This window comes from Oligoflexus sp. (assembly GCF_035712445.1).
Lineage (GTDB): Bacteria > Bdellovibrionota_B > Oligoflexia > Oligoflexales > Oligoflexaceae > Oligoflexus.
Window position 1 is genome coordinate 57672 of the sequence record NZ_DASTAT010000071.1, and the last position, 56405, is coordinate 114076.

A 56405-nucleotide genomic window follows, 5' to 3' on the forward strand; every position below is an offset into this window, starting at 1 on the left:
GAAGACACGCGGGGTGGAACTTTCGTAGGTTCCTTTGTCGGCGGAGGATCAGATTTTGGGTGCTCATTCTTCAAATTACCGTTTGAACTGTAACAAGTCGGTTGACCTTTTTCACAATAGACATCTGGACTGATCCCGGCTTTATCCGGCTTCTGATAACCGTCCTTATAACCTCTGGCGAAAGCTTTCTCTATTTCTTCCTGGCTTGGACCTTTTTGTGTCCAAGTTTGAGAAGAACCCGAGCTGGCGTCCTTCGTTTTGGATACTGATCCAACAACGCCAGCATCAAAACCGCCGTTAAAACCTGCTCCCTCTCCCTGGGATTTTGAAGTTCCCTTCTGAATTTCTTCGTCGTTTGTTCTTTTTCTAAGATCTTCTATGTAGCTTGTGCCAAGCTTTCTTCCTGCATAATCTCTCATACTGTCGGACCAATCATGACGATGCTCAACGCCCTTTTCGTCTTTATGGTAGCTGGTAACCCATTGCCCACCCCCAACCATGTTCATGTATTTCACACCTGGTGACTGTGCTAGAGCTTTGGCCTGCTCCTCAGCACAGCTGGCAACGATCTCCTCGCCAGCCCAAGCGTTAACTGCTTCCATACAGGCTTTGCTTTCCTGGCCTGAGGCGGACTCCAAAAGGCAAAATGATTTGACCAGACCATCGATTTTGTTCACCGGCTCTCCGAGCGGATACACCTGGTCCGAGTACGCAGCTTGCGCTGCAGCAAGAGCTGCTGCCGTGATAATAGCCCGTACAAGTATAGATTTCACTTTTGGCTCCTTTGCTTGTCCCGAATGAGTCTAGCTTCCAGACCTTTATTTCCGAATTTTTTTTCCATAGCTTTCGCAATACAGATTTGAACTGGGCTGTGTTTGATTACTTCATCATCAGCTACAGATGAGACAACCGTTTCGGGCTTTTTTACCTTATCACTGTCAGATTTCAGCTGCTTGGAGAAATTGGGCAAATCCGCTTTCTTAGTATCAACTGGTTTTGTCAATTCATCGGACGATACCCGGGGCGGAACTTGTTCAGGTTCCGTGGCTGGCGGGGGATCGGATCTTGGGTGCTCATTCTTCAAATTGCCGTTTGAACTGTAACAAGTCGGTTGACCTTTTTCGCAACAGACATTGGGAGTGATTCCAGCCCTTTGAGGATCCTTATATCCCTCCTTGTAACCCCTTGCGAATTCTTCATCGATTTCATCCTGGCTGAGACCTTTTTGTGTCCACTTTTGTGAGGAACCAGGGCTTGTTTCACGCGTGCTGGATACCAATCCTTCAAGATAGGCTTCAAAACCAGCGCCTCGAGACTTGAAGGTGCTCGTATGAATCCCTAAATCGCCAGGGTTTTTTCGAAAGTAGACAACATAGAGTGTACCCAGCCTACGCCCAGCTTCGTCTCTCATACCGTCTGACCAATCGAGCCGATGGTCAGTTCCATCCTTATCTTTGTGGTACGCCCGATGCCAAACACCACCCTCAACCATATTTCCGTAAGTCACACCTGGTGACTCTGCAAGGGCCTTGGCCTGCTCATCCGCGCAAGTGGCAACGACTTCCTCAACACTCCAAGCCTTGATTGTCTCCAGACAGGCTTTGCTTTCCTGGACAGAGGTGGATTCCAAAAGACAAAACGATTTAATCAACCCATCGATTCTGTTCACCGGTTGTCCAAGCGGAAACAGCTGATGCGAGTAGGCGACTTGTGCGGAAGCAAGTGCTACCGCGATGGAAAACACTTTGTCAGTAATTTTCACTACCTTCTCCTCTGCTGCTACGCAACATTTGGATACCACCCCCTATACCGAGGGTCAATCCCTTATGCAGGAAGGAGTTGGAGTGCATTTCAAAAATCGTTTTCAGTGCTCACGACAGCATGGCTGACGTTAAAGGACAAGAACACCATTCTTTGGAAAAGAGAATTTTGCCGAGGATGAGCCGCCGGAAGGAAAAGGCAGGGTAGGGAGAATTCACGCTGTATCTTGCAAATAAGACGAACAAAGAGAAAAACCCCGGAAGCGTTCGCTTCCAAGGTGACTTCTCAAAACTTAGGGCTGCCTTTGACGAATCAGGCTTCCGCTTCGGCTTTTTTGCCAACAAAGCGGCTGCGGATACGAGCGGCTTTACCGGCCAGACCGCGGAGGTAGTAGAGGCGCGAGCGACGGACGATACCGGCGGCCACAACTTCCACTTTGGAGATCATAGGCGAATAGGCTGGGAACACGCGTTCCACGCCGACGCTGTTTGCGCCGATTTTGCGCACTGTAAAGGACGACTCGATGCCGCCCTTCTTATAAGCAATCACCACGCCTTCAAAAGGCTGAATACGGAACTTGCCAGCTTCGGCACCTTCCTGGATTTTATAGTACACCTTGACAGTGTCGCCAGGACGGAATTTAGGCAAAGCGGTATCTTGCTTGGGTTGTTTTTTGCTTTCGAAGTTGCTGATGATAGAGTTTTTCATCGAATTTGACCTATTACAGTTTGGAAGCCTTGAAAGTGCTACCCTGACTCGTCTTTCAGGAATGAGCTTTACTACACGAACTCCGGTAGCCGGTCAAGGCCTGGTTTCGCTATTATCAGCCATAACAGCATATTACATGGCCATTCCGAGTGTGGAACGGATGATATCCTGCTTGGCATCCTGCAGCGCATCATAGAGTTCTTCCCGATCTGCGGTCGAAATTCTTTGGCGCATCAAGGGCAGAATTCGGTCTTCGATCAGCTGCCCATGTCGAGCCAGAGCATCACGAAGTTCCATGACCTGGTCGGCGGGAGGATGATCGTCAAGTCCGAGTCGATCGAGTTGCATGCGCAGCCCGACCAGATCCGTCTCCAAACGCTGCAAGGCAGCATCCTGTTTAGGAGAAACCGCTGCAAGCTCGGGCAGAAGATACTCCAATTCAAGAGTGAGATGGGCTTTCAAATGACCTGCGATACTCGACCAGTTCTGATGAGTCGTTGACCCATCAATAAAAGCGCTGACATCACTCTGGCGTTCTTTAAGCTCGTTCTTGAGGAGCTGCAATACATCCATGACGATAACCCTTCCACAGCATTACTGGGATAAACCCGGCCCGATGGCTTTTGCCGAAACGTTCCATACTGGTATCTAGATGATGAAATGATGAGGGCTGGTATAGACCATCAGGAAAAACGATTCAAGCACGAGTGCGAGTACGCTCTAAAATCACGTCATCGAAAGCGGCAAATGATTGGTGAGGATTTCATCAAAACCAGCATCTACAGCGGCTTTGGCGTCCTCATCACGCACAGGGAGATAAGCCAGGAGGCGGGCTCCTCGCTTGTGATAGGCCTCGGCAAAGAATTTTGTAAAAAGATCACGACCTGCAAAATACCGTGGAATGGAATATGTTCGTCCGGAGCGGATCCCGCCGACGAAGGGCATTCCAGAAAACACAGCAAGTCCAGCCCGATAGCATTCGGCTTCGCGGGCCAGCGTCCTTGCATTCGGAAAGAGCTGCCGTAGATAACGTTCGGCGCGAGCGCTCCAGCAAAGGAAGCGGGCCTGCTCATTGAGCCAGGATTCAGCCTTCTTCCTGCGCGCCCACTCGTGCAGACCCAGGAGCGTGGGCCCGGCGGACTCGGGTTTGATATCGAAGGTCCAGCTGAAACCCGCGTAGGACTCAATGAATTCATCAAAGGTCAGAAGTCGATGACCGTGGGGACTCCGGAGCGACAGGAGTTCCCGCAGACTTGTTTTTTCCACAATCAAAGAATTGGCGAATGTCCGGGTCAATTCCGAATCATGGTGCAAAACAATGTGACCATCGGCCGTGGTGCGCAGATCCGTTTCGAGATGGGTAAATCCAGCCTCTATGGCAGCATCAAAGGCCTCGCGCGTATTTTCGAGAGCTACGGTATGATAGCCACGATGACTTATCCATACGACCGGGTCTTGTTCCATGCCCATCCTCCCTGCTAGGATCCTTGGTTTGAATACACTTTATAAGCGAGTCAAGCATGGATTCCGCAATATATATCAGTCCCAAGGCCCTCGAAGCCGCACTCGAACTGCAAGAGCACACGGCGCGCTATCGCAATCTGCCCCTGCGGCTTTACATTGATGGCAAAGGTTGTGATGGCTTCTATTATGGCGTGTCCTTCGATCCGCAAAGCCCCGACGACCTTGTGTTCCCACAGGAAGGCGGTCTCCTTCTGATCATCGACCCCCCAGCCTTTGAATTCTGCAAGGGGTCCACCATTGAGTGGATTGATGACGAAAGAGGCACAGGCTTTCTCGTTGAAAATCCGCATCAATGGAAGTTTCGCGGAAAATTTTTCAAAAGAAAAGCCTGGATCGATAAACTGGAAGGGCGTCAGTCACCGGATTCGGGGGAAGTGCTGCAGAGCTGATAGCCGCCGCCGTATACGTTGCGGATTTCCAGCTGGGATCCCTGCAGATAGCGTCTGAGGCGCGAGATATGACTGGCCATGGACCTGGGGGATACACGCACATCCTTCCAGACGGCAAGCACCAGATCCTCATGGCTCAGACAGTGATTAGGATTTTTCAAAAGGTGGCGGAGGATCTGCCCCTCTTTGGGTTTCAGCCTCACCCACTCCCCTTCCATACTCAGTTTCAAACGATGACCCGCGGTGTCCAGGATCAAGTCGTGGAGCTGCATGACCGAACTTGTGTCGCGAGGACCATCAAAGTTCAGGATTTCCTGCACGTTGAAGGGCAGCTGGGTGCGATCATCGGCGCTGATGATCATGGCGTCAGGGGATGCCGGCGCGAAGCCGTCCACGTCCCCCAGATAGAGCCTGGGCACGGATTCATAACGAATCCCGAGCAGATTTTCGAGATTGATCAGCTCGTCGGCGAAATCCGCGCTCCGAACGATCACAAGGTCCGGCAAGCGTCCCCTTAAGGGTGCCATGCGCAAAAAGTTGCGCAGGGAGGCGAAGGCTCGAACGGCAAAATCACCCTGCAAAAGCGCAGGCGTGCTTTCTGCTGGAGGCCGGGGACGTTCCAAAATCCAAATGACCGACATGCGAATTCCTTCTTATAGACTCATCTTACAAAGACTGTAACGCGATGTGTAGTTAGCCGGAGCTTTCATCAGCATAAGCGTCTCCTGCGAGGGATCATGATAGAAAGCCGCGTGAAACGAAGTGCCTTCCTTGAAGACGCCGCGATAGCCGCGATGAACCACTTCGGTCGGTTCAATCTTGTAAATAGCGACTGTGAGTTCATGATCCAGCCACTGCGGAAGAAAGAGATAATCCGATTTGGGATCAGCGCTCAAAAGCGGTCTTGCGACGTGCACCTTGCTGATGGGCACACTGAGCTGATTTTGCTTCTGGAAAGGACTGCTTTTGCTCAGGCGTTGAATTTCAATGCTGGCATTGGTCCAAAGAAGAGTGTCACCCTTCACGTAACTCAAAAGGTTCGTGACCTTCCCTTCCTGAAAGGCCCAGCTTTCGATCGGAGCCTTGTCACCCAGGTCTATGGAATGCTGATCCTTGGGATCGCGCCAGCGCAGGGTTTGGAAACTGGGTTCCTTGACCTTGTCCGAGGTTCCACGATCGAGCCAGACCATCTGCGTTCCGCCCTGGGCATCCGCGAAAAGCTGGGCCTGACCGATCACCTGGGTTGTGGGTTCAGCGCGTGGTTTCGCGCCGCCCTTTCCATCGAGCTGCACTTCGAGCTGCAGGTAAGGTTGATCATCCAACGACTCATCTTCCTTGCCTTCTCGCACAAGGGTTCGCAGTTTTCCGCCGGAAATCTGCCAGTCGGTGAGTTCCCAGGCTGCCTTGGTATCGCTCGAAAATTGCTGCAGGACCGCGTTGCTCTGCAGATCGCGGATCTGAATCGTCGGTTTGCCGCGATCGCTGGTTTTCAGGGCAAAAACTGCCTTTTGCTGCCAGATCCCCGCACCCAGGAGTATGCTGTCCTGGGCGATCGGCAGGGCAACCAGCGTATCCTCGTCCATGCTTGAAATACTGCGGAACGGCAGGTGATACATGGTCTTCACACCGCGGCGGGTGGTGACTTCAAGGATCAGCGAAGGCCCGAGTTCGGGCACGATATGGACACGATCGATGCGCAGATCATCCTTGCGGATCGGAATCTCGGCGCACGAGACAGATTTGGCATCCTGCAGGGCATCCCAATCAGACTTGAGTTTGCCCGTGCCCCAGCTGCAGGCGGTCAGAAGATAGAAAGGCGCCACGAAAATGGCCAGGTTTCTCATCATAAATGCCTACCAGTCCCTCAAGATTTTCATCAATTGGTCGATGCGTGTTTTGTAAAGATTCGGAATGAGTGCAACAGGTATTGTATGCGATTTTTCATTTATCCCAAAATAATTTTCGTCCTGGGGCTCTTCCCCTTGCTGAGCGCCTGTCAGACGATTGTTCAGCTGGAAGGGGCCACTCCGGTCAAGCTTCCCTATCTGAAAAATACAGCCAATGAATGCTATTATCTCGATGAGTTCATGCCGGTGCCGGACAATCTTGTTACGGGTCTTTCAGGCGCCCTTAAGCTCCGCTATTACTCGTTCAAGTTTGCGAATTACAAGGATTGGAACGAACGGGAAATCGTTCTTTCATTTTATTCGCGCGATGATAAATGCTGGTCACTCTTTGAAGAATTCTATGTTGTGAAGTGAATGACCAAAGGGATTGCCCCTCGTACCTCGTCTCTATTCACGCTACAATATCTTTGTCGAACTGCAACTTGAGGAGCCCTCCGGTGCCATTCAAGCCACGCGCCATCGCTTTGGTTGTCCTCTCATGCGCCCCAGCGGGCTGTCAGACCATGAGCCTGTTCGAGTTGCCCAAGGGCTCTGCGCCGGTGGTGACTGCGGCGCCTGTTCCATTGGTTCCGGCTCCCTCGCCGCTTTTGGATCAGGCCAACGAATATGCTCGCGACGGGCTTTATCGTGAAGCCGTGGCGGCGTTCCGCAAGCATCTGTCCGAGCGCCCCAAAGATGCCGCGGCGCATAGGACGCTTGGGATTGTCTATGTGAAAACAGGTGCGTATAAACTGGCGATTCAGCATCTGCAGGAAGCTCTGCCGACTTATCCGGAGAATGCTGAGCTGAATTATTATCTGGCCGAGGCTTATCGCACGCAGACGCGCTATGCGGATGCGATTTTTCATTATAAGAAAACTTTGCAGACTGAGCCCAAGAATGTGAATGCCTTGAAGGCTCTCGCGTGGAGCTATTATTCGATTCGCTATTATGCCGAGGCGTTGAAGACGGCGAAGTTCCTTAAAAAGCTCGACCCGAATGATTTTCAGATTTCGATCATCAACGCGCGCATTCTGAATAAAATTGGGATGAATGACAAGGCTTTGGCTATTCTCAATAAGACCGAGGCGCTGTCCGGTCCCCAGGAGCTGCCGTATCTTTACAGCGTGAAGGGGGACATCCTCCTGGACGAGGGCAACCGCGTGGAGGCTGAGCAGGCTTACCGCAAAGCCCTGCAGGACCAGCCGCTCCTGCCGGGGGCTCTGACTGGTCTTGCGAAAAAGTTCATCAAGGATCAGCAAAACCTCGATATGGCGGTCACCTATCTCGAACGCGCGCTGCGCATCCGGCCGAATCTGACGGAAGCTTACTTCCTATTAGGCCAGGCGCTCGAGAAAAAGGATCCCAGGAAGTCGCTGGAAAACTACCGCACCTTCGCCAAGGAAGCCGCCATGGATCCTCAGTTTCAGCAGGAGCTGGGGTTCGCCCGGGAAAAGATCGCGGCGGTGGATGGCAAGGACGAGAACGCGGCGAACAGCAATGTGAAGCAGGTGGAAGATCTGGAGGATGCGCTCTAGCGGGCGCAGGCGGAAGACGTCATGACCCGAAGGGTTACCGCGCAGGCGGAAGATCTGGAGGATGCGCTCTAGCGAGCTGTCCTGCCGTCATGGCCCGAAGGGCCATCGCGCAGGCGGAAGACGTCGTGGCCCGAAGGGCCATCATTTCTTCTTTCACACCAGCTTCATTTCCTCTTTCTGATAGCTCAGCAAACTCCGCCGCGCATCGAAAAGGTTCTTGTACGAATCATAACGGACCTTCAGCCGATCAGATTCGCGGCGAGCCTCCACCAGCTTATCCAGAAAATCCAGATATTCGGGATCGGTTTCCGTGAGGCGCTTCAAACGGGCCTCACTCACCTTTCCATCATCGAGCCGCAAGGCAACCCGGGCTCGAATGGTTGGCTTCATCAGCTCATAGTGCTCCGCCGTTTTCTTGGCCTCGACATAGGCCAATCCCACTTTGTTAGCGATATGAACAATCTCCTCCAAACCCAGTTTATCCCAGGACTTTCCGTCCTGCGGCTGTGAATTGGCTTTGTCCGCGGATTTCATACGTTTTTTTACCTTTGCAACGCAGGCCCTGATAAGACCTCCGAAAAATTTAACCGGAACTTTTGACTTCGTCAAATATGCCCTTAAGGATTTGCCAAATTTTCCGATACGTCATAAAGGGTGGATAATTCCAGACATAATATGTCACAATGGAAGAGGTAGGAAAAGGATAATCCTATGAACACCGTCGAGCTAGTCAGTCCCTTGGATTTCTTTCGCGATCAGGTCACGAATGCGGCCCAATCATTGAAACTTCAACTCAATGATGACATCGAATTCTACCTCGTCAACCTCCTCTGTGAGTTTATCAACCCTGCACAACTGAACATTGACGATGATATGGCTGTGCTGGACACGCCCCTGGCTTTGATGCTGAAAAAAGCCCTGGAATCCTCGCCTGACACCCAAATCAAAGTCTATAAGCGCCTGGGCGACACCAGTCTTTACCTCGCCGGCTATTTCCAGGATTATTTCAATCGCAAGACCTTTGACGTCGGCTACTACATTAACATGGGTGCCGCCGCTTACAACCAAACTTCCACACTCATGCGCACCCATAAAAACGACAGCCACTTCTCAAAAGTCTATTTGAGCATGGCTCAGGATTTCCGTTCGCTGGTGAATCTGGTGGCCGAGATTTCCGAATCCACACCGCTCGCCAGCAAACGCGATCTTTTGACAACGTACACCCGCTGGCAGCATACGCAATCGGGCAAACTGCGCAAGATTCTGGAAGACGAAGGCATCACGCCTATTCCTCTTCTGAATAAAGATCCGCAATGATGCGGGCCTCGTTTCAGGACATGATCCAGCGCATCGAGGATGAGCTGGCCGCGTCCTATGGTTTTCCCATAGCCGTGTCCGCTTCCTCATGTCTGACGCAATCCGCCGAGGCCGCCGCGGTCGCCTCTGAAAATCGGGCCGCCTTGATCCTGCGAACCGATCCTGTGCAGGATGAGCTGGAAGTCGGACTCTACTTTAAACCCGACCTCATGGCTACCATCGAGCAGCAAAATCCGCTGCAAAGACTCGATAGTCATAACCTCGATGCCTTCTGCGTGGCCGTCGAGGAAGTCAGTCATTTCCATCTGGTGATCAATCGCGTTCAGGCAGGTCAAGGCGTGAGTCTTCTCGAACTCGAATGGCAAGGCGAAGTGGATAAGCTTCTGATCGCCGGCCGTGTCCTGGAGCAGCAAACCGGCGATCCGCATCTGCCGCAGCTGACCCGCATGATCTTTGATCATTCCTATTGCTACACATCACAGCAGGATCTTTACGAAGAGGCCCACCGCCTCGCAGCCCGTTACTGCTATAAACTCCTGCCCGAGCTGCAGAGCGCACCCAGCCGCAAACGAGCCGGAAAACTGCGGGACGCCTGCCGTCAGACCTATGAGCTCCTCTGGGCGGAAAAGCTTCGCACCATCAATCGACTTTGAGCCTCACGCCTCCTGTGATAGGAACGAGGGATGGAGGCATCACCTCGTGAAAACTCGCGCCCAAGGTTTAAATCTGCACGATATGAAGGCGTTTGGCCTTCTCCACAGCAATGTCGAAATGATTCGCATTGATCGTCTGGAAGAAAGGCATCAGCCGAAAATTCCCTTTCCCCATAAGCATAGCTTTTTTCAAATCGTTATTATTTCTGAAGGCCAGGGTTGGCATGAAATCGATTTCACGCGCCACCCAGTTCAAGCGGGCACGCTTTTTATCATAAAGCCGGGACAGGTGCATGCGTGGGAGCTCAGTCCTGATACAGCCGGATATCTGGTCGAGTTCGAATCCCAGACCCTTCGAAAAGTTCAGAATCTGAATGATCCTCTGGCAAGGCTTCATGCACTGCCTGATGCCATGACTCCTGAACCCGCACAGCATGATCACGTTCTGCGGCTTTGTCAGGATATGCTGCACGAGCAGCAAGGAAAACCCTCGGGCTGGGAAACCATCCTGCAGCTTGAGCTTTTGACTCTGCTCTCTCTTTTCTTTCGCTTCTCCCCATCCTCTCTCATGCTCCCAGATAAGGATCACACGCTGCAGATCTTTTTCAGTCTGGTCGAGACTCACTTCACGCGCCATCACAATCTTGAATTCTATGCCGATAAACTTTCTTTGACACCGAAGGCCCTTACCATGCGCGTGACGCGGGCCTTGGGAATTCCGCCGAAGAAGGTGATACAGGATCGCTGTCTCCTGGAAGCGAAAAGACTCCTCGCTTACTCCACAGATGCCAATACCGCGATTGCCCGAAAAATTGGTTTTGATGATCCCAATTATTTCCTGCGACTCTTCCGCTCCAAAACCGGCATGACGCCCAGCGAGTTCCGCAGCCAGCAACTGGACAAAAGTCACAGGGCCTAGCACTAATGTAACATATTGATAATATAAGTCTTTATTATTTCCATCCGGGTTTTTCTGAGGTACGATCGTCCTGAGACGTGAAACAGTTCGGGAGTAACTCCATGCTCAGACAGATCTTTGCCTCCCTCACAAGTTATGGGGGAGTCCTGCTTACCTTTGTCTTTTGGTACACAATCATTCCTTTGCAGCCGAAGTTCGAGGAATGGCAAAGGGATCCCATGAATCTCTTTCTGGCCCTGGCTGTCTGGGGCCTTCTTGGTGGCATCAGCTGTCTTTTTCTCTCCCGGCATATTGCAGCCTGGGGCATGAAGGTGGACCTGGCCGAAACGAATGCCGAGGATGCCGACATTACGAAGGCGACACTGATTTTGCATCGGGTTCAAAAGAAGCTCGGCCTTAAACATAAGCCGCAGCTTGGTGTCTATGAGAACTCTGAGATCAATGGTTTCATGGTGGGACTGACCCTATCCCGGAGCACTCTCGCATTGTCACGCGGCGCTTTGCAAAATCTGAGTGATGATGATCTGGCAATTCTTATGAGCCGCGAGATTTTGCACTTCAAAAGCGGGGACGTCCACGCCCTCGCCTTTATGCAAGGCGTCCTCTTCTCATTCACACTTTATGTGTCCAGGATGCTGGCTTTTCTTCTGGGAACCAGCCTGAGACAGACCGAAGAGGAGGAAACATCCTCTCAGGGCGTGGAGATGATCCTGACCACGGCGCTGCTCCTGCTTTTGACTTTACCTGGGACTCTTATCTTCTGGCTCTTCAGTCGAGCCAGCGCGGTGCGCGCGGATACGGCCGTGGCGCGCCTTGTGGGTTCATCGGTCTATGCTGCGTTTTTGAATCGTGTTCAGGGTCTAAGACCGCCCAAGTCCGAGATTTTTTCCGATGCCTTCAAACTGCAAAGTCAAACCTATCCTGCCTGGTCCGGCTGGCCATCCCTGCAGCCGGGACTGCCCCTTCGTCAGAAAATTCTCGTCACCCCTTCCTAAGCCGCGTTATCAGGATGCCTCTCGGAGACTCGTCAGAGTCTCCGTCATCCGAAGGCTTGAAAAGAGCTGCTTCCACAGCTTTCCGTGAACCTCAGCTGCAGACGCCCGCCCATCTTCATGAGGCGATGCTGGACGGCATCCAGCCCCGCGGGGTTTTGGAGTTTCTCCGTCCGCGCGTTGCCCTTGAGGGTATGAAGGATTCGATAGTTTGCTGGGCCAGTTCAAGAGGCGGCGTATGGCGATGCGGCTGGATTTCAAGAACATTTCGAAAAGTCGCGGATCACCCTGCAGGATCGTGCTCATGATCTCTTCTGATGATAAGCATACGCTCGACTTTGAAGTCATTCAACACGGGCTCCCAGTTGAGTTCCAGAGTGCGCCTTGAGCCGATCGCCTGATGAAAGCGGATCTCCCGTGGAAGTAAATGGCGTAAACAGCAACAGCGGAACTATCGCCATGATTTGGAGCAATCATAAAACAGCGGGATAAAGTCAGGAAGAAAAGGGGCGTCCCGCGGAAAGCGGGACCGGACCACTTACGAACGCTTGTCCATCGGTGTGTAGTGACGAACGGTGGCGCCAGTGTAGATCTGACGAGGACGACCGATCTTGGTCGCGGGCGACTCGTTCATTTCCTTCCACTGAGCCAGCCAGCCTGGCAAACGACCGAGGGCGAACATCACGGTGAACATGTTGGTTGGGATGTTCAGCGCTTTGTAGATGATGCCCGAATAGAAATCGACGTTCGGATAGAGCTTTCTTTCCACGAAATAAGAATCCTTGAGAGCCTCTTCCTCCAAACCTTTGGCGATATCGAGGAGCGGGTCCTTGATTTTCAGTTTGGTCAGAATCGTATCGCAGGCCTGCTTGATGATCTTCGCGCGCGGATCGAAGTTTTTGTACACGCGGTGGCCGAAGCCCATCAGACGGAAGTTGTCGTTCTTGTCCTTGGCCTTCAGAATGAATTTCTTATAGCCGCCGCCGTCCGCCTGGATCTCCTGCAGCATCTCGATCACAGCCTGGTTTGCGCCGCCGTGCAGAGGTCCCCAGAGGGCATTGACGCCCGAAGAGATCGCCGCATAGACGTTCGCCTGGGAAGAACCGACAAGGCGCACAGTCGAGGTCGAGCAGTTCTGCTCGTGATCAGCATGAAGAATCAGAAGGATATTCAAGGCCTTGGCGACTTCCGGGTCGGGATTCGAACCATACATCTGGGCCAGGAAATCGGAGCAGTATTCGTTGCTCGATTTCGCGTCGATCAAGGACTGGCCCTGGCTCGCGCGGTATTGGTAAGCCGCGAAGTTTTTCACCTGGGCCATGGTCTGGGCGATCACATTATCGACCTGATCCGGCTTCAGCTCAGGATCCAAATATTCTGGATAGTAAGCGGACATCGCCGACAGGACCGAGGCCAGAACACCCATAGGATGGGCATTCTTGGGGAAGTGCTGGATCAGCTGCTTCAGCTCAGGCTTGGTCGCCGTGAAGCTCGAAAGCTTTTCATTAAACCACTTGAGGCGTTGAGCGTTCGGGAGCTCACCGTAGACCAGGAGGTAGGCAACTTCCACAAAAGTTGATTTTTCAGCCAGCTCTTCGATGGGATAGCCGCGGTAGCGCAGAATCCCGGTTTCACCGTCCAGGAAAGTGATGGCGGAAGTACAGGACGCTGTGTTCATGAAACCGTTGTCGAGTGTGACCAGTCCGGATTCCTGACGAAGCTTGTTGATGTCGAGGGCTATTTCGCCTTCCGTACCTTCCAAAACCGGGAGTTCGAGAGTCTTACCGTTGTAGTGGAGTTCCGCCTTCGTCTTGGTCATAGGTAAATTTCTCGCTACTGTCATGTATTCTCTCCGATTTGCAAGTGGCCTGAGTAACTTCCAGCATCTGGGTTATCGGCAACGGAGGAATAGAATTAAATGTTTATCAACACCGCAGTTTTTACTTTTCTGACGGATAGGCTGGTCATCTAGTCCGCTCGGGGGACCTTGCCACGGCAGAGAATCCCTGAGCAGTATGCGGGTCCAGTCCAAAAATCAGTCAGCGGTCTTATATACCGCAGCGTTGATTGCCTTTAAAGACCTAAGGGAACGTCCTGACGAGTTCGTCTCAGCCAGGCTGCGCTGTCAACAAACCCTCCCTGCAGAAGTTCCGTCTCCAGTTCCTGGAGGCGCATCTCCGAACCAGGTTCAGCCTGGATAAACACAAGGTCCAGCCGAGCCGTCGGAAAATCTCGAAGCAGAAGAGCCAGCTTCAAACGGTGCAAACGGAACTGCGTATTTTGCGGTTCAAGGGCCACCAACCGATTGAGGTAAATGTAGCGAACTTCGACGTGGTCAGCACTCTGGATTGCACCTTGCAGCTGGTATAGCACATACCATCGAGAACTGCCAAGCCAGGCCCCACCACCCAAAACAAGAAGCAGCACCACCGTAGCCAATCGAGCCTGCTTGGGTCTTACAGCCATCAAACGGTTGGGTATGTGGCGCAGCCAAATATAGGCAAAAATAACTCCAAAGGCCAGACCGCCCAAATGCGCGGAGTTGTCGATCTGCGGTATAAGAAAACCAAGGATGATATTGGCGATAGCCATTACCGTATAGGCGCCAGCGCGAGGACGACGTCCCGTCATAGCTTCAATCTTGGACTGGACAACGCGTTCCAGGTAAAGACCAAAGCCGAGAAGACCAAAAAGTGCGCCCGAGGCACCCACACTCACCGAAGGCCCGGCGAGCACGCTGGCGATATTCCCCGTCATGCCTGACGCGAGGTAAAGGAGCAGGAAGGACTTGCGGCCCAGGAGAAATTCGAATTGATAGGAGACCGCATAAAGTCCGTAGGTATTAAATGCAAAATGAATAAGGCCACCGTGAATGAACAGCGGCGTGAGCAAACGCCAGTATTCACCCAAAGCCAGAAGAGTATTATCCTTCGCACCAAGCTTGATGAGGACATCGGTGTTGGCGCTGAGCAGGGCCATTTGGAAGTTCGACCAGGCAAGGCCGGATTGGTAGAAGGTCACGAGGAACATGACCGTATTGATAAGAATGATGCGGCCGGTCCAGGTTCCCCATAAAAAGGCCGCCCCCCGTGGTTGCTGCACGAGGGGTATCAAGGGGGCCCGGCTTCTCTCGTCATCTTCCGGTCGGTCGTGCACGTCGCCTGCTTATAAGATGGTGTAGTCGGCCTGAGGCGCATGCATATCGAGCCAGCGCGCGCCGCGGATATCACGGTTGGGATGGTCGCTGGAAAGAAGCCAGATAGGCGCGCTCCCAAGCTCACTGGGGAGGAAGAGCAGCACCTGCGTAACTTCAAGCTCCGAGCTTGTATCCCGCAAGACTTCAGCCGAAAGGCGCAGCACCTGTCCCTCCTGCATGGCAAGATGAACGTGATCACTGCGCAGAATCAGTTTGTCATGTTTACCTGTTTTGGGCTCACTTTCAAATTTTATTCTGAAATCCTTGTCGCCCAATTTTTCAATCCGGGTGATCTTGAACGTTCCACCAATTCTTTCGACTTTCGCCAAAGGATCAGCCACGCTTTGTCCACTGAATGCCAGCATGAGCAAGAGGGACAGGATCGGGAAGAACCGAAACCGATGCGATATCATAAAAAACCCTCTATCCAAGGTTAACACTCAGGATTCCTCTGCGCATTTTAGCAGGCTGCCGTCCAGAATCCATGCAGAAAGATTTTTGATTTCATCGTGCAGCGAACGATCCGTGTCCATGGCTGGAGCCTGAGCCCGAACGCTATCGTAAATCTTCTTGAGCCTTGGATTGGGCTGAAGCGGCGCCAGCAAATCAATACCCTGACAGGCCGCCAGGAGTTCGATCGACAGGATGTTCGCAATGTTCTTCAGAATACGCCGTGCTTTGAGCGCCGCGATGGGACCCATGCTCACGTGATCTTCCTTGTCGGCGGAGGTCGGAATGCTATCGACCGATGCCGGATGCGCCAGTACCTTGTTCTCGGACACCAAAGCAGCCGCCACCACATGCGGTATCATATAACCGCTATTGAGCCCGCTTTCGCGGGTCAGGAATGCGGGCAGACCACTGAGGTTCGGGTTGGTCAGCTTTTCCGTGCGACGCTCGGAAATGCTGCCGATTTCAGCCATGGCAATGCCCAGAAAATCCATGGCGAGGGCCATGGGCTGACCGTGGAAGTTGCCGCCGCTCAGGATTTCACCGTTTTCAAAGCAGAGCGGGTTATCCGTCACGCTATTGAGTTCGGTATTGATCTGTTTTTCCACAAAAGCGAGCGTATCGTACGTTGCGCCGTGAACCTGGGGCACGCAGCGGAAACTATAGGGATCCTGAACGCGCGAACAATCGCTGTGACTTTCGACGATGGGATCGTGTTCCTTGAACAAAGAGCGGATGCGTTCCGCGCTCTGCTGCTGGCCAACGTGCGGACGGATTTCATGTATGCGCGGGTCGAAGGCTTTCAGCGTTCCGCGCAGAGCGTCGAGGCTCAAAGCCGCGATAATATCCGCCGATTGCGTGAGGATTCGCGCTTCTTCCAAAGCGATCGACGCTTCCACGGCCATGAACTGAGTTCCGTTGATCAGCGAAAGACCTTCTTTCGGTCCCAGCTTCACAGGTTTCACTCCGGCTTTATCCAAAGCCTGAGCCGCGGGCATCACCTCGCCCTTATAAAGAACGCGGCCTTCCCCAATCAGTCCAAGGGCCAGATGCGCAAGGGGAGCAAGGTCACCCGAGGCTCCGACGCTACCCTGGGCCGGGATCATCGGCAGAATATCGTGTTTCAAGAATTCAAGGATGGTATCGAGGCACGCTTCCGAAACGCCCGAATAACCGAGGCTGAAGGTGTGCGCGCGCAAAAGCAGAAGACCGCGCACGACGGCCGGCTCCACGTAGTCACCCACCCCGCAGGCATGCGAGCGGACGAGGTTATCCTGAAGCTGACTGAGCTTGCTCGTTTCGATGCGGACATCGGACAGGTAACCGAATCCCGTGTTGATGCCGTAATAGGTTTTTCCGGAATCCAAAGCTGACTGGACGAGCTGACGATAGCGCTTGACCCGTTCACGGCTGGCGGCTGGCAGGGTGGCCTGGGGTTTGCCACTGGCCACCTGCTGATAAAGCAAAGCTGTGGTCAGGCGATCCTGACCCAATTGAAAACTCATGCCTGGCCTCGCAGAATCGCGAGAGCCTGTTTACGGTCGGGGGCACCGTAGAAATAGGTTCCAGCCACCAGGAAGTTGGCGCCGGCATCGACGACGCTGTCGACGGTCGCAGCATTCACGCCGCCATCGACCTGGATATAAACTTCATCCACACGTCGGCGATGCTCGAGCATCTTCTTCACCGCCCGGATGCGTTCGATACTTTCGGGAATAAAGCTTTGACCACCGAAGCCTGGATTCACCGACATCACGTTGATGAGATCCACATAGGGAACCAATGGCTCCACGAGCGACAGTGAAGTCCCTGGATTCACCGCGATCCCGGCCTTGGCGCCTTTCGCATGGATCGCCTGAATCAGGCGGTGCGCATGCACAGCGGCTTCGACGTGAAAGACCAGGATATCCGCGCCGGCTTCCACGTAATCGAGCGCGACGGTATCAGGATTCGACACCATGATGTGCACATCGAGGGGAATCTTGCATTGTTTTTTCAGAGCCCGCACCAAAGGCAAACCATAGGTGAGGTTCGGCACGAAGTGTCCGTCCATGACGTCCACGTGATGCATATCCGCGCCCGCGGCTTCCGCCAGGGCGAGGTCTTCACCGAAACGCAGAGGATCAGCGGCCAAAAGCGAAGGTGCGACCAGAATCTTATTGTTCGACATCATCGGCTCCATCCGCGAGCAGGCGATGACGCTTCGCGACTTTTTTCTTCACGAGCGAACTCTTGAGTCGGCTCATGCGGTTGATAAACACGATACCATCTATATGATCGATCTCGTGCTGCAGACAGACCGCGAAAAGGCCCGTGGCATGCACTTCGAAGGTCTCACCCTTTTCGTTTTGGGCTTTGACCCAAACTTCGGCGGCGCGATCGACGAATTCATAGATCTCAGGGAAGCTGAGACAGCCTTCCTGCCATTTGATTTTGCCTTCGCGCTTGGTGATCACGGGATTGACGAAGGTATAGCGCACATCGTGCCAGGTTTCCTTCTTCTCTTCCTGATCGCTGTAGCGACTGCCCGACCAGGGGATGAAGATGGTCAAAACCCGCTTCGCAACGCCCACCTGATTGGCAGCCAGGCCGATGCCGCCGGCATGGTCCATGGTTTCATGCATATCCTGCACGAACTGTTGAAACTCGGCGTTGAACTCTGTGACATCGGTGGACTTTGTCTCCAGCACTTTGGCTGGCCACTCGACTACCTTTAAAGTGGTCATGTTATCAGGACTCCTGCTTGCCGATCGCTCGACGAACCTCAATTTCAGCGAGGATTATGATTACCTGGTGCGCCTTAGTTAGGCTGCACGCATACAAATAGCAATAAGAAAGCAGGAAGGTCCAGAAACTTTGAGCGGCAAAACGTCCAGGGCTGTCCGGGCGGGCGTTCGCGGGGATTTTCCTAGAAACGGCGCTCTTTTTCGGATTCGGCGTCGCTCAACGCATTGCGGGCCATGGCCTTGGATTTATACCATGCCGTTTCAACTTGGTTGCCGATCGCAGCAACAAGTCCGTAGGGGACAAAGGTTTCGGTGGCGTAAATGAAAAGCATTTGGCCTTTGATGGGGATCGAGAGGAGAAAGACCCAGATAGCTCCAAGACCGAGAAATCGCAGAACTTTCTTGCCAAATTCTTTCATAAAAACAAACCTCGCGTTGGATCGCTGTGCACGAACCAACGCGAGGGATTGAAGAAGCGTTTAGCTGGCCAGAGACTTGCTTTCCCGCCGGGTACTCAGCTTTTCGACCTTGGCGTCAGTGACGCAGACATCAGCGAACATGATTTGGAATACTTCATTATATTCCTTCACGAAGTGCGCCTTCAAGTTGCGCCGGATAGATTGTGGCAATTCCTGGAAAACCGCCTTGTTCTTCTCGGGAATGATAACCTCGGTCATTCCCTCGCGGGTGGCCGCCAGCATCTTTTCCTTGAGGCCGCCGATGGGCAGCACTTTGCCGTGAATCGTGATTTCGCCGGTCATCGCCACCTGCTGCTTGGGTGGGGTCTTTAAAAGAGCCGAGATAATCGCCGTCGCCATTGCAATCCCGGCCGAGGGGCCGTCTTTGGGAACCGCGCCCGCAGGCACGTGGATGTGCAGCTCGTTCTTCTCGATCATATCGGGCTCGATACCGTACTCGTTCATTCGGGAGCGGATGAAGCTCAGAGCCGCGTAGGCCGATTCCTTCATCACATCACCGAGCTGGCCTGTTAACACAAGCGCATGCTTGCCGGTGCAGATCAGACTCGATTCGATCGCCATGACTTCGCCGCCGTACTGGGTGTAGGCGAGGCCCAGGGAGACACCGACATGGGGTTCTTTGTGATAGAAGTTGTCATCGAAGCGCTGGGCGCCGAGATGCTTCTGCACCAGGGTCGGCGTCAGGCGGATGCCTTCACGCTTCAGGGCTTCGTTATCATCGGATTCCGCATACTGACGAGCAATCTTGCGGCAAACCGAGGCGATTTTCTTTTCCAGGCCGCGCAGACCGCTTTCGCGGGTGTAGCCGTTGATGATCGTCGTCACGCCGTTCTTGGTGAACTGCACGTTCGCCTGGTCCAGACCGGATTCCTTCAGCTGCTTGGGAATCAGATACTGGTTGGCAATCGCCAGTTTCTCTTCTTCCGAGTAGCCCGAGACTTCGATCACTTCCAAACGGTCGCGCAGAGGCGCAGGGATCGTGTCGAGGTTGTTGGCGTTCGCAATGAACATCACATCCGACAGATCGAAGGGAATACCAAGGTAATGATCGACGAAGCTTCTGTTCTGCTCAGGATCGAGGACTTCGAGCAGGGCGGACGAAGGATCGCCGCGGTGATCGGAGGCCATCTTATCAATCTCGTCAAGCATCAGAACGGGGTTGCTGCTGCCGCCGTTTTTCATCGCGGTGATGATACGGCCGGGGAACGCACCGACATAGGTTTTGCGGTGACCGCGGATGTCAGCCTCGTCACGCACGCCGCCAAGGGCGATACGGGCGAACTCACGACCGAGGGATTTGGCGATGGATTTTCCCAAACTCGTTTTACCGACACCCGGGGGGCCGACGAAACAGATGATGGGGCTCTTGGCATCCGGATTCAGCTTTTTCACGGCTAAATATTCGATGATGCGGTCTTTGACCTGATCAAGGCCGAAGTGGTCGGCATCCAGGATGATCTTCGACTTGTGAAGGTCGAGCATATCCGGTGACTTCTTGCCCCATGGCAAGGCCAGGATGGTTTCGATATGCGTGCGGGTCAGGGCCGCTTCGCTGGTGTCCTGGTGCATGCGCTCCAGACGCTTCAGCTGACGGGTGATTTCCTCTTTGGCTTCCTTGTTCAGGGGAAGCTCTTCCATGCGCTGCCAGTACTGATCGATTTCATCCTTGCCATCGGAATCACCGAGCTCGGATTTGATCACGCGCATCTGCTCGCGCAGGTAGTGCTCGCGCTGCATGCGGCCGATCTCGTCCTTGGCGTTGGACTGGATGCGGACCTGCATCTGATACACTTCGATTTCGCGGGACAGGCAGTTGTAAACACGCTTCAGGCGATCCAAAGGATGCGCGACAGCGAGGATGGTTTGGGCTTCGTTGACTTTCAGACCAAGGTTCGAGGCGACGAGGTCGGCAAGGCGGCCAGGCTCGTTCACATCTTCGAGGATCATGAGGATATCAGGGGAGAGGATCTTACCGAGGGTCACAACTTTTTCGAGGCTTTCGCGAACTGCGCGGATAAGGGCTTCGACTTCGCTTGTGGTATTGGCTATCCGGGGTTCCTGGACGTTCTGCACGATCACTTTCGGATAAGGATCGGTCTGAACGAGCTCGGTCACCATCGCCTTATGAAGACCCTGCACCAGAACCTTCATACGACCGTCCGGAAGTTTCCGGGTCCGCATGATGGAACAGACGGTGCCGATATCATAGACATCGAATGGCGGTTCCAGGTGGGCTTCCAGTCCTTCGCCTTCATGTCCCATGACTTTGAAAGCGGAAAGGAAGATCTTCCTCTGTTTGGCTAAGGCACTTTCCACTGCATTGACGCACAGGTCCTCATTAATGAAGACCGGGACAATCATGTTGGGAAATACCACGATATCCTTCAGAGGCAGCAGTGGCATCTCACTGTTGACAACTGCAAGCTTACCTTGATTCGTCTCCGACATGCCTTCACTCCCGCTAGATGAGGACTTTTTTCTCTGACCCTGTATTTTTGTTCGGCTTGCGCCGTGAAAACATGAGTTCTGCGGTTTTTTCCGGCGTTTTGTGGCTTTGGTTCGACCGACAGGTCTACTCTTTTATCTTAATGATAATCCACAAGTCGCCTGCCTGATCACCTTCCACATCGCCAAGACCTTTTAATTTGATGGCCTTCGCGCAGTCAGTATCAGGTCCTAAAACCACTTCACGTTCGATCTTTTCGCGTTTTTCCTGGTGGCCTTGCGCGGAGTGTGTGCGGATGGTGCGCGAGAGTTTGACCACGGTGCGAAATGTTGCGGAAAGTTGGGTCCGCGTGACAAAGATCGGGATCTCAAGGTCCAGCTTCTTGTGCTTCGTGCACCAGTTTTCGAAGCTCATCTCTTCGTAGTGGACAGCGGAACAAAATTCCTGGAGCGCCTGCTCGTCAGTATTCCGTTCGGGAGTTGCAGGAGGACCGGAAGGCTTCTTGTCTCGCTTGCGCGTCAAAGCTCGGGTCCTCCCTGCCCCTTGTCAGTCTGGTTTAGGAACCAGGACACTGACCATCGATGGACGAATCAGTCGTCCGTTCAGCGTATAACCACGTTGGTATTCGTCTTTGACGGTTTCCTCGTCAACATCACCTTCGATTCTTTGAATCGCCTGATGAAAGTTCGGGTCAAACGGCTTGGCGACAGCATCCACAGCTTTCAGGCCGTTAGCCTCGAGCACATGCGTCAGCTGCTTATGGACCATACGGATGCCTTCGACAATCGCATTGCCTGCTTCCTGAGCACCACCCGTGGTCGCAGTGCCAGCCGCGGACGTAGAGCCAGACGCGGAGGTAGAGCCAGACGCGGAGGTAGAGCCAGCCGCCGTCACAGCATCACCCGCCGTCACAGCTTTCTGAAAGCTGTCGAGGACTGGCAAAAGATCCATCAGAAGTTTCTCAGATGCGAATTTCAGAAGGTCCTGCCGGTCGCGCTCGTGGCGGCGACGCATATTGTCCATTTCTGCCAGAGTCCGCAGATAACGGTCCTTGTGCTCCTGAACCTCATCTTCGAGGTGACGGATCTTTTCGTCCTGCAATTCCGCTCCCTCATCAGAACCGTTTGCAGTGGCGCCTGCTTGAGCAGCGCCTTCGTCCTGATCTTTGATGTGGTTGGATTCGTTTTTATTATTTTCAGTTTGCATATCAACGTTCATATAAGGCTTATTGACTCCCTGCTTGCATTGACACGACATGAATTTTTACAACGCAAGCACCTTTACTGCAAGACCTTGTAGTCTTCTGAGGATTTTCAGGCCCTTGCAGGCCCTTTGTTGGCGGGGGCAGGTATGTTCTGACGCCTTAATTCCATTCTACGAGGAGGGCCTGGTGTTGAAAAGTAGGCAAGGGTTGCCGAGCCCTTGTCCTTTGGGATATTCAGCGATGGGCGTTGACAGGGTCGGATCGCATGCGTTAAATCTTTCTCACCCAAAATCGCAGTGTTTCTCGGCTCATGACCGAGATCTTTGCGGATCGCATCAGCATTCGAATTCTGAGTTGCCCATGGAAAATCCTATTGACCAGCTGCCCCCGGATCCTGAACCTACGCCATCCGCGTCCGATCGAAGCCTTCCTTCGGAGACGACGAAACGCTTATCTGCGTTGTCTCGCCGAGGAATACACATCGATGATGCAGATCTCATCACCAGACTTGATCAATATTCGATCGAGGATGTTGTTGAACTGAAAATCTCTCGATTCTTCGATCAAATTGGAACGTTCTACCCAGATGATGTCTATGATTTGATCATGTCCAAAGTGGAAAAGCCCCTGCTTGTCCAGATTCTCCGCCGCGTGGGTGGAAATCAGGTGCAAGCTGCCAAGATTCTGGGCATCAATCGCAACACACTGCGAAAGAAGATCAAGCAATACGGTCTTTGAGATGATCAAAAGCCTTCCATCCTCTGGAAGGCTCTTCTCTTTCCCTCAGCCTTCGTTGGCCTTCGTCAACCCTCGTAGTCCGTCATCGAACCTTCAGCAGCAGCCGTCAACCCTCATAGTCCGTCATCGAACCTTCCTGGAACAAATTCTGGAACGACACGTAATTCGGCTGATAGGCGAGCTTGATCGTTTTCGTTGCACCGTGGCGGTTTTTGGCGATCAAAATTTCAGCAATGCCGGTGAGTTCGGAGGCTGGGTTATAGTACTCGTCCCGGTAAATGAACATGATCATATCCGCATCCTGCTCCATCGAACCCGATTCACGAAGATCGGAGAGCTTCGGCCTTTTATCCGGACGCTGGTCGGGACCGCGGTTCAGCTGGGCGAGAGCGACCACGGGGACTTTCAATTCCTTGGCAAGGTTCTTGAGCCCCATGGAGATTTCGGAAATCTCACGTTCCCGCGAGTCGGGACGGTCGGCGCCCATCGTCATCAGCTGCAGGTAGTCGATCACAATCATGTCGAGACCATTTTCCTTGTGGTATCGACGGCAGCGTGAACGAAGTTCCATCAGACTGATGCCTGGAGTTTCATCAATGCCCATGTGGGTCTTGTGCTCATAAATGCGGCGGGCGCCTTCCATGAGGCGATCCTGCTCTTCATCGCTCAGATCACCTTTACGAAGACGCGACGAGTCCACGCGTGCCACTGCGGAAAGCACACGAGCCATCAGCTGCTCTTTACTCATCTCAAGAGTGAAGATAGCCACTTTTTTGCCCGACAAGGCCGCGTTCGTTGCAAGATTCAACACGAAGGCCGTTTTTCCCATTGCTGGGCGCGCGGCGAGGATCACGAGGTCACTCGGCTGCATTCCGCCGGTGAGCGTGTCCAGATCGTTGAATCCGGTCGTTACACCGGTCACAACACCTTCGAGCTCCAGTTTCCTTTGGATCTCGTCAATCGTCGATTCCAGGACGATATCGGCGGGAACGATGCCCTTGCGGTCATATTCCGATGAAATCTGCAGGAACTGCTTTTCGACGCTTTCAATGAAAGCTTCGATGTTGCCTTCGTAATTCTCGGCGCGCTCCACCACTTCCTGACAGACTTTGATCACGCCACGACGATAGTACATGTTGCGCACGATGCGCGCATAATGCTCAAGGTTTTGCGCAACAGGGCAATTTTCGGTCAGATCAATGAGATACGCAGGCCCCAAATCCCGAACCTGGTTATGACGCAGTTTTTCCGCAACGGTCACAATATCTGCGGACTCACCTGCTGCGGATAGCTGCAAGATGGCTTCGTAGATTTTCTGGTGCGAATCGATGAAAAAATGCTTCGCCTCGAGCATACCCTCGATAAGGGTCAAGCTATCGGCATCGCTCAAAATCGCGCCGAGTACAGCTTTTTCTGCATCGATGGAATGAGGCAGAGATTGTCCTGACGCCATTGGGGAGTCTCAGTGAGGTCTGAATTCCATAGGTCTCGCGAGGGACCTATGGAATTATCAAGGGATTATTGCGGAGCAACAACCCAAACTTTGAATTTCGCGACCACTTCAGGATGCACGCGAACTTCTGCGGAGTAAACACCGACTTTTTTAATTTCTTCGGTCAGCTTGATATCTTTTTTGCTGACTTTTACGCCTTCAGCCGCCAGCAGCTCTTCCAGCTCAGCAGTGGTGACAGAACCGAAAATTTTCTCATCTTCACCAACTTGTTTGGTGACAGTGACGGAAATTTTTTCGATCAAGCCGGCTTGCTTTTTCGCTTCACCGAGGATCAACGCTTTCTTCTTTTCCAGAAGACGTATCTGGTGGTTCAGCGAAGCCTGGTTGCCTTCGTTAGCGACCACAGCCAATCCACGAGGAATCAGGAAGTTACGGGCATAGCCGTTCTTCACTTTAACGAGATCACCGATACGGCCGAGGTTTTCGACGTTTTGGCTCAGAATGAGTCTCATGGATTACTTCTCCTCAGGCTGTCTTTGGGCAGCCGCAGCAGCCTTGGCGAGTTCGACTTTACGAGCGGCGATGTCCACTTCGTCGTCGATCTTAACGACCATAAAGCGCAGAACGTTTTCGTCGATGCGCAGAAGGCGTTCGCACTCAGCTATGTTTTCAGGAGTACTGGCGGCATCATAAAACACATAATGGCCGCGGAAATGTTTACGGATGGGATAAGCCAAACGCTTGGCGCCCCAATCGTTGCGCTGGATCAGCTCGCCGCCGCCGCGCTTCAGGATTTCTTCATAACCCGCGAAAACTTTTTGTTTTTCAGCGTCTGGAAGATCAGCCTTGGCAACCAAGGTAAATTCATACTCGCGTAGTGACACACTACCTCCCTTATGGTTTGAGCAGCCAATCATTATGATCAGCAAGAGAGCTCTAAAACTATGTCATCAACCAGGATTCCGGATCAGACCCTGCAGACGAATCAATGTTTCGTCCACCATCTGCGTCTCGACCTGAATGAGTTCATCCAATGTGAAATTGCCGAGCACCCAATTCGAAACATCACCGACGCCGACAGGTCGGCCCACGCCGAGCTTCACACGGGCGAAGTTTTCCGCACCGCTTTCCGCCATGATGCTACGAATTCCATTATGTCCGCCATGACCTCCGCCGGTTCGGGCTTTCACCTTGCCGAAAGGAACGTCGATGTCATCGTGCATCACGATCACATCCTCGATGGCGATCTTATAAAAGCGCATAGCCTGGGTTACTGAACGGCCGCTGAGATTCATGAACGTCTGCGGCTTGAGCAGCAGACTGTCCGTTCCGCAGACCGGCGCGCGCGCAAAATCGGCATCAAACTTTCGCCCCTGCCAGCTTCCACCAGCACGGGACAGAATTTGATCAAGGATCAAAAACCCAGCATTGTGCCGGGTCTTCTGGTACTTGTCGCCTGGATTGCCCAGCCCTACGATGAGCTTCAATCGGAGCCCTCGGACTTAGGCGTACATCAGGTCCACATGCAATGGGATGCGCTTGACAGGGTCGATCTGAAGTTCGACGACTTTCACAACGCGGGTCTGGCCATTGAATGTTAATTCAAATTGCTTACCGTTTTTGTACGCTTTGCCAAGCCATTTTGGGTCAAACTCAAGCATGATGCTTTGACCTTTGTCCAGCAACACGCCAGGGATGCGACCGCTTTTGCGCAGTTTGCGGATATGGCTTTTACCTTTGACTTCGCGAGGGGAAGCCTCAATTTTTACGAGTTCTTCAGACATTTCATATCTCCTAAAAGCAAGCACATCCGCGCCCATTTTCGGGTCGAGCTGCATCATTTTGGCTGCAAAAAGCTGCGCAGACCAAGCTTGAGCATAGGGTTATATAGGGAACGCCCGAGACTGGCAAGTCCCTTGTCAACCCGTGAATGCGTGAAACCCGGTCGCCGCCCCTGTTAAACGAAGAGACTGCTGATCGAGCCGGCCGTGTGAATGCGACGAATCGCCTTGGCCAGAAGTTCCGCGACGCTCAGCTGCGTAATCTTGGGACATTCGCGTGCTGCGGCACTCAAAGGAATGGTGTCCGTCACAACAAGTTCTTTCAAAACCGAGTTCGAAATACGCTCGATGGCCGGACCACTCAGAACGCCGTGCGTAATGGCGGCACTGACTGATTTGGCACCCTTGTCCATCAGAGCTTCAGCAGCTTTGCAGAGGGACCCGCCGGTATCGCAGATATCATCGACGAGCAGGCAGTTTTTATCGCGCACGTCCCCGATGACATTCATGACGTCACTTTCATTGGGACGGTCACGGCGTTTATCGACGATGGCAAGACCGACATTGTAATATTTCGCCATGGCGCGCGCACGCTCGGTACCACCGGCATCGGGGGATACGACGAGCAGATCTTCGCGGCCCTCGAAGTAAGGCCCAAAGATCGGTTTGGCAAAGAGATGATCAACGGGAATATTGAAAAAACCCTGGATCGCCGAAGTGTGGAGTTCCATCACCAGCATGCGGTCGATACCGGAGGCTGTATAAAGGTCAGCAATCAGCTTGGCGGTAATGGGAGTCCGCGGCGCGCTCTTGCGCTCCTGACGGGCGTATCCAAAATAAGGGCAGACCATGGTGATGCGCTTGGCCGAAGCTCGGCGGCAGGCATCAATCATAATAAGAGATTCGATGATATGTTCGTTGGCGGGAGCGCAGCCTGGCTGGACGATGAAAACATCGCGACCCCGGACGTTGTCCTGAATCTCGACGCGGGTTTCACCATCGGAAAAGCGATCGACGCGGGCGTGGCCGAGTTCGATATCCAGATGCTCCACAATCTTGTTAGCCAATTCCCTGTTAGCATTACCCGAGAACACGATCATGTCATTATCCATTGCGTAAGCCCCTGCGAAATACGTAGCCATGGCGCAGATTGCGCTGGGTTATATAGGATCGGATGCAAATAGGATTGGATATATGTGAAGATGAAAGGATGTTGTGGCTGGGGCGGTAGGATTCGAACCTACGGATGCTGGAATCAAAATCCAGAGACTTACCACTTGTCGACGCCCCAGTTTGAACTGGTTGAGCCATCCTTGATGGGCCCTAACACTACCCCAGGCTTGAATAATTCGTCAAGAGCTTGTTCCAAAATTTTTCACATCATCGGGCGGGCGGAAGATATCGATCCTGACGTTGATCACGATTCCATATCAGACCCTGAGAAGGCTCCCAGTCCAGGATCCAGAGCCCTTTCATATCGGCAGCCGGGTCGAGAAGTTTCTGCGCCACAGCATCAGTTACATATTTTTGAAGACCGCGTTTCAGATCCCGTCCTGCGAAACTACTGTTCAGCGCGTTCTGTATCAGAAGCTGCTCAAGCCTTGGAGCCAGTTCCAAACGAATGTCGCGCTCGCTCAGACGTTGATTGAGCTGCGCCAGCTCTTTGTGCAGCATACGATGGAAGTGCACGCGGGCCAGGGATTTGAAGGGCACGACCTCGTCGATACGATTCACCAATTCAGGGCGTAAATGTTCACTGAGCTGCAGCCGGATTTCCTGCTCGCGCTCCGCCTCCGGCACATGCGCGGCGCTGGCCTGCAGGTTGGATGTCATGATGATGAAGGTATGGCGGAAATCCGCGAGCCGACCGCGGGCATCGGTAAGGCGACCATCATCGAAAATCTGCAGCATGATATCAAGGACGCGTGGGTGAGCCTTTTCGATTTCGTCGAAGAGGACGATGGAATACGGCTTGTTCCGCACGGCATCCGTCAGAAGCCCGCCGCCTTCATAGCCTGCGTAGCCGGGAGGCGCTCCGATCAAGCGGGCCACGTTATGCGCTTCCATATACTCGGACATATCAATGCGAATAAGATTCTGTTCACTTAGAAACAAGGCGGCGGCCAAGGCCTTGGCGGTTTCGGTTTTGCCCACTCCGGTCGGACCTAAAAAGAGAAAGACTCCGGAAGGACGCTTGGGATCACTGAGCCCGAGTCGGGATCGACGAACAGCCTTGGCCACGGCCGACAGGGCCTCGTCCTGACCGAAGACGCGATCGTTGAGCTGCGTTTCCAAATGCGCGAGGCTTTGCTTTTCATCGGCCAGCATTTCACCGACGGGAATGCCGGTCCAAAGAGCGAGCACCCGGGCGATTTCCTGACGATCCACCGCACGGCCGAGGAAGGCGTGAATTTTTTCCTGCTCTTCAAGCTGCTGCTTGGCTTTCTCAAAAGCTTCCTTGGCTGCAGGAAGTTCCTGGTACTGAAGTCGTGCCGCCGTTTCAAAATCACTGCGTGTCTTGGTTGCCTGCCAGAGTGAGGTCAACTCCTCGACACGCACTTCGAGAGCACGCATATGCTCCAAATCTTTTTGATGCTTCTTCCAGATCGCTTCAATCGCAGCGGCTTCTTCTGAAATCTTTTCCAGTTTAACTTTGACCTGGGTCAGGCCCTTGCTCACCCCGCCCTGCCTTTCCAAAGCCTGCTGCTCCACGCGCAGCTGGGCGGCCTGAGCCTGGAGATGCTCAAGTTCAGCCGGCACACTCTGCATCTGCAGTTTAATGCGGGCCGACGCTTCATCGATCAGGTCAATGGCTTTATCGGGCAGATTTCTGTGCGGCAGGTAAAGGATGGAGAGATCCACAGCCGCCTGCAGCGCCTCATCACGGATGGGAATGCCATGATGTATTTCATAAGATGTTTTCAGGCCTCGCAGTATGGAAAGCGTGCTGTCGCGCGTGGGCTGCTCGACCATCACAGGCTGAAAGCGTCTTTCCAGGGCCGCGTCTTTTTCAAAGTATTTGCGGAATTCCACCAGCGTCGTCGCCCCGATGCAGCGGAGCTGGCCACGGGCCAGGGCCGGCTTCAGAAGATTGGCCGCGTCCGCACTGCCTTCGCTTTGCCCGGCGCCGAGGATCGTATGGATTTCATCAATGAAGAGTATCACGCGATCACCGAGACTCTCCAAGGCGCGGATGAGCTGCTTCAGGCGTTCTTCAAATTCCCCGCGGTATTTCGTTCCGGCGAGTAAAGCGCCAAGATCAAGGCTCAGAACCCGAACGCCCTTAAGGGATTCCGGCACTTTCTCTTCCACGATACGCAGCGCAATGCCTTCGGCAATGGCCGTTTTTCCAACGCCGGGCTCACCCAAAAGTATCGGATTGTTCTTTTTCTTACGACTCAGAATTTCAAGGACGCGGCGGATCTCCGTGTCGCGACCAATCACAGGATCAATCGCTCCGCGGCTGGCCTGCTCTGTGAAATCATGCGTGAAGTCGCGGAGGCGTTTATCAAGTTCAGCTTCCAGTTTGCGTGAGGAATCGGCTTCTTTCCTAGGCTCGGCCTTGGGCGGGCTGGGATTATTCTTCACCACTTTCTGGGAAGGAGGGGCCTTGGCCTGCGGCACCTGCCAGACCTGAAAGTCCTTGGCTTTGTCATCCTGGGTGGAACGCTCTGTTGTTTGCATCACAGAGGATGCATTCACAAGGTGCGGCCACAGGTCCTGGTTGGTGATGGTCCTGTCTTTGACAGTGGCTTCGACCTGATCCAGCACCTGATTCAAACGGGGCCCGAAGCCCACCGACACGCGACCAAATTTTTTCGGATAGAGCTGCAGAAAGTCTTCCAGGGCTTTTTCCAAACGGGCATGGGATTCCGCATCCAGCATCTGAAAGTCGCGACGAATCATGGCCAGGGCCACGTGCTCCACTTCCATGTAATCGTGCCCCAAACCCTTGGCATAACGCAGGGCAAAGTGCAGGACTGTTTGCGCTTCGAAACTATAACGGGAAACATCCACGACCCACTCCCTCGATCTTCTGGGGGCAGGTCCTATGTCGGCAGATTCATGGGAAGGGCTTAGCCTTGGCGGCTGGCTTCGACGAACTTGAGGCGCAGATCGTGCAGAACTTCCTGCATCAGCTTGTCCTCTTCCTCGGTAAGGTTGCCTTTGGTTTTTTTGGCCAAAAGTTCCAAAATATCTATATTCTGCCGCGCGAGCAGCATATTGCGGCTGACTCTCTCGGGGCCGATGCCCATGTAGGAAAGCGCTGCCGAGCAGAAACCCAGAATCAAACCAGAGAAATCAACTTCAGATTCATTTGCCATCTTCGCACCTCGCTGCTCTTCTTATAGTACGGATTCCCAGTCTGCATCAAGATTCCGACAAGATGGCGCATAAGGCGCTATGAGTTAACTCTTTAAATTTACGAACGTCGCGGGTATAAGGTTGTGCTCACCTCCTGCGGACGTGGTGGAATGGTAGACACGCTGGTCTTAGAAGCCAGTGCCTTCGGTGTGAGAGTTCGAGTCTCTCCGTCCGCACCATTAAGACCTATTCAGAGCGATAATTTTTGCAAGTTTACCAAGACCAAAACCCCTAGTAAGTCCCTCTTATCAGAGAGAATACTTAGACTCTTGATGTTTAAAATAACTTGGTCCATACTGAGAAACTCTGAAAGACAGACGATGTTTTTTAAGGCAGTTGCGCGGCAGACCACCGCTGTCGAACTTATCCACAGGCACTTGTGGATATCTCCCACCATGGACCAAGGGGTACGCGGTCTAACTTCCCGATAAATCAAAATAAAAAAAAATCCACAGGAACATTCAATTCCTGTGGATAAGTCTTATTTGAAACTGCGTTTTAGCGAGCCAAAGCTGCCTTAGCGCTGTTTACAAGTTCACCAAAAGCCGCTGGCTGATTCAGCGCCAAATCGGCAAGAACGCTACGGTCCAAAGTGATGTTGGCTTTCTTCAGACCGTGAATCAGTTCGGAGTAACGCAGGCCAGCAGCGCGGGCAGCGGCGTTAATACGGGTGATCCACAGTTTGCGGAATTCACGTTTCTTGACGCGACGGTCACGGTAAGCGTACACAAGGCTGCGACGCACAACGTGGATCGAGTTGCGGAACCGGTTTTTGCGGGCTCCACGGAAGCCTTTTGCCAGGGCGAATATTTTCTTTCTACGACGTCTTGCTTTAAAACCGCGTTTGGCGCGTGCCATAGTCTATATCCTTTAAGAGAAGGTCGGGTTAATTAAGTCTTACAATCAACGGTACGGCAAACAGGCCAGAATCAGGCCGACGTTTGACTTGTGCACATAGGCAGCGGTCCGCAGCTTGTTCAGACGTTTACGACTCTTCTTGGTCAGGATGTGGCGCTTGTACGCCTGGGCGCGCTTGATTTTGCCGGACGAAAGCACTGTAAAACGCTTCGCCGCGGCACGCTTGGTCTTCATTTTTGGCATGGAAGTCTTCCTTTTCTTTGGAGCCCACGAACTGAGTGCGTCAGTAGGTCAGGCGAAAGTTGGGGCCGTCCCCCGAATGGACCCATTGGGTCGAACGGAACCCCAGTGTCTATCACTTCCCATGCGTTGGTGCAACGGATAATCCGTGGATCAGTTGCTGGATCGCTGGCCCCGGGCAGGGCCTGGGATCACAAATGCCAATTTGGCTTCTTCCAGCAGACGAGGATGCTCGGTCTTCAGTTTGGTCCACGATTCTTTGGTGACGATCAGAGTCTTATCACCCTCGGCGACCGCATCAATCTCGACCGGCTTGCCCCCGATGTAGGACTTCAGCTCGCCCGAGTTCTTGAAGAACCAGCGGCCTGTCATCTGCTTTTTATAGGCCGATTTCGCTATGTCCTTCGGACTATAAAGGAGTTCACCGTCCGTGCTGCGAATTTCCGTTTGGAGCAGCGGCGTTTTCAGACCGCTGATCTGCACGACCACGGCACTGCCTTCACTCGGCTGCGCGGCGGGATCTTCGCCGGCAAATTCATTGAACCCGAGATCCATGGCTTTCGGCAGGCTGCTGTCGAGTTCGACCCGCACGCGGCCATCGGTAAAGTAGGTGGTATTGAAAACGTAAGCGGTCCTGGTCAATTCCGTAGCAAGGGCGGCCGAGGCCTCCTCGCTCAAACCTTTCTGAGCGCGAACCTTGGCCAGGGCGGAAAGGGCATAGACGAGGCCCTCTTCGGTCGCGACTTTTTCCGCGCCTTCAAAGCCTTTCTGCGCAAAATCCACCGCGGCCTCGCCATAGAATCGAATCCGCATCGTCGAGTAATTCAATTCAAAGCGATCAATCTGTTCAACCACAGGCTGGGCATACGCGAACGATGTCAGCCCCAGACCCGTAGCCAAAAGCATGGACACATGGCAAAACCTGCGATTCATAGGCTCTCCTTGCTATGGAATCATCTCATCAAATCAATCCCGAGATGAGCTGAACGACGGAAGGTGTCCCACAAATGATATCACCCCGCTCTATGTCATAGCGAGCCCCTGACACATTGTTGAAATTCTGTACAATGCCGCCCGCTTCTTCCACGAGCAGGGAGCCGGCCGCCAAATCCCAGGGACGCAGTCCGGTTTCCCAGTAACCGTCGTAAACACCCTCGGCCACCAGAGCGAGGTCCAGCGCCGCCGCCCCATCACGTCGAATACTCTGACAAGTTTGAGCTACGGCTAGAAAAAATTCTATGTCTTTCTTCAGGTTATCGCCCCGATGATAGGCAAAGCCGGTGACCAGGAACGCGTCCTGAGGCGAACGATCAGGGCAGACGCGAATCGGTTTTTCGTTCACCCACGCGCCACGCCCCCGTTCAGCTACATAGGTCTTGCCGCGGATGGGATCATGAACCGCACCGGCCATCACGCGAATGCTGCCGTCCTCTTGAAAAACGCCGCGACCGATGGAGACGCAAAAGAAAGGATAATTGTTGGCAAAGTTGGTCGTACCATCGAGCGGATCGACGATCCAGATCGAGGAACCGACCGAGCGATCCTCCGAAGACAGGCCGGCTTCCTCCGAGAATATCTTGTCCTGCGGCCTTTTCTGCCGGAGCGTATCGAGGATGACCTTTTCACTCGCAAGGTCGGCATCGGTGACCAAAGTTTTGTCAGATTTTTGACGCACGCGAACATCTGAACCGAAACGCCGGGTTAACTCCGCTCCAGCGCGGCAACTTAAGTCGTGCAAAAAGGCCATCTCTTCCGTATATTTCGCTTCCATTGAGGCTTCCAATCATTTGAGATTCATCTTCTGGATCGGTTCCAGTTTCTGTATGATCATTATTGTGGCACGGTCGTCCGCTTTGCGCGAGGTCAACCTCGTCCAGTCTGGCACCGGGTTCCAAGACCCTGAATCCTGGCACATTTTCCGCTTGGCGACCGAGACCTTGCGCCCTTAAATTTAAAGCCCAATCTGCCGAAAAGTAAGTGGGTATCTGGAAAGGACTATAACGTGGAATCTATTACTTCATCAGAGCTTGCGTTGGTCACAGCCATAGGCGTGGCCTTCGGATATGCGTTCTTTGTCGTTGTTCGTTTTCTTCTGCCGCGCAAACAGCGGGCTGATGTCGCCGAACAGCGGGACCTTGTGATTCAAAAAGCGCAGCAGCGCAAAGAGCAGGTGATCGCCGAAGCCAAGAAGCGGGCGGAAGAAAAAGCGGTGCAGATGCAGGAAGAACTGGAGATGACGCTGGAAGAGGAGCGCCTCGCCCTCGAAGCCAGTGACGCGGACCTTGGCGTGCAGGATCAGTTCGTGCAGCACGAAGAGGAACGCATTCAAAAGCTCGAAGCCACCTATCAAAATCATCAGAAAAAAGTCAACGAGCTGAAAAAGCAGCTGACCGAAGTCCAGACCTCGGTCACGCAGGTGAAGATCACGCTGCAGGAAAACCTCGCCCGCATCGCCGACTGTGACCGCGCAGGCACCCAGCACTTGATTACCGACTCGCTCGTCAACGAGCGCCGCCTCGACAGCCAGAAGCGGATCAAGGAACTGGTCGATGATCTCGAAAGCCATTCCAAAAAAGGCGCCGAGCGCGTTCTGAGCCGCATCATGTCCCGCTACCAGCCGAGCTTCATCTGGCCGAAGAGCACCAATCACGTCGAAGTCATCAATCCCCGCCTCTTCGAAACTCTGCAGAATAATCCGCAGCTCATCACCGACCTCACGGCATTGACGGAAGGCGTGGAAATCACCCTGTCCCCGGCGACCCACGATGGTTTGCCGGCCATCATTCGCCTCGGCGGCGGCTATGGCATTTTCAAGGAAGCGGCGCGCCTGACCCTTGAAGAACTGCTCCCCAAGGGACCGGGCAACTGGGCGAAGTGTGACAAGACCTATCTGAAACACCGCCGTACTTTGGAAAATCAGGCTTTGAAACTCGGCCGCCAGGCGATCACTGAACTGGGCCTTTTCGATATCCACGAGGAAATCCAGAAGATGATCGGCGCTCTGAACTGGCGAACGAGCTATCGACAGAACCAGTACTATCATTCGCTGGAAGTCGCAAAGCTGGCCGGAGTTCTGGCGGGCGAGCTGGGCGTCGATCCCAAGATCGCCAAACGCTGCGGACTTCTGCATGATATCGGCAAAGGCATCGACTATCGCATCGAAGGCAGTCATGCCGTCATCAGCGGTGACTATGCGGATCGCTTCGGGGAAAAGCGCCTGATCTGCGACACGGTGATGTCGCATCATAACGATCTCGTTCTCGACACACCGATGAGCTACGTTTTGAAATCGGCGGATACCCTGTCCGGTGCCCGTCCTGGTGCGCGTATCAACCTTGAGGAAGGTTATCAGGAACGTCTGCAGGCCATGGAGGAAGCGATCAAGTCCTTCCCCGGCATTCAGAAAGTCGCCATCATGAACGGGGGACGCGAGGTTCACATCGGTGTGAATCACAAGAAAATCCGCGAAGAGGAACTGCAAAACTTCGCGGCTGCGATTGCCCGCAAGATCGAAGAGGAAGTGGCCTTCCCTGGTCAGATCAAGGTGCTCGTGACCCGACGCTTCGAAGCGTCAGCAGTCGCCTGATCCCACTTCATGTTATAATCAATTCCAGCAAGGGGGCTCTCCTGCCCCTTTTTTTGTTGGAGCCCGGCATGCCGCAGAAATCCCGCCGCCAGATCAATGATATCCAGGAAAAAGTCATGATTTACCTGAAGCTCCAAAGGTTTCAGGCCGCGGAAGAGCTTTTGCGCAGCGCGATGGACGAGCATGGCCCCCTGGCGAATCTTTTGAACCTCATGGGGCTCTGCCATCACCGGCAATCGAAATTTCCCGAAGCCATCGAATACTTTGAAAAGGCCAAAGCCGCCAATCCACGCTTTATCGAAGCCGCCCTCAACCTGGCTGTGACTCTGTCGGACCTTGGTTTCTATGAATCCTCGCAGAAGGTCTATGGCGAGCTGCAGGGGCATATGGGCGATGGCCAGTCGCTGCCTGACCTCGTGCTCGGCCGCCTTGCGAACCTTCATAACAAAACTGCGCTGGGCTATGAGCAGGCGGGCCTTTACGATCAAGCGGCCCAGGAATACGCCAAGGCCCTTCAGGTCTATCCCCGCATGCCGGATATCCGTCTGCGTCTCGCCAAGGTTTACCTGCGCATGAATTCCTATCATCAGAGCCGTGAACAGCTGATGGCTCTTCTGGAAGAGAACCCGAATCATCCCGAATGTCTGAATCTCCTGGGCACCATCGCATTTCGCATGGGTGATTGGGATGGGGCGCAGAGCTTTTGGCAAAAGACTCAAAACGTCAATCCCAACGATAGAACATCGCGGACTTACCTGCGCAGCAGTCCGCGCAATCCACCCGGGGCGACAATTTAAAGTCAACCGACCCCTCCTTTTTGCCGATGGAAAAGGTGGGAGATAATCCGAATGGAAAAGAGTCCACACAGTTTTCCAAGTGGCCTGAGGGCTTTGGTCGCCGACGACCATGACCTCATTCGGAAGTCCATTGCCAAAGTTCTGGTCCGGCTCGGCTTTGCCGAAGTCCTTGAATGCCATAACGGGCGCGATGCCAAGGTCATACTCGATACGCAGGCCGTGGATCTGGTGATCTGTGACCTCGATCTGAATTTCATTTCCGGTTTTGAAGTGCTCGATCACCTCAGAAGCCTGGATACCGGCTCGGACACGCCGTTCATGATCGTGACCGGAGCTGCGGACAAGGACGACATCGTCAAAGCCGCCAACAAAGGCGCGGAAGAATATATGGTCAAGCCCTTCACCCCTGAAGAGCTGGAGGCCAAGATCATCAAGATGCTCAATCAGTATCACGCTCCAGGCCCCATTCTGGGGCGTTTGCGGGAAGCGGAAAAAATGCTGATTGCCGGCCAATTTCCTGAAGCGGAAGCGGTTTTGAATGAACTCATTAAGATGAAGGATACCCCGCGGGCCCGTCACCTGCAGGCGGTTGCTCTGGTCAAGCAGCATAAGAATGCGGAAGCCACGGCGCTGCTTCAGGCGAATATCAAAACCACGCCGAACTTTTTGAAAAACTTTGTGACCTTGGCCAACCTTTATATCGATGCCAAGGATTATAAAAATGCCATCCACGCTTTGACCCTGGAACTTGAGCTGAATCCCAAGCAGCCTTTGCGGCAAATCAAGCTTGCCAACATGCTGCTGAAGGAAGGAAATCCGCACGCCGCGATCGAACATTATCGGCTGGCGCTTCTGGAGAACAATAAAAACCCCGAGGCGCTCTATGGGATGGGCACGGCCTATGCCCTGGTTGAGAACCTTGAAAAGTCGATCTATTACTTCAAGCGCTACAGACGCAATCATCCGAAAGACAGCAGGCCCCTGAAGGCCATTGTGCAGTTCGCGGAGAAGACAGGTCAGCTGCGCATCGCCGAGATCGCACTCCTGGATGAAAAGAAATCGCACCCGGAACGGCTCGACAGCTATATCATCCTCGCGGAATTCTATTTCAAGCATGAGAAGGAAGAGCAGGGCTTTCAAACCCTGGAAGCCGCCATCAAACGCAAGCCTGATTTTACGCAGGCTCATGTGGTGATGGCCCAGCATTATCTTCAGCTGAAAGACCTGGAAAGCGCCATCCGCGTTTATCAGCGCTATGGCAACATCACCAAAGATCCTGTGGCCTATATGATGCTTGCGCAGCTTTATATCCAGCTCAAGAAATATGCGCAGGCCATGGCCACACTTCATCAGGGCATGGATGCCAAGCTCGATCCGCAAAAAGTCTTTTCCCTCTTGATGCTGTGTACCTACCGCACCAAGCAGACAGCGAAAACTTTCTACATACGGGAACGCCTGAAGCAGCTCAATCCGAACGAGGAAATTCCTGCGCCGATCGCCGAGGTTGAACAGCTGCTCCTGGCCCGACGTCGCGCCAAACGCGGCTTTAAAAAGGTCTCCTAGCACTTCCCCTGAATTCCCCTTATGATCGCTCTCCGTGGAGGATTGCGGTCATGGATCAGTTGCGTGCGCAGCTCGGAAATTATCTGGAATGGTTGGAAAGTCGCGGTTTAACTGGGCCGATGGCCTTTCGTGCGCCGGATGAGTTGCCGAATCACAATGAACCACAGCATGGTGACACAGATGTGCCCGTCGCGCCTGTCGCGCCTGCTGCCTCAGCCGCCCCAGTTGCTTCTGCCTCTGCCGCTCCGGTCGCGACGTCAGCTCCTGCCCCTTCCGTGGCAGAAGCCCCAGCTCCGCAGCGCGAAGCCGGCATGCCGTGGAAAGTCGGCTTTTATAGTTCGAGCGATCTGACCGAAGAAGAATTCATTATGGTCTCGAAGATCGCCCTCGCCCTGGGATTGCCTGCCGAGGATTTCAAGATCTGGGCGGAAGACAGCCTCGTGCATGTCCCCGTTGATCTTCTGCGCTGCTCTTATATCGTTGCGTTGGGGCCGGGAAGCGGGCAAACGCTTCTGGCTCTGGGACAGACGGTGGCCATGAATACCATTCAAAAGGCTTTGCAGGGCGCTCCCCTGCTGACCATCCCGCATCCGCGTGCGATGCTCAAAGAACCGGCGCTCAAAGGTGGAGCGTGGACGGCGCTGCAGAAACTCAAAGCGATGATGCTTCCCTAAAAAGAAAACGGCCCTCTCTTCCGAGAAGGCCGCCCCATTTTCACATCAGCAATTACTTGCCATCTTCGAATTCGGCATCGACCACGTTCGGATCGCTCGACTTCGAGCCGGCGGAACCCTGGGCTCCTGTTGCACCCGCCTGCTGACCCGCAGCCTGCTTATAGAGAGCTTCCGCCAGTTTATGCGACTTGGCTTCGAGCTCGTCTTTCGCAGCTTTGAGTTCGGCAGCGTTGCCGGAATCCAGCTTGGCTTTGGCCGAAGCCAGAGCGCTTTCCAGTTCAGACTTGATATCGGCTGGCACCTTGCCCTCGCCTTCCTTCAGCGACTTTTCAGTCGAGAAGATCAGAGAATCCAGTTGGTTACGGTTTTCAACCGCTTCGCGACGCTGACGGTCAGCATCCTTGTTCGCTTCGGCTTCTTTCACCATGCGATCAATATCGCGCTCGTCGATCTTCGTGGCGGCTTCGATCCGGAGTTTTTGCTCCTTGCCGGTGCCAAGGTCTTTCGCGGAAACCGAAAGGATACCGTTGGCGTCGATATCGAAGGTCACTTCAACCTGAGGCACACCGCGTGGTGCAGCCGGGATATCCTGCAGTGTGAAGCGAGCGAGCTGACGGTTGTCGGCAGCCATTTCACGTTCACCCTGGAGGACGTTGATCTCAACCGATGTCTGGTTATCCGCAGCGGTCGAGAAGATCTGAGACTTCTTGGTCGGGATCGTGGTGTTGCGTTCGATCAACTTGGTCATCACACCACCCAGAGTCTCGATACCGAGAGTCAGAGGGGTCACGTCCAGGAGGAGAACGTCTTTCACATCACCAGCCAACACACCACCTTGAACCGCAGCACCAACGGCCACGACTTCATCGGGGTTCACAGTACGGTTCGGTTCACGCTTGAAGAAGTCCTTCACTTTCTGCTGAACGAGTGGGATACGAGTCGAACCACCGACCAGCAGAACTTCCTGCACTTCTTCCACAGCGAGTTTTGCATCTTTCAGAACCTGACGGCAAGGCGCCAGGGTTTTTTCGATCACGTCGGCGATCAGCTGCTCGAACTTCGCGCGGCTGAGGCTGACGTTCAAGTGCTTGGGACCGCTTTGATCAGCCGTCAGGAACGGCAGGTTCACGTCGGTCGCCTGAGCCGAAGACAGCTCGATTTTGGCTTTTTCTGCAGCTTCCTTCAGACGCTGCATCGCCATGGGATCGCCTTTGACGTCCACACCGGTTTCCGACTTGAAGCCATCCACCAGCCATTTGATAAGGATCTCGTCGATGTTGTCACCACCGAGGTGGGTATCACCACCGGTTGCCAACACTTCGACGACGTTCTCACCCACTTCGAGGATCGAGATATCGAAGGTACCACCACCGAAGTCATAAACGGCGATCTTTTCATTTTTCTTTTTATCCAGACCATATGCGAGAGCCGCAGCCGTAGGCTCGTTCACGATACGCTTGACGTCCAGACCCGCGATGCGACCGGCATCTTTCGTGGCCTGACGCTGACTGTCATTGAAATATGCGGGAACGGTGATGACCGCTTCCGTTACAGGCTGACCCAGGTAATCTTCAGCGGCCTGCTTCAGTTTGCCCAGAACTTTGGCGCCGATTTCCTGGGGTGTGTAGGTCTTGCCGTCGATGTCGAAGACAACCATATCACTTTTACCGCGGGTGACTTTGTAAGGCATCTTCTCGGCTTCGTCCTTGCGCTCCGCAAAGGTACAACCCATGAAACGCTTCGCCGAATAGATCGTGTTGCGTGGGTTGGTCACTGCCTGACGGCGTGCGGCATCCCCGACCAGAATGTCTCCATTCTTGGCAAAGGCCACAACGCTGGGCGTGGTGCGCTTGCCTTCCGCGTTAGCGATGATGACAGGCTGCCCGTTTTCCATCACGGCCACCACCGAGTTGGTCGTTCCCAAGTCAATACCAATAATCTTTCCCATATCTTACTCCATCTTTGGCAACCCTCGTGGGGCCTGCTCAAGGGTTAAACGATCTGCCTTATTCCAGCCACTTATGCCATTTAGGCTTGGCTTTCTTTCTCTCCTTAAACCTAATGCCGGTCGCTCCGCTGTCAACGGGTCAATCATGATAAGATGAAAGAAACGAGGAGGATGAGCGCCGTGTATGAATTGCAGTGTCCATCTTGCAATAAGGCATCCCAGTATAATTTTTCGGATTATTTGCTGCTTTGCCCCTTTTGCTCAGCCACCTTTCGCTTTAACGTCGAAGGCGGACAGAAGGAACTTTTTGGGGATCACTACATCGTTCCCAACCTCCTCGACGCCGGTACGGTCAAAGAGCTGGCTTTGGAATGGCTGCGGCGCATTCACCACAAACCCGGCACGGTCGATAAGGAATTCTTTGTCGTCGATGTGCAGGGCTTCAGCGTGCCTGTTTGGATAATTTCTGTGGAAGGGCACACGGCCTGGAAGGGTCTTGTCCGCAAGCAGAACCGCCAGGTCGCAACGCATACCAGTAACGAATATCTGACCGAGTCCGGTCAATTCCGGCGCAGTTACCGCTGGGCGGTTCTGGCCCGATCCAATATCTGTGAAACCTGGGGTCTGACGCGTCTGCATGAACCTACCGAACCTATTCACGTGGAATGGGATGGCTTTCCCTTCGACTCGACCTTCTCGCGCGGTCGTCTCATGGATGAGGAGCAGAAGTCGGCTTATGAAGCGCGCCATTACTTTGAATTCAAATACGCGAATGGTCTTCCCATACTCGGCATTCAGGTCGAGGAGGAGGAGGGTCTGCGTCGCGCCCGGAATCACGTTGAGCTTTATCACTATAAGCTCGCCTGTCTGAATTCCGATTACCTGATCGATTACCGCACCGAACTTGAAGTCGCGGGGATCCAGCTTATTCACGTGCCTATCTGGAAGATCGGCTACCTCTATCGACCGCGCAGTCTCGTTCGGCATTTCTATCGGCCAAAAGAAAAGAGGCTGGTCCTCGACGGCTATGGAAAAGGTATACTAACCGGCGAATTGGCTCTGGTTTACCACGACAAGATCATGATCAACGCCTATGTCACAGCATTTGCGTCGTTTATTTTCTTTTTGCTGGGAATCAGCTGGCATCCTGCATTTCTTTTGGTCGCGCTCTTCTCCCTCGCGGTTTCAGGGATCAGCATCTTTACCAGTTTGAAGAAGAAAGCAGAGCGGGACGAAGAGGAACTGCAAAAACTCTCGGCCAGCATCGGTCGCATGGCCGGCGTTAATAAAGCGCCCGGATTCAGCCGGGCTTCGTAAGCGATTCGTTCTTATTCACCGGAACCCAGGGCTTCGTGCTCGGGTCCACCCGGCAATTCCGAAGGCGGCGGGTAAGGCAGAGGAGGCATGGACATGACCTCGTCCAGTCTTTCCCGCAGCTCCTTTTCCTGCACCGGCTTTTTCAAAAAGTGACTACCGAGAATTTCCTGCGAATAGGCCGCGACCACGCGAGATTCCGCCGCAAGGACTGAAATCAAAAGACAGCGCGGGGGCTGACTCAATTTACGCAGCTCGCGATAGCATTCAATGCCGTCCATTTCCGGCATGATGATGTCCAGCGTCACAAGATCAGGCTTTAGCTCTTCGGCCATTTCCAGGGCTTCCACACCGTTGACGGCTTCACCCACAATATTCCATCCCAGCCGACCCAAAAGCTGCCGCAATTCGCTGCGAACTCGGGGGGAATCATCGACGATCAAAGCTCTCATGCATCCTCCTTGAGGGGCGGTCCCCTATGCAATCAGGTTACGGGAGAAGGCCGCTTCCCGCAAGGGTCTTCCCCCCGGGTCCAGAGGCTCAAAAATGTCCAGCTGGCGGCGCACCAGAGAAGGCTGCGCCCCCAAACATCCATCCAGCCCTGCCCTTCCCAGCGCACAGGTCCGTTTTGCTGACCATGCTGATGCACATAGAGAATGCCTTCGTGCAGGGTCTGCAGAAAGCTCCTGAGCATCGCGCCGACCCAGTCCTCGGGCCAGATCCAATACAGAAGTCCGGCTCCCAAAACTATATGCCACACGGGTTGTAAGAAAGTATTGAGAACAAGACCCCAGGGACTGAAACTTCCAAAATAGCCCAGATTCACCGCAATCAAAGGGCCTTCGACTGCCGGCAGAAGGCGTCGTTGCCAGCCTTTGGGCCACGGCCTCAGATAACGGACCATGGTATAGGCCGTCCAGCTGAGGGCATTCGATAGGCTCAGAAAGCTTCCGGGAAAGAGAAAGGCCTGAAGGCCAAAGACCAGACGATCGCTTTGTCTGGAATCCATAGGCGCGGCTACGAGAGGCAGCCAAAGGCCAAGCAGAAGCGCGAGCCAGGCCCTTTGACAAGGCGGATTGAAGCCGACCACCAAAGCGAAGAGCGTTATCAAACCGCTCACCAAAAGCCGGGCCAGCGTCACCCAACCAAGCCACCCCGCAAAGGGCAAAAGCCGAAGCGCGTAAGCGATGCGCCCCGGACCTTCGACAAGCCTTTGCAGAAAACCGCCGATAAAACTGAAATGCGCCCCACTCACAACCAGCACATGCAAAAGGCCGAGGTCCTGATAAATCCGCGGCCAGGTGTCCTGACCATCATCCTTGAGGCCAAATCCAAAGCGCAGAAACCAAGACCCCCATTCGGAATCCCAGCTTATAAAAAAGTGCTGAAGCTGCGATGCAAGTCTTGCGGCGATCCGATCGAGAAGTCCATTTTGAAAGAATCGAGGCAGCGGATCATGCAGGCTATTGGCCGCTCCGAGGAACCAGAAAAAAGGATGGGTCATCCCTATGGCGTCCGCAGTCCAGACCGTTTGCCAGAGGGCACCGGCAAGAAACGCAGCCCGAGGCCAGCCGCGAACGAGGAGGACAGCCGGCGCAAGACAGAGCCAGGCGCGATCATCCCAGGGAAGACTGCGCATGAAAGCGAAGGTGCATTGACCGGCGAGAAAATGAAAGGACAACAAAAAACCACTCCTGCAGGACCGTATGCGCGAGGCACAAGATTAGCAGGAGTGGTTCTATCGATCGAGTGACAGGGTCAAGCAGCAGATGTCCGCCGTCCGCTTACGCGTAGTTGGCGATCCCGGCTGCGGGCATCAAGTGGTTCAGAGCCATCGACAGAGCGACGTCGCTCAAATCGGGCTGGAACTCTTCCAGATACTCATCGGCATTGTCGATCAGAAACTGCACGGCTTTGGCGTGCAGGGCATGTCCGGATTTGTGCGCGTAAACGTCAGCCAACAAAGGCGCACCGAGCAGGGCAAAGTCGCCGATGAGATCAAGCAGTTTATGACGAACGAATTCATCAGGAGCACGCAGGCCTTCCTCGTTCATCACGCCTTGCTCGCCAATCACGATGGCATTTTCCAAACCACCGCCCAGGGCCAGACCCTGTTCGCGCATGGCCTTTACATCACTGAAGTTACAGAACGTGCGAGCGTCGGCGATGGTCAGGAAATTTTCCAGACTCGCGACGTAATCGATCGACTGGCAGCCGATCACGGCGGCGCGGAATTCGATCGAGCATTTGATTCTTTGACGATCCGATGGTTCCAGGCGCAGCATCTTATCGCCGTCCTGGATCAAAACGCTTTGCTTCAAACGATAGGCCTTGGCCGGAGCCATGAGGTCCTTCAGGCCAGCACTCAAAAAGCGGCGCACGAAAGCAGCCGAGCTGCCGTCCATAATGGGAATCTCGGGCGCATCGATCTGAACGAGGGCATTGCTGATGCCAAGTCCGGCGAAGGCGGCCATGAGATGTTCGATGGTCGAAACGGATTCACTGCCGTTACCGATCGTGGTGGAAAGAGCGGTGGAGCTGACTCGTTGCGCGATGGCGCGAACGGGTTGGCTGCTGGGGCTGTCGACTCTTTGAAACTGGATACCTGAATAGGCCGCTGCCGGTTTCACCGTCATGCGAACCATACGACCGCTATGCAAACCCTTGCCGGTAAAGCTTACCGCATTAAGAAGAGTAGTTTGATTCTGAGCGAGAAGCATTCAAGCCTCAAATTTAAAAAGGGAAACCTACAGACCCACCTGCTATTGAGCAAGACCTGTGCCACCAAATTAGGCTTTGGTATATTATGAACTATCTGATTTTATTGAGGAATATTTTGAAAATCAGATGCGCTTGGGCCTTTGGTGTGGCAGCAGCGCCACAGTATCCATAATGACGTTGCAAGTCTACAACAAAACACCTGCGGGAAATCCCGGGCAAATCAACGATAACTACGTGCCGAATCCCGATGTTTGAAGTAGGGGCGCGCAAGACCTGTTCGCTCCTCGAAGATCGCGGCAGAGCCCCAATTTTCCGGGAAACCCAGAGCATCGGCGACATAGAGCTGCCCCTGTTCTTCCGTTTGCAGACAGGAAGATTGCAGCAGGGCGGTCGCCAGCTGCGAGCAAAAGCCGATCAGATAGCTCTGCAGAAGGCCGGGTCCGCGCTGTCCACTCTCACGCGTGGAACGGGCTGCTGTCATCTCGCAGACCGCACGCCAGTGCGGAGCTTGAAGGATCTTCCGATCCAAACCGAGATGTCCGATCGCCTCCGGTTCTGTGACCGGAACGCGACTTTGAATGCCCGAGCGATACTCAATGAAGCGCTGCCAATGTCTTTCACTGCCCATCAGATGCCAGCCGAGATTACGAAGCTGCTCCAGCACCACAGGCAGGGCCTCGCCCGATTGCTCGGCATAGGCTACCAATGCCTGGAGCGCGAGGGATTTCACATAATAGAGTGCAGGCCTTGGTTTATGCGGACTCGCAATGCAATGAATGCCATCAAAGAAGGTCCGCAGAAGATTGCCGCGCGACGCGTGATCATCCGAAATCTCGGCGGTCTGCCGCGGCACGCTCTGCGCCGCCAACGCCCAGCCTCGAATGCGAAGTTCACCCAGATTGAATTGAAAGTTGCGGAACGCCCCGAACGCCAGAGTCGGATACTGGGGCTCCTTTGGTGTTTCTCCCACATACCAGGCAATCTGCCTTTCAAATTGCTGCAAAACACCGCGGCGGTAGTAGGTGTCGAGCTGCACGAACATCACTTCCAGGCCCTGCCGCAAAACCTCGGCTGAGCCCGCTATAAAGCAAAGGCGATAACCGCTGTCGAGCAGTCGCGTCAGCAGAGAAAGCGGCGGCAAAGCCTCATTCACGTCCAGATACACAAGCTCGTAATGCGGCGGCTCACCCCATGTTCGCAGCTGCCGGATGTGGCGTTGCAAAAAAGCCTCATACTGCGGCTGGCAATAGAAATGCGCGGCTGTGTCCAGGAGAACATAATCGGTCGTGCTCGGTGTTTCGCGCAGTTTCGGAGCGTTGATATGAATCAATATAGGCGAGCGCGCCGGATCACGAATGGCCTTATCCGTCCACATAACCGCGGCATGATCATGCATCATCATTACTTTGTTGCGTTGAGGCTGCTCCTGATTCCAGGTTTCAATCTGCCTCGCGGCCCAGGGAAGCAGCTGCAAACGCCAGTCCTTCCAGGTCAGTGCAGCATCCACATAGCCGTGCTGAACGACTTCTTCCGCGCGCATCAAAGGACGCCTTTGCCACTGCTCCAGAATCTTCGGCCTTTTGTTCAGCTGACCCGCAACCCAACCGAGTGGCGGCATTGCGCCAATCGCCATTTCCGGAAATCCGAACCAGGTTTCGCGATTGAAAACAAAACGCCGATGACAGACGAGCATCATCTCAAAAAAAGTTCCCTGGCATCCATGTTCCGTCACATAAAACCAGGGAACCGGAGAATACTGAATGTTCTGCCGCAAACGATACCAGCGGCGCAGACGCCAGCGTAATTCATCCCGCTGCAGCGTCGTATGCACTTCATTCATCCAGCTCGGATGAAAATCGTGAACAGGCACCTTCTGAATCCAGATCACCGCCTCAAGACGGCTCTTTGCGGCCGTTTGATAGACCTTTTCAATCAGATCCTCGAAAATCGCCAGGGTATCGTCGACCGCCGCGCTCAGGGAGCTGCCCGTATAGGTCCAGTCGGCGAGAATCAGGTTGTCGTGCTGTTCGTACTTCATGAGTTGCGCACCAGATAAGCCATATGACAACGGCCGTTCAAAGGGAAATAGAGATAGGTTGCACGCTTCGCATCGGTCAGCAGGAATTCCATGAAGCTGCTGAGCGCATTGGAAAGACTCGACCATTGCGGCAAACGCACCTGATCAACCGACACGCCGCGCAGCCTCAGCTCATCCCAGCAGGCCGGCAGAAGATTTTTGATATGACTGTAAACATAGATCCGATCGAGGCTCGATGGCGTCATGCCCTCGTCCTGCAGCCAATGATTCCATCTTTGAAAAAATTCCGGCACACCCTGAAGGCTTTCCCGAAAATCGGTGACAGGAAAGTCCCGTCCGCGCAATACGCAGGGCCCGCTGCCGCGATCGACGGCATTGGTTTCCATAAAGGCTTCGACGCAGGTCAGGCTGCGGCTGTGATCCATCTTCATACCGGGTTTGCGGCGCGATGTGGGGCCCACGCTCAAGAGCCGGCCGAGGTTATCCTGCAGAAGGGCCTGGCTTTCGACCGTTTTATAGACCCGGTCCTGCGTCTCCAGCAGCTGCTCGAAAGCGGCCATATCAAAAGGCTTGACCTTCGAGAGCGACACTTCGAGAGCCGCGCGACTCGGTTCCTGAAGACCCGGGGCCTGATCGACGATTTGCGCGAAGCAGGCATGACCATAAGGTTCTTTCAGAATCGCATTCCAAAGATCAGTCAGACTATTCAGGATGGTGGTGCGGGAAAAGAGGGAGGACATGGGCGGTCTTTGCGCATCCGAAGATGCGTAGAGAAGGAGACTGGGCCGATCGGCAATCTTATGAATCCGACTCAGGATCAAGGAGTCAAGCGCACGGGCTCTTTGCAGAACCCGATCCACCGGAGGCAAAGGCCAGCGACAGACGCTGCCCTGAATCGAAAGAGATGCTTCGTATAGATACATGCCGCAGCCTTATTGTCGAAATGCCGGCCATCGAATACGCGTCGCCCGGCTTTCGCTTTACCTGGCTTCGGACACGCGACTGGCATCATATGCATCCTGCAAACGAGTGCGGCCTTCCCGCACTTTTTCTTTCAGATAGGGATCATCCACCAGTTCATAGAGTCTGCCAAGATCCGCCAGGACCTTATCCCATCGATGCGCCTCAAGGTGCATTTCGATCAGATTTTCCAAAGGCTCCAGCATGCGGGGCGCCAGGTCCAGACTCTTCAGATAGCTTTCTTCCGCATCCATCGGACGGTTCAGCTGTTCTTCCAGCTCCCCGATTTTATAGTGAATGATGGCCTTGTTAAGGTTTCCTTCAATCTTCCGCAAATAATTGCGCAAAACCTTGAGGCAGCCTTCCCAATTCTGCTGACGAAAGTACGCTTCGTAGTGAATCGTGAAGGTATTCAAGGGACTGTCAGCGCAATGCTTTTCGATAATGTCGACCGCGTTCTGCGCCTGATCAAGCTGGTACAGATAAACGGCAGCCAATTCCTGAGCACTGCGATAGCGATCGTTGATATGTTTCGCATTTTGAAAAAGGCTTTGCAAGACCGAGACGACCTTGTCCCACTGGTTGTTTTGAGTATAGACAACCTTGAAGTAGCGCAGAGCCTTGAGGTTGTTGGGCTCCAAATCAATCAGCCGCTCGTAGCAGCGGTTGAGCTGGAGTTCATCATATTTTTTCTTTTCAAAAATAAGGCAAAGTCGTTCCAAACAGGCGACAGAATCCTCTTTGGAGCGCAGGCGAGGCAGAATTGCCTGCAGAATAATCGCCTCGGATTCGAAGTCCTGTTCGCTGATGACGTGACAAAGGGCGCGTTCCCGGAATTCGGCATAGCTGAGGCGAAGATCCTTGAGGAGTTTGACGCAGATTTTCGCAGAACGCTGAATATCTTCCAGATGAACGGCATAGGCGCGCGCAGTGCGTACATAAAAATGCAGCTGACGTTTTTTCGGATTGTCGATCTGGGCTTCCAGCAGGCGGAAATAAAGCGACCAGCACTCATAGTCCTGAAGCTTTTCCAGGATGGCCTCGAAATGCTGCTCGGGTATTGAGGCCCCCTTGTTGAGCTGGAGAACCAGGTCATTGATATCCAGGGACAGGGAAACATCCATGGGAAAGACTCCGCCTTTGCCTACGCGTGTTAACAACCATCATAGCAAAGTGCGGGCGTCTTTAATAGAAAGTGACGGGTCGGGGGCCGAAGGCCGCTGACGGACCAGATCGGACTACTTCGCCAGAAGGCCATCCAGAATCTGTTGGCTGGCAACCTTGACGACTTCGTCATACTCATAGACGGTTTCGTCGAAGAGCCACTGAAGACTGATGCCATCCACAATGGCTATGACCAGAGACGCATGATAGTGCGGGTTCACGTTTTTGAAGACGCCGGCTTTGACACCCTCTTCAATGACGCGGGCACAGCTGTCGCGGAATTTCGCATAATGCCGGGAAATGACCTGGCGAACTTCCTTCTTCTGGTTGATCTGAGTCCAGAAGTCCATGTTCACCTGATAGTATTCCTTCGTACCGCGCACGATATCAAAGGCAACCGACATGAAGATCCGAAGCTTCTGGACGGGATCGGTTATGGATCCCATGTCCGTGACCAGTATGTTTTCGATGTCCCCGGCCACGCGGTCGAGGACGGACATCATTAGGTCATCTTTATTCAAGAAGTAGTAATGAATGATGCCCTTGCTGACACCGGCGGTTCGCGCGACGTCCTGCATCGAAAAATTGTGATAACCGTGCTTCGTGATACATTCGACGGTCGCCCGTACGATCTGATCCTTACGTTCTGCTGCTACATCTGGCTTAGACATGTTGCCACCATTTAGTACTGCGACGGCGCCGGTCCTGTGGGGCGCTACCATCCTCTATCCGCGTATCAAAAGAGTCTTCAAGCTCGTTGGTGACAAGCCCTTGTGCGGGACAGAGGTCGAGACGAAGACGGTATGTTAGCACGGGCCTTGTCCTTTCGCAACGAGCACAGGCGGGTTGCCCCGGATTTGGCAAGCCCATAAATTCCCGGCGAATCTTCAATCCCTGACTTCCCTTACATGACCCAATTTGGCTGTCCAATTTGGGATGTGATACAGTTGACTCACATAAACTGCGGATTTTTTATTTTGGGACCAGGGCCTCATGACGGGGTCCTTGTTGTGGAGAACAGCATGCGGTGGCAGACCCTGACAGGTACGGCAGTCAGCTTTCTGGCGATCCACGCTCAGACCGGTATGAGCAAGGATCATGAGAACTGGACCCATTTCGGCCTTCGGCCCTTGGGTATGGGCAATGCCTACGTGGCGGTTGCCGACGACTACAATGCTCTGTTCTATAACCCGGCGGGTCTCGCCCGCATCAAGGAATGGGATGGGGAGCTTCTGAACCCCTGGACGGATATGTCCACCAACCTCGGCACCCTGATGAAGGATGCCCAGGATAAGCTGAAGAGCGGCGAGGTTTCGGATAGTCTTGATTTGATCGAGGCCAACACGGGCAAAAGCTATCACGTGGGTCTCGGTCTGACGCCGCATCTCATCTTCAAAAATTTCGGATTCGGCTTCGGCGTTGAAGTGGGGGCCTCCATGGTCTTCCATAAGAATATCGCCGCTGACTTCGACGCCGGCCTGCGCTTTGTCGCGCCCTTTACCTATGCCATGAATTTCCTCGACGATAAGCTCAGCGTCGGCGCTACAGTGAAGTTCCGGGCACGTGCGGGTGTGGATCGCCAGTTCACGATGGAAGATATCGAATCGTTTCAAACCAAGGGTTCCGATACGAATGATAAGAAAATTGATGACTACGTGCTCTCCGGTTTGGGGCAGGGCGCGGATGTGGGTCTTCTTTTTACGCCGACCAAAACCATGGAACCCACGATCGGCATCAGCGTGACCGATGTCGGCGCCACGTCCTATAAAACCAAGGATATCGGCGGCGAGGCCCTCGGCAACCCTCCCCCGCAGCTCGCCAGTGTCAACGTTGGTTTCAGTTTGAAACCCGTTCAGAAAGATAAGCTCTATGTTTTGACTTCGATGGATATGCACTCCATCAACCAGCCTTACTCCTTTTCCAAGAAATTGAATCTGGGTACAGAGCTCGGTTACGGCAGCATCATCAAACTGCAGGCCGGTCTTTATCAGGGTTACCTGACGGCCGGTTTCCAATTCGATGTCGGCCTGATCAATCTGCGCGCCATCACCTATGCCGAGGAGCTGGGTGCTCAGGCCGGGTTTAAAGAGGATCGCCGTTACGCGCTGCAAATCAAGCTTCTGCTCTGACCTGAAGTCAAAACAACCGTTAGCATAAGAGGACAAGGTCCATGTCGATCCAAAAAATATCCCTTACGGTTTCTCCTTATATTCTGGCTGTTTGTCTGTCTTCGCAGGGCTGGGCCAAAGGTCTTGACACCCTGCAGGCCGACGGTCAGAAAGCGCCGGCCGCAAACGCGCCTCTGCCAGGCGGAGCACCGACTCCGGCCAGCGACACAGTTCCTGCGGGTTCGAGCGCCATCCAACCAGCGATCCAGACTGTGCCACCCGGCACGTCTGTAGCTGCTTCCACTGTCGATCGCTTGTATCTCGCATCCAGTTTTTCCTGGATCAATCTGTCCGGCAGCAAGGGTGATTGGGTGACCGGCACCACGGCCGACATCGAAGCGGGCTATCGCTTTCTCACCGTCCTGCAGAAGTTCGATCTGTTTGGCACCTTCCGCTATCGCCCGACGGAAGCACTGGTTCAGCAGGACAATCGTGAGTATCGTGCGATTGTCGAAACCTATCTTTTTGGTGCCAACGGCCGCATGGCTTTGAACAGTAAAATCGCAGTGAACGCCTCGGCGGAACTGGGCATGTCGCAGACTCATCTGAATTCCAACGACTCGCTGCCCACGATTGACCAAAGCCTTGAGAAATCCGGGGTTGATCTGAACCTGGGGGGTGGGGTATCGTATCTTGTTCTGGAAAAATTCGCCGTAGGCGGGAAACTGACCCTCGGCACCGGAGCGTATAAGTCCGTCCAATTAGGTGTTGATCTTCGGTTCATGCTCTGACGCGGGCCGAAAGACCAAGCCCCCAGCGACTCAGTATGGATCCCGATGAAAACAAGCCCTCGCGGAATCTTGTGCGTCCTCGCCTTCTTCGTCACACTGCTGCAGGGCTGCCGCCTGGAAGAAGTGACTGGCGAAGTCATGGTGCGTGCGCCTAATCCAGGAACGTATGAAATCTATCGAATCGAATCGGAAGAGCCCCTGCAGTTCATCTCGGAGCAGGTTGGCCAATATAACCAGCCTCTGCGGCTGGTGCCGGGCCGCTACCTGATCCTCGCTGATTGCAGCTACGAGATCCTGACTGTTCTGCCGAACGTATCCCAGTCGCTCGTCGCGCATCAGGTGCTCTTCAATCCTCCCGTCGTTCCCGCGGCCGAGGATAACTTTTCGATTCAGTGCAACCGCTTCACCAAGACCAAATCCCGTCAGCACCTGCATAATCGCTATGCCTTGAATATTCTGCACGGCACGCGCGATCTTCTGGTCGGCATGATTCCGATGTCGATTGATTTCAACAAGGTCAACGACGCCGCCAATCCCCAGATCCTGAGTTATAATCTTTCCGGCATTAAAATCGCGTCGTATGAAGGCATGAAACCGGCCACCAGTTTTTTCGTGTCGCCGGCCGATGGCCTTCTTTCGATCACCGAGACCCAGAATTTCGGGCATTCGCAGTTCCTCTTGAAAGGCCGTTATCGGGTTGAAGTGAATGGGACCCGTTTGGAAGTGGATCTGGCGGAAGGTCAGCAGTATGAATTCAAACCTGCTTTTCTGCGGGTTTCGTCGTCGGATAACATCAATATCCAGGCCTCGTCCAGCATCACGGGAACACCGTCTTTTGTAGAACTTAATTCGGGTCATTGGCTTGATTTGAATGAAACCTATCCCGTTCTTCCGGGTGAAGCTTCGATCAAGTTGAATGGATCGCTGCATGAGCACAAGGTGATTTTGGTCGAGGGTGAGCTGACTGAACGCAAGGCGCGCTCAGTTCTGGTGGATCTTGATTGTTCAGCCTGGGATTGGAACTGTCTCGGCAGCCGTGAAATCTTCCTTTATGAAAGCGACAAGCCCTATCCCTTCGCGGAAGGAACTTCGGATGTGCCGATTCTTTTCTTCGAAGACGACGTGTGGCTGAGTATTCAGGGATCGCGTGACATTCGCTACAAGATCCCGCCGCAGGCTCAGGATACAACCCTTAAGGTTGGATTTTTGAAACTTGTCCCACGACAGCTGCATCGTCCAGGACAGGTGACTGACCTTTCCCGCATTGAAGCCGCAGCAGCGCCGCTGACAGGCCATTCGCTCGATTTGCCAGTCGATGGTGAAGTGCTGATGCCCTTGGTGGTGGGACGTTATTATTTGACTCAATATACGGCTCTTGCCACTGCGGATTGGGATCGTCGGACGAGCCGCCTGCCCATCTCCATTTCACCGCAGGATACGGTCGAGATTCCTTACTATGTTTATGTTTCGGAAAAGAAACTGAAGCAGATTCGGGAAATGCAGGCCAAGACCCGGCAGCAGCTGATCCAGAAAAAGTTCCGCCTTATGCAGAGCCGCTACCGGCAGATCGTTCCTGCCGGCATCGACTGAATCACTGGGCCACACGATCCCGTGCGGCCTTGATGAGCTGACGGGCATGCGTAAGACTGGAATTGGTCACCTGATCGCCGGACAGAAGACGGGCGATTTCCTCTTCACTGGCCTTACGATTCAAACGCAAAATCTGCGATTCGGTGGACTCGCCTTTCTGGGCTTTTTGCACAAGGAAGTGAGCATCCCCATAAGCCGCCACCTGCGGCAGGTGCGAGATGCAGATCACCTGAAAGGTGGTGGACAGTTCCTTGAGCTTTTTGCCAACGATATGCGCCGTGTGCCCGGAGATCCCGGTATCTATTTCATCGAAAACCATGACGCAGGTGTTGGCGCCCATGGCCAAAGCCTTTTTAAAGCCGAGCATGATGCGCGAGATCTCACCACCTGACGCGACCTTGGCCAAGGGTTTCAGGCCTTCACCCGGGTTGGCGGACAGCAGGAACTGACCGCGCTCACGACCGAGTTTGCTCGTTTCCGTCAGGATGCTTGCGCAATGCTGCCAGTCATCCACCAGAGCGGCGTCGATGTCGGCGATGTCCAGGTCAGGAATGGTGTTTTGCACCTCCTGAAAATCGAAGTCGATCCGAGCGCCCTTCATATTCAGATCATGAAGCTCGCTGACCACCGCCTGGACCGCACGCTGAGCGGCTTCTTTCCGGGCTGCAGAAAGCTTATGGGCGTATTCATCGGCTTCATTCAGAAGTTTCTTCAGCTTGTCGAGAGCCTCGGCCATGGCCTCAGGGCCCTGCTGAACGAAGGATAATTCCGTCTCCAGACGCTCATATTCGGTCATGATTTCTTCAACGGTGCGAACGGAGTGTTTTCTGAGAAGGCTCTGGTAACCGGCGAGGCGTCCCTGCAGTTCCTCGATTTCCTCTTCATCCAGCGAATGGCGGGATACCGCGCGGCCTATGCCGTAGCTCAGTTCGTCGAGCACGGTGCTGAGTTCATTCAGCTGCGCAAGGCTCGCCTGGAGCGAGGCGTCCTGGAGCTTTTCAGCGGGGACTTCCAGGAGTCTTTGCAGTTCCTGCAGAGCCGATGTCAGTGCGCGACCGTTATAGCCTTCATCACAGATTCTCTGCGCCTGATCGAAGACTTTCTGCTGGGAAAGAACCACGCTGGATTCCTCGCAGAGCTTGATCGTGCGCTCGTAGTCCTCAAGGCTCGGGCCGAAGCGGGCCAGTTCATCAAAACGGAACTGCAGATAATCCTGCTCGCGACGGCGGGTCTGATACTGTTCCAGTCGTTTGCGCAGGTCCTGCAGAATCTGGTGGGCCTGCTGCATGGCGGCCTGAACCTTGTTCCGAAGGCCCTGATCGCCAACGAATTCATCTATGTAATCCAGATGCGTGTGAGGATCGAGCATGCGATGGTTTTCATGCTGGCCATAAATGTCGATCAGCGTGGCGCCGAGCTCCTTCAATAGCGAGAGCGTGATCGGCTGATCATTCACCCAGGCCTGCGAGCGGCCTTTTTGGGCGATTTCCCGCCGAATAATGAGTTCGGTCAGGTCCTGATCATCATGCCAGATGCCGTGGGCGTCGAGGACTTCGACGCAGCCATGAGTTTTGGGCAAAAGAAAGGATGCGGACACATGGGCTCGCGGAAAACCGCGCCGAATCACATCGGGATCAGCTTTCGCGCCAAGCAGGAAATGAAGGGCTTTGATCAATATGGATTTGCCAGCACCTGTCTCGCCCGTGATGACGTTGAGCTGTGGGGAAAATTCGATATGCAGTTCTTCGATAATGGCAAGACCGCGGATGGACAACTGGGTAATCATCGGAAAAAACTCCGTGGAAGAGCGGACGAACTTCCCACAATGTCTCCAAGCTCTTTGAGCTTGTCCAGTGACTTTTACAAATGTATGGGTGTTTTGAATGGGGAGTGGAGCCATCGACGGGACTTGAACCCACGACCTGCTGATTACGAATCAGCTGCTCTACCAACTGAGCTACGATGGCTTTTGACAAAGGAAACAGGCAATGCGCCTGAAGGCGCTATGATTGTTCATTCCTATTGTGCTCAGAAACCAGAAAAAAAGAAAGAGCGGAATGGCGTCCCCAAGGGGATTCGAACCCCTGTTACCGCCGTGAAAGGGCGGTGTCCTGGGCCAGCTAGACGATGGGGACCAGGGAGAAAAAAGTGAGCCCTGCTGGATTCGAACCAGCGACCCGCACATTAAAAGTGTGCTGCTCTACCAACTGAGCTAAGAGCCCTCACTTGCCTAACGTCTTGCGCTAGGGAGTTAACTATCTACAGTCGCACTGTTTTTGTGTCAACTTATTTTTCCAATTAATTTGCAGGCTCACGAAAGTTGATTTTTAGGCCGGTTTCTCCTAGTATGGCCCCACCTACGTAGAGCAAGTCAGCCCTGTTCGAGAGAAAGTAAGCGCCGCATGACGATCATCAAAAGAAACCGCGTAACCACAAATAGCGACCTTATTTCCGCTATTGATAAACTGTGTCCCCTCTTGGAGCGACAAAAGGAAAATGACGCGGTCGCTGATCTTCGCAAGGCCGCCGACCAACTGCGGGCCTCGCAGGAAAACACGCCGGCGTGGAAAGAAGCGATTGAGTCCATCATCGACGCCTTTGAAGGCGAGCATGAACTCATGGCTTATACTATGCAGCGCGACACAGATCAGTGGACTGAAGTGGAAGAATTATCGCAGGTCAGCTCCCGAGTCTTGAGTTTGGCAAGACGCCTGGCCTATTGAACCTATATGTGCAATTCCGTCAGACTGAAGGATGTCCGTCTGGATATTTTTTCACGATTACCTTTTGCCGGAATCTTGTTATAATTTTCACCATATACGCTGCAGCTCGGCCCCGGGCCACAGTGCAGTCGCAGTCCGCGACGTCAGCCTCGACGACTTACCTGCGACGCGTCTATCTTTCATTTCACAGTAGGGTGCTGCCATTAGTACGACACAATCGAATTACAAACCAAGTACCTTGAAGTTGGACTACTTCCTCTATTCCTGCTTCGAATATGAACAGACCTGCAAAGCCTTGCCCGGCAAAGCCATGGGCCCTCAAAGATGGCCTCACGGCGTACTCTTTTTGGATGGTGAACGGGATAACTTTCGTGACTTGGGTGATCTTGGACAGCAGATTGAGGCCTGCCTGAAATGGTATGTCGAGCAGTTCCCCTCGCTGGTTGAAGATCGCAGCATGACCATGGAAAATATCGGCAATCTGACAGCACCCGCCGTATTTTTCTGTCTGGATCTGAAGATCCTGGCCGGCGCCGACAGTCAGAATACAGCAGATGCGTTGCAGGCGAGCGACAATAACGCCGTCTGGGAAACCATAGATCGGCACCTGGATCAGCTCCTGCCGAACTTTTCCTCGCACTTTAAGACCTACCTGCGTTGGGTTTTCGTAAAAAAAGAAGAGCAGACCTGGGAAGTCGGCAGTCGCCCTCCCGTGGGTCGTTATACGCCTTTCCAACGCCGTGGACGTCCTGGTGATAAAGGTCCCCCACGTCGTAGCGGTGGTGGTCAGGGCGGAAGACCTCAG

Annotated in this window: 57 protein-coding genes and 5 tRNA genes (2 of these 62 cut by a window edge); 19 read left to right on the top strand and 43 right to left on the bottom strand. The window is 53.8% G+C overall.

Annotated elements, in window-relative coordinates; translation table 11 throughout:
- The 5 genes from VFO10_RS15925 to VFO10_RS15945 all read right to left on the bottom strand — a co-directional run.
- Positions 1–773: the 5' portion of a hypothetical protein gene (locus tag VFO10_RS15925; protein WP_325141885.1), read on the bottom strand. The gene continues 607 nt to the left of window position 1, outside the view; the window shows 773 of its 1380 coding nt (coding positions 1–773); its start codon is at positions 771–773; its stop codon lies beyond the left edge, outside the window.
- A complete protein-coding gene (locus tag VFO10_RS15930; RefSeq protein WP_325141887.1) occupies positions 770–1762 on the bottom strand; it encodes a hypothetical protein in 993 nt (330 codons plus the stop codon). The genes VFO10_RS15925 and VFO10_RS15930 overlap by 4 nt, the downstream gene beginning before the upstream one ends.
- Before the next feature lie 311 nt (positions 1763–2073).
- A complete protein-coding gene (rplS, locus tag VFO10_RS15935) occupies positions 2074–2469 on the bottom strand; it encodes a 50S ribosomal protein L19 (RefSeq protein ID WP_325141888.1) in 396 nt (131 codons plus the stop codon).
- Positions 2470–2601: 132 nt separating this feature from the next.
- Positions 2602–3042, bottom strand: a complete 441-nt coding sequence (locus VFO10_RS15940; RefSeq protein WP_325141890.1) for a hypothetical protein — start codon at positions 3040–3042, stop codon at positions 2602–2604.
- A 153-nt stretch (positions 3043–3195) separates the two neighbouring features.
- Positions 3196–3933 (bottom strand): glycerophosphodiester phosphodiesterase, encoded by a 738-nt coding sequence (locus VFO10_RS15945; RefSeq protein ID WP_325141892.1) that lies wholly within the window; start codon positions 3931–3933, stop codon positions 3196–3198.
- Between the two features lie 56 nt (positions 3934–3989).
- On the opposite strand from VFO10_RS15945, the gene VFO10_RS15950 reads away from it, so the two are divergent.
- Positions 3990–4382: a hypothetical protein gene (locus VFO10_RS15950; RefSeq protein ID WP_325141894.1), complete on the top strand. Its 393-nt coding sequence runs from the start codon at positions 3990–3992 to the stop codon at positions 4380–4382.
- Here VFO10_RS15950 and VFO10_RS15955 read toward each other — a convergent pair.
- Positions 4346–5023 carry a winged helix-turn-helix domain-containing protein gene (locus VFO10_RS15955; protein ID WP_325141896.1) on the bottom strand — a complete coding sequence of 226 codons (678 nt, stop codon included), beginning with the start codon at positions 5021–5023 and terminating at the stop codon, positions 4346–4348. The two genes, VFO10_RS15950 and VFO10_RS15955, sit on opposite strands and share 37 nt — an antisense overlap.
- Before the next feature lie 12 nt (positions 5024–5035).
- The gene (locus VFO10_RS15960) at positions 5036–6229 is read right to left on the bottom strand and encodes a hypothetical protein (protein ID WP_325141898.1); all 1194 of its coding nucleotides are present in this window, start codon (positions 6227–6229) and stop codon (positions 5036–5038) included.
- Between the two features lie 84 nt (positions 6230–6313).
- Between VFO10_RS15960 and VFO10_RS15965 the strand changes: the two genes are divergently transcribed.
- Together VFO10_RS15965 and VFO10_RS15970 are read left to right on the top strand one after the other, a co-directional pair.
- Positions 6314–6643: a hypothetical protein gene (locus VFO10_RS15965; RefSeq protein WP_325141900.1), complete on the top strand. Its 330-nt coding sequence runs from the start codon at positions 6314–6316 to the stop codon at positions 6641–6643.
- 83 nt (positions 6644–6726) lie between these two features.
- Positions 6727–7806, top strand: coding sequence for a tetratricopeptide repeat protein (locus VFO10_RS15970; protein ID WP_325141902.1), 1080 nt, complete (start codon positions 6727–6729; stop codon positions 7804–7806).
- Between the two features lie 153 nt (positions 7807–7959).
- On the opposite strand, the gene VFO10_RS15975 is transcribed toward VFO10_RS15970, so the two are convergent.
- Complete coding sequence (locus VFO10_RS15975) at positions 7960–8340, bottom strand: hypothetical protein (protein ID WP_325141904.1); 381 nt, start codon at positions 8338–8340, stop codon at positions 7960–7962.
- Between the two features lie 177 nt (positions 8341–8517).
- Between VFO10_RS15975 and VFO10_RS15980 the strand changes: the two genes are divergently transcribed.
- The 4 genes from VFO10_RS15980 (at position 8518) to VFO10_RS15995 (ending at position 11690) form a co-directional block, all read left to right on the top strand.
- Complete coding sequence (locus VFO10_RS15980) at positions 8518–9123, top strand: hypothetical protein (RefSeq protein WP_325141906.1); 606 nt, start codon at positions 8518–8520, stop codon at positions 9121–9123.
- Positions 9120–9776, top strand: coding sequence for a hypothetical protein (locus tag VFO10_RS15985; RefSeq protein ID WP_325141908.1), 657 nt, complete (start codon positions 9120–9122; stop codon positions 9774–9776). The genes VFO10_RS15980 and VFO10_RS15985 overlap by 4 nt, the downstream gene beginning before the upstream one ends.
- A gap of 46 nt (positions 9777–9822) precedes the next feature.
- Positions 9823–10695: a helix-turn-helix transcriptional regulator gene (locus VFO10_RS15990; RefSeq protein ID WP_325141910.1), complete on the top strand. Its 873-nt coding sequence runs from the start codon at positions 9823–9825 to the stop codon at positions 10693–10695.
- Between the two features lie 101 nt (positions 10696–10796).
- Positions 10797–11690 (top strand): M48 family metalloprotease, encoded by an 894-nt coding sequence (locus VFO10_RS15995; RefSeq protein ID WP_325141912.1) that lies wholly within the window; start codon positions 10797–10799, stop codon positions 11688–11690.
- 535 nt (positions 11691–12225) lie between these two features.
- Here the strand turns inward: VFO10_RS15995 and VFO10_RS16000 are convergent.
- From VFO10_RS16000 to VFO10_RS16045, 10 genes are all read right to left on the bottom strand, one after another.
- The gene (locus VFO10_RS16000) at positions 12226–13506 is read right to left on the bottom strand and encodes a citrate synthase (protein WP_325141914.1); all 1281 of its coding nucleotides are present in this window, start codon (positions 13504–13506) and stop codon (positions 12226–12228) included.
- 254 nt (positions 13507–13760) lie between these two features.
- Positions 13761–14789: a rhomboid family intramembrane serine protease gene (locus VFO10_RS16005; RefSeq protein WP_325141915.1), complete on the bottom strand. Its 1029-nt coding sequence runs from the start codon at positions 14787–14789 to the stop codon at positions 13761–13763.
- A gap of 63 nt (positions 14790–14852) precedes the next feature.
- Positions 14853–15296, bottom strand: a complete 444-nt coding sequence (locus tag VFO10_RS16010) for a hypothetical protein (RefSeq protein ID WP_325141917.1) — start codon at positions 15294–15296, stop codon at positions 14853–14855.
- A 27-nt stretch (positions 15297–15323) separates the two neighbouring features.
- Positions 15324–16838 carry a histidine ammonia-lyase gene (hutH, locus tag VFO10_RS16015; RefSeq protein WP_325141919.1) on the bottom strand — a complete coding sequence of 505 codons (1515 nt, stop codon included), beginning with the start codon at positions 16836–16838 and terminating at the stop codon, positions 15324–15326.
- Positions 16835–17503, bottom strand: a complete 669-nt coding sequence (gene rpe, locus VFO10_RS16020; RefSeq protein WP_325141921.1) for a ribulose-phosphate 3-epimerase — start codon at positions 17501–17503, stop codon at positions 16835–16837. Before rpe ends, hutH begins: the two co-directional genes overlap by 4 nt.
- Positions 17490–18059, bottom strand: coding sequence for a peptide deformylase (gene def / locus VFO10_RS16025; RefSeq protein WP_325141923.1), 570 nt, complete (start codon positions 18057–18059; stop codon positions 17490–17492). The genes rpe and def overlap by 14 nt, the downstream gene beginning before the upstream one ends.
- Before the next feature lie 182 nt (positions 18060–18241).
- Positions 18242–18478 carry a hypothetical protein gene (locus VFO10_RS16030; RefSeq protein ID WP_325141924.1) on the bottom strand — a complete coding sequence of 79 codons (237 nt, stop codon included), beginning with the start codon at positions 18476–18478 and terminating at the stop codon, positions 18242–18244.
- A gap of 60 nt (positions 18479–18538) precedes the next feature.
- Positions 18539–20986, bottom strand: a complete 2448-nt coding sequence (gene lon, locus VFO10_RS16035; protein ID WP_325141926.1) for an endopeptidase La — start codon at positions 20984–20986, stop codon at positions 18539–18541.
- Between the two features lie 124 nt (positions 20987–21110).
- Positions 21111–21506 carry a hypothetical protein gene (locus VFO10_RS16040; RefSeq protein ID WP_325141928.1) on the bottom strand — a complete coding sequence of 132 codons (396 nt, stop codon included), beginning with the start codon at positions 21504–21506 and terminating at the stop codon, positions 21111–21113.
- A gap of 24 nt (positions 21507–21530) precedes the next feature.
- On the bottom strand, positions 21531–22190 hold the full coding sequence (locus VFO10_RS16045; RefSeq protein ID WP_325141930.1) for a nucleotide exchange factor GrpE: 660 nt from the start codon (positions 22188–22190) through the stop codon (positions 21531–21533).
- Positions 22191–22548: 358 nt separating this feature from the next.
- Here VFO10_RS16045 and VFO10_RS16050 point away from each other — a divergent pair, with 358 nt between their 5' ends.
- On the top strand, positions 22549–22926 hold the full coding sequence (locus VFO10_RS16050; protein WP_325141932.1) for a helix-turn-helix domain-containing protein: 378 nt from the start codon (positions 22549–22551) through the stop codon (positions 22924–22926).
- A gap of 106 nt (positions 22927–23032) precedes the next feature.
- On the opposite strand, the gene dnaB is transcribed toward VFO10_RS16050, so the two are convergent.
- The 9 genes from dnaB to VFO10_RS16095 form a co-directional block, all read right to left on the bottom strand.
- Positions 23033–24379 (bottom strand): replicative DNA helicase, encoded by a 1347-nt coding sequence (gene dnaB, locus VFO10_RS16055; RefSeq protein WP_325141934.1) that lies wholly within the window; start codon positions 24377–24379, stop codon positions 23033–23035.
- A 65-nt stretch (positions 24380–24444) separates the two neighbouring features.
- Positions 24445–24891, bottom strand: a complete 447-nt coding sequence (gene rplI / locus VFO10_RS16060; protein WP_325141936.1) for a 50S ribosomal protein L9 — start codon at positions 24889–24891, stop codon at positions 24445–24447.
- A 3-nt stretch (positions 24892–24894) separates the two neighbouring features.
- Positions 24895–25263: a 30S ribosomal protein S6 gene (rpsF, locus tag VFO10_RS16065; protein WP_325141938.1), complete on the bottom strand. Its 369-nt coding sequence runs from the start codon at positions 25261–25263 to the stop codon at positions 24895–24897.
- A gap of 66 nt (positions 25264–25329) precedes the next feature.
- The gene (pth, locus tag VFO10_RS16070; protein ID WP_325141941.1) at positions 25330–25866 is read right to left on the bottom strand and encodes an aminoacyl-tRNA hydrolase; all 537 of its coding nucleotides are present in this window, start codon (positions 25864–25866) and stop codon (positions 25330–25332) included.
- 15 nt (positions 25867–25881) lie between these two features.
- Positions 25882–26163 (bottom strand): hypothetical protein, encoded by a 282-nt coding sequence (locus VFO10_RS16075; protein ID WP_325141943.1) that lies wholly within the window; start codon positions 26161–26163, stop codon positions 25882–25884.
- Between the two features lie 173 nt (positions 26164–26336).
- Entirely contained in the window at positions 26337–27272 is a 936-nt protein-coding gene (locus VFO10_RS16080) for a ribose-phosphate pyrophosphokinase (protein WP_325141945.1), read from the bottom strand.
- A gap of 104 nt (positions 27273–27376) precedes the next feature.
- A tRNA-Gln gene (locus VFO10_RS16085) sits at positions 27377–27451 on the bottom strand.
- A gap of 89 nt (positions 27452–27540) precedes the next feature.
- Positions 27541–30177 carry an ATP-dependent Clp protease ATP-binding subunit gene (locus VFO10_RS16090; RefSeq protein ID WP_325141947.1) on the bottom strand — a complete coding sequence of 879 codons (2637 nt, stop codon included), beginning with the start codon at positions 30175–30177 and terminating at the stop codon, positions 27541–27543.
- 59 nt (positions 30178–30236) lie between these two features.
- Positions 30237–30485 (bottom strand): DUF1844 domain-containing protein, encoded by a 249-nt coding sequence (locus VFO10_RS16095; protein ID WP_325141949.1) that lies wholly within the window; start codon positions 30483–30485, stop codon positions 30237–30239.
- A gap of 136 nt (positions 30486–30621) precedes the next feature.
- Here VFO10_RS16095 and VFO10_RS16100 point away from each other — a divergent pair.
- Positions 30622–30704 (top strand) — tRNA-Leu (locus VFO10_RS16100).
- A 319-nt stretch (positions 30705–31023) separates the two neighbouring features.
- Here VFO10_RS16100 and rplT read toward each other — a convergent pair.
- The 4 genes from rplT to VFO10_RS16120 all read right to left on the bottom strand — a co-directional run bounded on the left by rplT (position 31024) and on the right by VFO10_RS16120 (position 33394).
- On the bottom strand, positions 31024–31383 hold the full coding sequence (rplT, locus tag VFO10_RS16105; RefSeq protein ID WP_325141951.1) for a 50S ribosomal protein L20: 360 nt from the start codon (positions 31381–31383) through the stop codon (positions 31024–31026).
- Between the two features lie 45 nt (positions 31384–31428).
- Complete coding sequence (gene rpmI, locus VFO10_RS16110; protein ID WP_325141953.1) at positions 31429–31626, bottom strand: 50S ribosomal protein L35; 198 nt, start codon at positions 31624–31626, stop codon at positions 31429–31431.
- 150 nt (positions 31627–31776) lie between these two features.
- Positions 31777–32556: a hypothetical protein gene (locus VFO10_RS16115; protein WP_325141956.1), complete on the bottom strand. Its 780-nt coding sequence runs from the start codon at positions 32554–32556 to the stop codon at positions 31777–31779.
- 28 nt (positions 32557–32584) lie between these two features.
- Complete coding sequence (locus tag VFO10_RS16120; protein ID WP_325141958.1) at positions 32585–33394, bottom strand: inositol monophosphatase family protein; 810 nt, start codon at positions 33392–33394, stop codon at positions 32585–32587.
- 231 nt (positions 33395–33625) lie between these two features.
- Here VFO10_RS16120 and VFO10_RS16125 point away from each other — a divergent pair, with 231 nt between their 5' ends.
- From VFO10_RS16125 to VFO10_RS16140, 4 genes are all read left to right on the top strand, one after another.
- A complete protein-coding gene (locus tag VFO10_RS16125) occupies positions 33626–35209 on the top strand; it encodes an Rnase Y domain-containing protein (protein ID WP_325141960.1) in 1584 nt (527 codons plus the stop codon).
- 68 nt (positions 35210–35277) lie between these two features.
- Positions 35278–36006, top strand: coding sequence for a tetratricopeptide repeat protein (locus VFO10_RS16130; RefSeq protein WP_325141962.1), 729 nt, complete (start codon positions 35278–35280; stop codon positions 36004–36006).
- 51 nt (positions 36007–36057) lie between these two features.
- Positions 36058–37569: a response regulator gene (locus tag VFO10_RS16135; RefSeq protein WP_325141964.1), complete on the top strand. Its 1512-nt coding sequence runs from the start codon at positions 36058–36060 to the stop codon at positions 37567–37569.
- A gap of 50 nt (positions 37570–37619) precedes the next feature.
- Entirely contained in the window at positions 37620–38243 is a 624-nt protein-coding gene (locus tag VFO10_RS16140) for a hypothetical protein (protein ID WP_325141966.1), read from the top strand.
- A 52-nt stretch (positions 38244–38295) separates the two neighbouring features.
- Here VFO10_RS16140 and dnaK read toward each other — a convergent pair whose 3' ends face one another.
- Positions 38296–40191, bottom strand: a complete 1896-nt coding sequence (dnaK, locus tag VFO10_RS16145) for a molecular chaperone DnaK (protein WP_325141968.1) — start codon at positions 40189–40191, stop codon at positions 38296–38298.
- Between the two features lie 180 nt (positions 40192–40371).
- Here dnaK and VFO10_RS16150 point away from each other — a divergent pair, with 180 nt between their 5' ends.
- Positions 40372–41508, top strand: coding sequence for a hypothetical protein (locus VFO10_RS16150; RefSeq protein WP_325141970.1), 1137 nt, complete (start codon positions 40372–40374; stop codon positions 41506–41508).
- 11 nt (positions 41509–41519) lie between these two features.
- On the opposite strand, the gene VFO10_RS16155 is transcribed toward VFO10_RS16150, so the two are convergent.
- The 7 genes from VFO10_RS16155 to VFO10_RS16185 form a co-directional block, all read right to left on the bottom strand.
- A complete protein-coding gene (locus VFO10_RS16155; RefSeq protein ID WP_325141971.1) occupies positions 41520–41957 on the bottom strand; it encodes a response regulator in 438 nt (145 codons plus the stop codon).
- A 32-nt stretch (positions 41958–41989) separates the two neighbouring features.
- Positions 41990–43189, bottom strand: coding sequence for a ComEC/Rec2 family competence protein (locus tag VFO10_RS16160; RefSeq protein ID WP_325141973.1), 1200 nt, complete (start codon positions 43187–43189; stop codon positions 41990–41992).
- A gap of 100 nt (positions 43190–43289) precedes the next feature.
- A complete protein-coding gene (gene lpxC, locus VFO10_RS16165) occupies positions 43290–44225 on the bottom strand; it encodes a UDP-3-O-acyl-N-acetylglucosamine deacetylase (protein WP_325141975.1) in 936 nt (311 codons plus the stop codon).
- A gap of 221 nt (positions 44226–44446) precedes the next feature.
- The gene (locus VFO10_RS16170) at positions 44447–46264 is read right to left on the bottom strand and encodes a hypothetical protein (protein ID WP_325141977.1); all 1818 of its coding nucleotides are present in this window, start codon (positions 46262–46264) and stop codon (positions 44447–44449) included.
- On the bottom strand, positions 46261–47187 hold the full coding sequence (locus tag VFO10_RS16175; protein ID WP_325141978.1) for a hypothetical protein: 927 nt from the start codon (positions 47185–47187) through the stop codon (positions 46261–46263). Before VFO10_RS16175 ends, VFO10_RS16170 begins: the two co-directional genes overlap by 4 nt.
- Positions 47188–47244: 57 nt before the next feature.
- A complete protein-coding gene (locus VFO10_RS16180) occupies positions 47245–48348 on the bottom strand; it encodes a hypothetical protein (protein ID WP_325141980.1) in 1104 nt (367 codons plus the stop codon).
- A gap of 114 nt (positions 48349–48462) precedes the next feature.
- A complete protein-coding gene (locus VFO10_RS16185) occupies positions 48463–49059 on the bottom strand; it encodes a TetR/AcrR family transcriptional regulator (RefSeq protein WP_325141981.1) in 597 nt (198 codons plus the stop codon).
- Positions 49060–49410: 351 nt separating this feature from the next.
- On the opposite strand from VFO10_RS16185, the gene VFO10_RS16190 reads away from it, so the two are divergent.
- From VFO10_RS16190 to VFO10_RS16200, 3 genes are read left to right on the top strand one after another with little or no spacing between them, the layout of a single operon-like run.
- Positions 49411–50517, top strand: coding sequence for a hypothetical protein (locus VFO10_RS16190; RefSeq protein ID WP_325141983.1), 1107 nt, complete (start codon positions 49411–49413; stop codon positions 50515–50517).
- 41 nt (positions 50518–50558) lie between these two features.
- Positions 50559–51287: an outer membrane beta-barrel protein gene (locus VFO10_RS16195; RefSeq protein WP_325141988.1), complete on the top strand. Its 729-nt coding sequence runs from the start codon at positions 50559–50561 to the stop codon at positions 51285–51287.
- A 45-nt stretch (positions 51288–51332) separates the two neighbouring features.
- On the top strand, positions 51333–52877 hold the full coding sequence (locus VFO10_RS16200; RefSeq protein WP_325141990.1) for a hypothetical protein: 1545 nt from the start codon (positions 51333–51335) through the stop codon (positions 52875–52877).
- A gap of 1 nt (position 52878) precedes the next feature.
- Here VFO10_RS16200 and recN read toward each other — a convergent pair whose 3' ends face one another.
- The 4 genes from recN to VFO10_RS16220 all read right to left on the bottom strand — a co-directional run bounded on the left by recN (position 52879) and on the right by VFO10_RS16220 (position 55099).
- Positions 52879–54663 (bottom strand): DNA repair protein RecN, encoded by a 1785-nt coding sequence (recN, locus tag VFO10_RS16205; RefSeq protein WP_325141992.1) that lies wholly within the window; start codon positions 54661–54663, stop codon positions 52879–52881.
- A gap of 105 nt (positions 54664–54768) precedes the next feature.
- Positions 54769–54844: transfer RNA gene (locus tag VFO10_RS16210), tRNA-Thr, on the bottom strand.
- Between the two features lie 91 nt (positions 54845–54935).
- Positions 54936–55012, bottom strand: a tRNA-Glu gene (locus VFO10_RS16215).
- Between the two features lie 14 nt (positions 55013–55026).
- A tRNA-Lys gene (locus VFO10_RS16220) sits at positions 55027–55099 on the bottom strand.
- A 180-nt stretch (positions 55100–55279) separates the two neighbouring features.
- Between VFO10_RS16220 and VFO10_RS16225 the strand changes: the two genes are divergently transcribed.
- Together VFO10_RS16225 and VFO10_RS16230 are read left to right on the top strand one after the other, a co-directional pair.
- Entirely contained in the window at positions 55280–55600 is a 321-nt protein-coding gene (locus VFO10_RS16225) for a hypothetical protein (protein WP_325141994.1), read from the top strand.
- 238 nt (positions 55601–55838) lie between these two features.
- Positions 55839–56405: the 5' portion of a R3H domain-containing nucleic acid-binding protein gene (locus VFO10_RS16230; RefSeq protein ID WP_325141995.1), read on the top strand. 339 nt of this gene lie beyond the right edge of the window; 567 of the gene's 906 nt are visible here — the first part of the coding sequence; it begins with the start codon at positions 55839–55841; its stop codon lies beyond the right edge, outside the window.

Excerpts from the sequence above, each read along its gene's own strand:
- VFO10_RS15995 (WP_325141912.1), top strand. The coding sequence starts at position 10,797 with ATGCTCAGACAGATCTTTGCCTCCCTCACAAGTTATGGGGGAGTCCTG.
- lpxC (WP_325141975.1), bottom strand. The coding sequence starts at position 44,225 with ATGCTTCTCGCTCAGAATCAAACTACTCTTCTTAATGCGGTAAGCTTT.
- rplT (WP_325141951.1), bottom strand. The coding sequence starts at position 31,383 with ATGGCACGCGCCAAACGCGGTTTTAAAGCAAGACGTCGTAGAAAGAAA.
- VFO10_RS16075 (WP_325141943.1), bottom strand. The coding sequence starts at position 26,163 with ATGTCTGAAGAACTCGTAAAAATTGAGGCTTCCCCTCGCGAAGTCAAA.
- VFO10_RS16135 (WP_325141964.1), top strand. The coding sequence starts at position 36,058 with ATGGAAAAGAGTCCACACAGTTTTCCAAGTGGCCTGAGGGCTTTGGTC.
- VFO10_RS16170 (WP_325141977.1), bottom strand. The coding sequence starts at position 46,264 with ATGAAGTACGAACAGCACGACAACCTGATTCTCGCCGACTGGACCTAT.
- hutH (WP_325141919.1), bottom strand. The coding sequence starts at position 16,838 with ATGAGTTTTCAATTGGGTCAGGATCGCCTGACCACAGCTTTGCTTTAT.
- VFO10_RS15980 (WP_325141906.1), top strand. The coding sequence starts at position 8,518 with ATGAACACCGTCGAGCTAGTCAGTCCCTTGGATTTCTTTCGCGATCAG.
- dnaK (WP_325141968.1), bottom strand. The coding sequence starts at position 40,191 with ATGGGAAAGATTATTGGTATTGACTTGGGAACGACCAACTCGGTGGTG.
- VFO10_RS15950 (WP_325141894.1), top strand. The coding sequence starts at position 3,990 with ATGGATTCCGCAATATATATCAGTCCCAAGGCCCTCGAAGCCGCACTC.
- VFO10_RS16030 (WP_325141924.1), bottom strand. The coding sequence starts at position 18,478 with ATGAAAGAATTTGGCAAGAAAGTTCTGCGATTTCTCGGTCTTGGAGCT.
- VFO10_RS16200 (WP_325141990.1), top strand. The coding sequence starts at position 51,333 with ATGAAAACAAGCCCTCGCGGAATCTTGTGCGTCCTCGCCTTCTTCGTC.
- lon (WP_325141926.1), bottom strand. The coding sequence starts at position 20,986 with ATGTCGGAGACGAATCAAGGTAAGCTTGCAGTTGTCAACAGTGAGATG.
- VFO10_RS15975 (WP_325141904.1), bottom strand. The coding sequence starts at position 8,340 with ATGAAATCCGCGGACAAAGCCAATTCACAGCCGCAGGACGGAAAGTCC.
- VFO10_RS16225 (WP_325141994.1), top strand. The coding sequence starts at position 55,280 with ATGACGATCATCAAAAGAAACCGCGTAACCACAAATAGCGACCTTATT.
- rplI (WP_325141936.1), bottom strand. The coding sequence starts at position 24,891 with ATGAGACTCATTCTGAGCCAAAACGTCGAAAACCTCGGCCGTATCGGT.
- rplS (WP_325141888.1), bottom strand. The coding sequence starts at position 2,469 with ATGAAAAACTCTATCATCAGCAACTTCGAAAGCAAAAAACAACCCAAG.
- VFO10_RS16120 (WP_325141958.1), bottom strand. The coding sequence starts at position 33,394 with ATGGAAGCGAAATATACGGAAGAGATGGCCTTTTTGCACGACTTAAGT.
- VFO10_RS15955 (WP_325141896.1), bottom strand. The coding sequence starts at position 5,023 with ATGTCGGTCATTTGGATTTTGGAACGTCCCCGGCCTCCAGCAGAAAGC.
- VFO10_RS15985 (WP_325141908.1), top strand. The coding sequence starts at position 9,120 with ATGATGCGGGCCTCGTTTCAGGACATGATCCAGCGCATCGAGGATGAG.
- VFO10_RS15940 (WP_325141890.1), bottom strand. The coding sequence starts at position 3,042 with ATGGATGTATTGCAGCTCCTCAAGAACGAGCTTAAAGAACGCCAGAGT.
- rpmI (WP_325141953.1), bottom strand. The coding sequence starts at position 31,626 with ATGCCAAAAATGAAGACCAAGCGTGCCGCGGCGAAGCGTTTTACAGTG.
- VFO10_RS16130 (WP_325141962.1), top strand. The coding sequence starts at position 35,278 with ATGCCGCAGAAATCCCGCCGCCAGATCAATGATATCCAGGAAAAAGTC.
- VFO10_RS16185 (WP_325141981.1), bottom strand. The coding sequence starts at position 49,059 with ATGTCTAAGCCAGATGTAGCAGCAGAACGTAAGGATCAGATCGTACGG.
- VFO10_RS16195 (WP_325141988.1), top strand. The coding sequence starts at position 50,559 with ATGTCGATCCAAAAAATATCCCTTACGGTTTCTCCTTATATTCTGGCT.
- VFO10_RS16045 (WP_325141930.1), bottom strand. The coding sequence starts at position 22,190 with ATGCAAACTGAAAATAATAAAAACGAATCCAACCACATCAAAGATCAG.
- VFO10_RS15945 (WP_325141892.1), bottom strand. The coding sequence starts at position 3,933 with ATGGAACAAGACCCGGTCGTATGGATAAGTCATCGTGGCTATCATACC.
- VFO10_RS16050 (WP_325141932.1), top strand. The coding sequence starts at position 22,549 with ATGGAAAATCCTATTGACCAGCTGCCCCCGGATCCTGAACCTACGCCA.
- VFO10_RS15965 (WP_325141900.1), top strand. The coding sequence starts at position 6,314 with ATGCGATTTTTCATTTATCCCAAAATAATTTTCGTCCTGGGGCTCTTC.
- VFO10_RS15960 (WP_325141898.1), bottom strand. The coding sequence starts at position 6,229 with ATGATGAGAAACCTGGCCATTTTCGTGGCGCCTTTCTATCTTCTGACC.
- VFO10_RS16140 (WP_325141966.1), top strand. The coding sequence starts at position 37,620 with ATGGATCAGTTGCGTGCGCAGCTCGGAAATTATCTGGAATGGTTGGAA.
- rpe (WP_325141921.1), bottom strand. The coding sequence starts at position 17,503 with ATGTCGAACAATAAGATTCTGGTCGCACCTTCGCTTTTGGCCGCTGAT.
- VFO10_RS16180 (WP_325141980.1), bottom strand. The coding sequence starts at position 48,348 with ATGGATGTTTCCCTGTCCCTGGATATCAATGACCTGGTTCTCCAGCTC.
- VFO10_RS16080 (WP_325141945.1), bottom strand. The coding sequence starts at position 27,272 with ATGGATAATGACATGATCGTGTTCTCGGGTAATGCTAACAGGGAATTG.
- VFO10_RS16190 (WP_325141983.1), top strand. The coding sequence starts at position 49,411 with ATGCGGTGGCAGACCCTGACAGGTACGGCAGTCAGCTTTCTGGCGATC.
- VFO10_RS16155 (WP_325141971.1), bottom strand. The coding sequence starts at position 41,957 with ATGAGAGCTTTGATCGTCGATGATTCCCCCCGAGTTCGCAGCGAATTG.
- VFO10_RS16000 (WP_325141914.1), bottom strand. The coding sequence starts at position 13,506 with ATGACCAAGACGAAGGCGGAACTCCACTACAACGGTAAGACTCTCGAA.
- def (WP_325141923.1), bottom strand. The coding sequence starts at position 18,059 with ATGACCACTTTAAAGGTAGTCGAGTGGCCAGCCAAAGTGCTGGAGACA.
- VFO10_RS16095 (WP_325141949.1), bottom strand. The coding sequence starts at position 30,485 with ATGGCAAATGAATCTGAAGTTGATTTCTCTGGTTTGATTCTGGGTTTC.
- recN (WP_325141992.1), bottom strand. The coding sequence starts at position 54,663 with ATGATTACCCAGTTGTCCATCCGCGGTCTTGCCATTATCGAAGAACTG.
- VFO10_RS16175 (WP_325141978.1), bottom strand. The coding sequence starts at position 47,187 with ATGTATCTATACGAAGCATCTCTTTCGATTCAGGGCAGCGTCTGTCGC.
- dnaB (WP_325141934.1), bottom strand. The coding sequence starts at position 24,379 with ATGGCGTCAGGACAATCTCTGCCTCATTCCATCGATGCAGAAAAAGCT.
- VFO10_RS16010 (WP_325141917.1), bottom strand. The coding sequence starts at position 15,296 with ATGATATCGCATCGGTTTCGGTTCTTCCCGATCCTGTCCCTCTTGCTC.
- VFO10_RS16115 (WP_325141956.1), bottom strand. The coding sequence starts at position 32,556 with ATGAATCGCAGGTTTTGCCATGTGTCCATGCTTTTGGCTACGGGTCTG.